We start from the raw sequence: 57,671 nt of genomic DNA, 5'->3' as shown, positions 1-57,671 counted from the left end.
GTTGTCGGCCGTGCCGCCGGCCAGCAGGTTGCCGGTGGTCTTGAAGCCATCGTGGCTGGACGACGGACTGGTTTCGCTCTGGAAACCGCCCTTGACCGTCGGCTCATCGGGAATGGCGCGGGTCACGAAGTTGACCACGCCGCCGACGTTTTGCGGGCCGTAGCGCACCGCACCGCCGCCGCGCACCACGTCGACTGCGTCCATGTTGCCCATGCTGATCGGCGCAAACGACAACTGCGGCTGGCCATAAGGCGCGAAAGGCACCGGAATGCCATCCATCAATACCGTCGAACGGGAGGCCAGTCGTGGGTTGAGCCCGCGAATGCCGAAGTTCAGGGCCATGTCATGGCTGCCGGTGCCGTTGTTGTCCGGCGCATTCATCCCCGGGATACGGTTGAGCACGTCCCGGGCTTGAGTCGCGCCTTGGCGTTCAAACTCTTCGCGGCGGATCACGTCGCGAGCGCCGGGGTGTTCGAAGACGTTGGTCTGCGCTGCATCGCCGAGCCAGTCGCCGACCACTTTCGAGGTGTCCAGCTCCAGCGCCGCATTGCCCACCGGTTGCAGGCTGAAGGCATTGTTGCCCTCGGCGCGGGCTTGCAGGCCGGTGCCTTCGAGCAAGGCGTTCAAGCCTTGTTCGGCGGTGTAGTTGCCTTCCAGGCCGCGACTCTGCACACCGCTGGTGACTTGCGAGCCAAAGGAGATCAGCACGCCGGCTTCACGGCCAAACTGGTTGAGTGCGTTTTCCAGCGAAGACGGTGCGATGTGGTACGGCTTGGCGTCAGCGGCATGCACCAGGGGCAGAGCGCCCAAGCCCAGGCTGGCGCCCAGCAAGAGTTGGCGCAAGGTGCGGGCCAGAGGAATGAGACGGGTGGGTTGCATGGAGGGTGATCCTGAGAAGGTTGAATCAAGGGGGCTTTCCTTCTCTGTCACGCCAGATCTGAAAAACGGCTCACGTTGGGCGAATATTTTTACAGATTTACCGTTTTGCTTTTTGTGGCGAGGGAGCTTGCTCCCGCTCGGCTGCGAAGCAGTCGTAAACTAAGCAGGCATTCTTTCTGGAAAACTCCGGTGGCAAATTTTGGGGCTGCTTTGCAACCCAACGGGAGCAAGCTCCCTCGCCACAGGTTATGTATGTTGATCAAGATTCAGACCCTCGCCTCAACCGTCACCCAATACCGCGTAAACCGCTTCACCTTCACCGGCAAACTGATTTCCAGCAGATCAAGAACCCGCTCGCTGTCGTCCAGTGGATAAGTCCCGGAGATCAGTAGATCGGCAACATTTGCGGCGCAATTGAGTTGCCCGCGGCGATAGCGGCCGAGTTCGTCGAGGAAGTCCCCCAGGCGCATGTGTGCGGCCACCAACATGCCATCGGCCCAGGCGCCGCTGTTGGCGTCCAGTGGCAGGGGAGTGCCGATACCGCGTGCGGCGAAGCTCAACTGCCGGGCGGTTTGTAGCAGCAGCGGGGCGCCGTCATCGGGCTTCAATTCGACGCTGCCTTCGAACACCGCCACGTGAGTGCGTTCGGCAAACTGCCGAACGTTCAGTCGCCCACCCTGGGTTTTCAACAGGCCTTGCGCGGTCTGTATCTGAAACGCCTGGGTGGCGGTCAGCAGTATCTCGCCTTCGAGCAGGCGGATCAGCCGTTGCTGGCCTTCGACTCGCACATCGGCAGCACTGGCGGTGTTGAGTTGCAATTGACTGCCATCGCCGAGCGGTACTTTGCGTCGCTGGCCAATGGGGCTGCGGAAGTCGGCCAGCAACGGCGTCAACGGATTGTGCTCACGCAGGCCCCAAGTGACTGCCGACCCCGCGCCGAGAATCAGCAACAGCTTCAACGCCTGACGACGGCCGGCGGATTTCGGTGCGTTAACGGCGGCGTGGGCCAGCGGTGAAGACAAGCCGCGCAAGCGTTGATTGACCCGCTGAATGTGCTCCCAGGCCCGTCGATGTTCGCCATGGGCGTCGAGCCATTGTTGCCAGGCGATTTGCTGGCGCGGGCTCAACGGACCTTGCTGGATTTCCATCAACCAGTACACGGCCTGTTCGGCGACTTGAGAGGAAAAATCCCCAGGGCTGTTCATAGCGCGAAGTAGCAGCGCATCGCCGCTTTGTTCAGGTGCCGTTTGACCGTGGCGATGGAAATGCCCAGTTCGACGGCAATCTGCGGGTACGTCAAACCATCAATCTGAGCCAGCAAAAAGGCGCGTTTGACCAGGCGCGGCAAACCGTCGAGCAACTGGTCGAGTTCCAACAGGGTTTGCAGGATGATCGCCCGGTCTTCCTCCGACGGTGCGACGATTTCCGGCATCTGCGCCAGCGCATCGAGGTAGGCGCGCTCCAGGTCCTGGCGGCGGTAATGATTGAACAGCACGCGCTTGGCGATGGTGGTGAGGAACGCCCGTGGTTCGATGATTTGCGGTGTTTCCCGTGCCGTCAGCACTCGCATGAAGGTGTCTTGGGCCAGATCCGCGGCGCTGTCAGGGCAGCCGAGTTTGCGCCGCAGCCAACCGGTGAGCCAGTTGTGATGGACGTGATAAAGGACTTCGACGGTAGTGGCTGACGACAACGGAACCGCTCCGGACGCATTTTGATACGTTAGAGAACAAGAATTGTTCGCATTGTAGTGGCGCGGGCCTGCATCCGGCAATCGGCGCTTGGCCGTTATCTCATCGTCTCCTTTGCGTATGAGAATATTTATCATTAATATCGCCGGCTTGTGGGTCTTGTGGCATTCACGAGGCCGTACCCGGTTTGTTCTGACCCGATGATCACCCGCCCTCCCGAAACCCATGACGCCGAGCACGATGAACATCGCGGCGCCCGTGCGCATTTCCTTCAGGTGTTTTTGTCCCAGCGTTCGCAAATGGAGGCGCTGGTGAGCCGTCGTGTCGGCTGTCGGGCGACGGCGGCGGATCTGGTGCAGGATTTGTTCCTGCGCTTCTGGCGTCGGCCGCTGGTGCAGGTTGAAGAGCTCAGCACGTATCTGCTGCGTTGCGCCGGCAACATCGCCATCGACCATTTGCGCAGTGAAGGCGCGCGGGTGCGGGTCAACGAAGGCTGGATGCCGGAGCAACCGGACAGCCAGGGCTGCGAGCCGCAAGCAGCCCTGGAGGCGGGCAACGATTTGCGTCATGTCGAAGCGGCCTTGCGCGCATTGCCCGAGCGCACGCGGCAGATCTTTCTGCTCAACCGCATCCATGGCCGCAAGTACGCCGAAATCGCCAAGGCCATGGGCCTGTCCCAAAGCGCCGTGGAAAAACATATGATGCGCGCCCTCGAGGCTTGCAAGGCCAGCCTGCGGGAACCCGAACCGCGCACGCCAGGGAACGCACCGTGAACCACACCGAACGCGCCACGCCGACGCCTGCTCAGGAGCGGGACGCTTTCGCCTGGCTCAGTCTATTGCATGACCAGCCCGGCAGCAGCGATCAACTCACGTTCAGTCGCTGGTTGCAGGCTGATCCCGCCCACGCCGAGGCCTATGCCCAAGCGCAAGTGGTGTGGGAGTTGAGCGAAGTACCGGCGCGGACCTTGGCTGATGAAGAGGCTTTTGCCTTGCAGGGCTACCTCAATGCGATGAATCGCGCGCGCGGGGGGCGCGTCCGGCGTTGGTCTGGTGCGTTGGCCATAGCGGCGTGTCTGGTGTTGATGATCGGCGTCGGCGCTGGTTGGCAGCCGTCGCGCTGGGTTGATGATCTGGGTGCGGACTACGTGTCGGCGCCGGGGCAGATTCGTACCGTGACGCTGGCGGATCAGTCGCAAGTGACGCTGGATGCCGACAGCGCAATCGCGGTGGATTTCAGTCGCGGTGAGCGGCACGTCCAGCTGCGTCGCGGTGCCGGATTTTTCAGCGTGACGCACACCGGCGAGCCCTTTGTGGTGGGGGCGGAAAAGGGCGAGGCGCGGGTCTTGGGCACGCAGTTCGAAGTGCGCCTGCAACCCCATGGCGCGCAGGTCACGGTGTTATCCGGGCGGGTTGCAGTGACGGCCGACAAGAACGCCGCGCAGCAAATTCTGAGCGCCGGCCAGCAAGTGGCTTATGCCGACGGCTCGTCGGACAAACTCCACGCCGTCGACAGCGAAGCGCAGTTGGCCTGGCGTCAGGGCTGGCTCAATTACTACAAGGCGACACTGGCCGATGTGGTGCAAGACCTGCGGCGTTATTACCCCGGGCGCATTGTGTTGCTCAATGAGCAACTGGCGGCGCGGCGGGTCAGCGGCAGTTTTCCGAGCCAGGATCCGCAGGCGGTGTTGAGTTCGTTGCAGGGCGTGATGGGGTTTGAGCAGCATCACGTTTTGGGGAATTTGATTATTTTGCGTTGAAGATGAAGATCAAAAGATTGCAGCCTTCGGCAGCTCCTACGTGCCTGTGGGCGCCGCCGAAGGCTGCGATCTTTTGAGCTTCTGAAAATATTTTCAACTTTCTGATGAGGTAAACCCGATCGCCATCCGTGTAGTGACTGAAACTGCGAGTCATTCGCATCCGTAGTCGTTCTACACAGGTCATGAGCAATGAAGTCCAGGGCAAAATCGGGTTCGGTCAAACAATGGTTCGGTGTATCTGCATTAAGCTTTTCAGCGTTGGCGTTGCTGCCGTTGAGCGTGGCATGGGCGGCTGAAGCCAGCAGTACCCAGCAACGCGCGCCGTTCAGCTTTGCAATGGCCGCCAAACCGCTGCCCCAGGCCCTGAGCGACTTCAGCCGGATCACCGGCATCAGCGTGGTCTATACCGACGAAGCGCCTTACGGCATTACCGCTCCGGCGGTCAGCGGGCAGATGAGCGCCGAACAGGCGATGCAGCGTTTGCTCAGCGGTTCGGGTTTCACCTTCCGCCGCACTGATGCCCAGACCCTGGCGCTGGAGCCTGTGCCCAGCGAAGGGACATTGAACCTGGGCGCCACCACCATCACCTCGGTGGCGCAACAACCCATGAGTTATCAACCGCCACCCACCAGTTCGGTGATGCGTTCGTCGGCCTTGCTCCAGGAAATCCCGCAGACCGTCAACGTGATCCCGGCCCAGGTCATTCGCGATCAGGCGCCGCGCAATCTGGATGATGCGCTGGCCAACGTCAGCGGCATCACCCAGGGCAACACACTGGCGAGCACCCAGGATTCGGTAATGACCCGCGGTTTCGGTGACAACCGCAACGGCTCGATCATGCGCGACGGCATGCCAGTGATCCAGGGCCGTGGCCTGAATGCCACGGTCGACCGGGTCGAAGTGCTCAAAGGCCCGGCGTCCTTGCTCTACGGCATTCAGGACCCGGGCGGCGTGGTCAACATGGTCAGCAAGAAGCCCGAGCTTGAGCAGTACAACGCACTGACCCTGCGCGGCTCGACCTATGGCGATGGCAAGAACGGCAGCGGCGGCAGCCTCGACAGTACCGGCGCCCTCGGCGATTCCGGGCTGGCGTACCGCATGGTGCTGGACCACGAAGACGAAGATTACTGGCGCAACTTCGGCACCCATCGTGAGACGTTGGTAGCGCCGTCGCTGGCCTGGTTCGGTGAAAGCACCAAGCTGCTGTTCTCCTACGAGCACCGGGAATTCCTGACCCCGTTCGACCGTGGGACGGTGATCGATCCGCGCACCAACCACCCGTTGGACATCTCGCGCAATGAACGTCTCGACGAGCCGTTCAACAACATGGAAGGCCGCTCGGACCTGTATCACTTCGAGGCCGATCACGAACTCAACGACAACTGGAAAGCCCACTTCGGCTACAGCTGGAACCGCGAAACCTACGACGCCAGCCAGGTGCGCATCACCGCCATCGACACCAAGAAAGGCACGTTGACCCGCAGCATGGACGGCACGCAGAACGCCATCAGCACCGACCGCTTCACCACCGCCAGCCTCGAAGGCAAAGTCAATGTGCTGGGCATGCAACATGACCTGGTGTTCGGCGTCGATGACGAGTACCGCAAAATCTACCGCGAAGACCTGATCCGCCAGAAAAGCCTGACCACCTTCAGCTACGTCAACCCGGTGTATGGCCGCGAAGTGGCGGGCACCACCGTCAGCGCGCCCGACAGCGCCCAGACCGATGAGCTGCGCAGCGATTCGATATTCCTGCAGGACTCGATCCACCTCAACGACCAGTGGATTCTGGTGGCCGGCGGGCGTTTCCAGGAATACGACCAGTACGCCGGCAAAGGCGTGCCGTTCAAGGCCAACACCGACAGCAACGGCCAGAAATGGGTACCGCGCGCCGGCCTGGTGTACCGTTACACCGACGAGTTGTCGTTTTACGGCAGCTACACCGAATCCTTCAAACCCAACTCGACCATCGCGCCGCTCAGCGGCAGCAGCACCGTGCTTGATGGCAGCGTGGCACCGGAAGAAGCCAAGTCCTGGGAGATCGGCGCCAAGCTCGACATGCCGGGTCGTATCACCGGCAACGTTGCACTGTTCGACATCAAGAAGCGCAACGTACTGGTCGCCAACTCTGAAGGCCCGACCACGATCTATAGCGCCGCCGGTGAAGTGCGTTCCCGTGGTCTGGAAGTGGACATGACCGGGCAGCTCAGTGACCGCTGGAGCATGATCGGCAGCTATGCCTACACCGATGCCGAAGTCACCGAAGACCCGGACTACAAAGGCAAGCGCCTGCAAAACGTCGCCCGGAACACCGGCTCGCTGTCGGCGGTCTACGACTTCGGCACCATCGTCGGTGGCGATCAGTTGCGGGTTGGCGCGGGGGCGCGTTATGTCGGTGAGCGAGCGGGTAACGCGGTGAACGATTTCGACCTGCCGAGCTACACCGTGGCCGATGCGTTCGCCACCTATGACACCAAGGTCGAAGGGCAGAAGGTCAAGTTCCAGCTCAACGTGAAGAACCTGTTTGACCGCACCTATTACACCTCGGCGGCGAGCCGGTTCTTTGTGTCGATGGGGGATTCGCGGCAGATTTCGTTATCCAGCACCCTGGAGTTCTGAGTCAACCCGCAAAAGATCGCAGCCTTCGGCGTAGGAGCTGCCGAAGGCTCGGGCCGCGTTCGGACGATCCTTTGATCTTGCTTTACCGCAAAAACGCCTGCCGATACTCGCCGGGCGTGCCACCCAACGCCTGTCGAAACCGGTTGGTGAAATGGCTCGCACTGGCAAACCCGCACGCCAGCGCAATCTCCCCCAACGGCTGCGACGATGCGCGCAACAACTCCCGCGCGCGGCTCAATCTTCGGGCCAACACATACTGATGCGGCGGCAAGCCGAAGCTCACACGAAACATCCGCGCAAAATGATATTCCGACAGCGCGCATAAGCTCGCCAATTGCCCAAGGCTGATCGCCTCCGCCAACTGACTGTCGATGAACTCCACCAACTGCCGTCGCTGATGCGCCGCCAATCCACCCTTGAGGCGCAAGCCCTGACGCACACCAACCTGACTGAGCAAGGCATGGCTGAGCATCTCGTGGGCCAGGCTGCTGGTGAGCAGGCGTTCGCCGGGTTCGTCCCAGTTGAGGGCGATCAACTGCCGAAAGTGCCGGGCTTGCTGCGGGTCTTCGAGGAACGTGCGCTCGCGCAGCTGCAACTCTCGCGGCTCGCGATCCAGCAGCGTGACGCAGCCAAGGGCAAATTGTTCGGGGCTGAAATACAGGTGGGCCAGGCGAATGTCGCCGTTGATCACCCAGCCTGACTGATGGTCGGCGGGCAGAATGCACAGCTTGTCCGGGCCGCCCTTGGTGCCGGGCTGGTCGCGGCGAAAGGTGCCGGTGCCACCGGCGATGTAGCACGACAAAGTGTGATGGCTCGGCGCTTCGTAGTCCTGGGCGTCATGGTGGTTGCTCCACAAAGCCGCAGCCATGCCGTCACCGAGCTCGGCGCTGTGCTCCAGGCGAGCATTGGGCGAGCGGTTGAGGGCTTGAAAGACTTGCAACGTTTCCAGTGCGGCCATGATCGGTTCTCTCCAACGCCTTGCATCCTACTCCGTAGACGCTGGCCTGCCAGCCTGCCGACCGACAAAAGCGCAAGTTTATGCAAGTGCAAAAGGGGGGCGCGCCGGACACTGAAGGCCTATTCAGGAGTCTTCACCATGAACCTCTCGTTATACCTGCTGACCGTGTTGATCTGGGGCACCACCTGGATTGCCTTGAAATGGCAACTGGGCGTGGTGGCGATTCCAGTGTCGATCGTCTATCGCTTCGGCCTCGCCGCGCTGGTGCTGTTCGTGATGTTGTTGCTTAGCCGGCGCCTGCAAGTGATGAACCGTCGCGGGCATCTGATTTGCCTGGCGCAGGGGCTGTGCCTGTTCTGTATCAATTTCATGTGTTTCCTCACCGCCAGCCAGTGGATTCCCAGCGGTCTGGTCGCCGTGGTGTTTTCCACCGCAACGTTGTGGAACGCCTTCAATGCGCGGGTGTTCTTCGGCCAGAAAATCGCCCGCAATGTGCTGATGGGCGGCGCGTTGGGCTTGCTCGGTCTTGGTCTGTTGTTCTGGCCGGAGCTGGCCGGTCATACCGCCAGCCCGGAAACATTGCTCGGGCTGGCTCTGGCGTTGCTCGGAACCTTGTGCTTCTCGGCGGGCAACATGCTGTCGAGTCTGCAGCAGAGGGCCGGCCTGAAACCCCTGACCACTAATGCCTGGGGCATGGCTTATGGCGCAGCGATGTTGTCGGTGTGGTGCCTGGTCAAAGGCATCCCGTTCGACATGGAATGGAATGCCCGTTACATCGGCTCGTTGCTGTACCTGGTGATTCCGGGCTCGGTGATCGGCTTCACCGCCTACCTGACGCTGGTCGGCCGCATGGGGCCGGAGCGGGCGGCGTATTGCACCGTATTGTTCCCGGTGGTGGCGCTGAACGTGTCAGCGTTTGCCGAGGGGTATCAATGGACGGCGCCGGCATTGGTGGGGTTGGTGCTGGTGATGTTGGGCAATGTGCTGGTGTTTCGTAAGCCGCGTGCAGTGCTGTCGCCAAACCACGGCAAGTTGGCTTGAGCAGGAAAAATGTCGAGTGCTGAGCATCAGTGCTCGACTTTTAACGCGATATAAATCATCAGCGGCAATATGAAGTCGACAATATGCCGAGCCCAGTCTTTGGCGTTCCAGGTCTGCGATGTGTCCATGTCGAACCATTCAACACCGATGACTTGCAGGCAAACGTAGTAGATAAATATGGCGGTCAATAGTCCGATGATCGAGAGCTTCTTGGCTTCGTGGAATACGTCAGCCGATTCGTTGATTTTTCGGTACAGGTGATAAGTCCCAACCAGGCAGCACGCCGTGTAAATTACTTCCATCGTAATAACGAACCAGTAAATCCGGTGGTGCAGCATGGGCGAATCGATCGCTCTGTAGCGGATGTTGTCGTTTACCTGCGTTGTGTCCATGCTCAGAATATGGGCGACATATTCATAATTTGATGAGTAGTCGGTGAAGTTGTGAAACATCACAAGCAAGCCGAAGAAGCTGATGTAAGCCATGAGAATGACTTTGCTGTAGCGAATAAGTTTGTCGGTGGTCAGTCTGTTCAATTTGATTGTTCTCCAAAGCGTTCATCGTGGATTCGATAAGTTTGGAGAGTTTATAGCGAGTGTTTTTTATTTTGTGTCAGGTTCATTTACAAGGTATGTATTGAACCGCTATTAACGGGCAAGTGTTGTACAACACTTGCCCGATTTAATTATTTGCGCCAGACCTGTGGATTCACCAGATCCTGCGGTCGTTCACCCAACAAGGCACTGCGCAAGTTGGCCAATGCACGGTTAGCCATGGCTTCACGGGTTTCGTGCGTGGCCGAGCCGATATGCGGCAAGGTCACGGCGTTTTTCAGTTGGAACAGCGGTGATTCAGCCAGTGGTTCTTTCTCGTAAACATCCAGCCCGGCGCCACGAATCCGGTTGTTTTGCAGCGCTTCGATCAGCGCCGGTTCGTCCACCACCGGGCCGCGGGCGATGTTCACCAGAATGGCGCTCGGCTTCATCAACGCCAGTTCGCGATGGCTGATCAGATGTTTGGTTTTTTCGCTGAGTGGCACCACCAGGCAGACGAAATCAGCTTCGGCCAGCAATTGATCCAGGCTGCGGAACTGTGCGCCGAGTTCCTGTTCCAGTGCGGTCTTGCGGCTGTTGCCGCTGTAGATAACCGGCATGTTGAAGCCCAGTCGACCACGACGGGCGATGGCCGCGCCGATGTTGCCCATGCCGACGATGCCCAAGGTTTTGCCATGCACATCGCTACCAAACAACGGCGCGCCGACGGTGGCTTGCCATTGCCCGGCCTTGGTCCAGGCGTCCAGCTCTGCGACGCGGCGGGCGCTGCTCATGAGCAGGGCGAAGGCCAGGTCGGCGGTGCTTTCGGTGAGCACGTCGGGGGTGTTGGTGAGCATGATCCCGCGTTCGTTGAAGTAGGCGAGGTCGTAGTTGTCGTAGCCGACGGAGACGCTGGACACCACTTCCAGTTTGCTGGCGTTTTCCAGTTGCGCCCGGCCGAGTTTGCGACCAACGCCGATCAGGCCATGGGCGTGGGGCAGGGCTTCGTTGAACTGGGCGGCGATGTCGCCGTTTTTCGGGTTCGGCACGATCACATCGAAATCCTGTTGCAGGCGTTCGATCATGGGCGGGGTGATGCGGCTGAAGGCGAGGACGGTTTTTTTCATTGGAGAGGGGCTCGTCGGGCGTGGAGATTGCCAAGCAAGCTAACATTCTTCGCGGACATTATGCGAGTGCTCGGATTGCCCGGGGGGTACCCCATTCAAAATTGTGGGAGCGACCTGTGGCGAGGGGGCTTGCCCCCGTTTGAGTGCGTAGCACTCACAAGATCTTTGGTACATCAGAGATTTTGGGGCTGCTACGCAGCCCAACGGGGGCAAGCCCCCTCGCCACAGTCTTGCTCCCACAATGGATCAGCTGTGTGGTGCAGGTTTCGGTACGTCGACGTTATCCAGCACTCGGTTCACCGCCAGTTCGGCCAGCATGATGACTTGCTGGATCGCCAGGAGCGTATGCCGCTGCGGGGCGTCGACATAGGCGGCGATGTCGCTGGTCATGACGCTGGCCGAGGAGCAGGCTTTCGTTATCCATGTCCGGCGCGACCATGAACATCCTGCTGGGCTTGCGGCCTTCGGGTTGTTTGGGTGGTGGCTTGAGGTAGTGGTCGAGCGCGCGCTCGGCGGCGTCGTGGAGTTTTTTCGAATCGAGAGATTCGTAGGGGGAAACGTCGTCGGTTTCCGGAGGGTTCGGTGTTTCTTTAATCATGCGGAAGTTACTCATTGGCAGATGAAGTGGAACTGCCATCTTTCGTTTTCCAGACGAAAGGGTGGCAGCTGTGCGCGGACTGGAAAAACCGGAACACCCACCAAAACCCGGCAGACCCGAAGGTCTCCCGCGCACAGCCGCCATAACAAGGATTGCGTGCAGTAAAAAGCGCCGCAGTATGCCATGGGGTGTGGTCAGTGTTCGCCAGGTTTTCCAGACCTGATCGCTGATTTTGCAGCGACCCACAAAGCCTACCCACTTCGCTTCCGACGCAACAACCGCCAGAACTTGTCGGAAACCTCCCCAAAAACCACCGCGTCTGTAGGACCGTGAAATCAGTTCGCCAGCCGAGCCCCACCCAAGCTGCCGCTCAATTCATACGCCGCCAACTCCGCCTGATGCGCCGCCAAAATCTCCGGCAACGACCCGCGCAAATACTCGACCCACGTCTTGATCTTCGCGTCCAGATACTGCCGCGACGGGTAAATCGCATACAGGTTCAATTCCTGCGAGCGGTACTTTGGCATCACCCGCACCAGCGTACCGTTGCGCAAGCCTTCAATCGCCGCATACACCGGCAACACACCAACCCCCATGCCACTGGTGATCGCTGTCTTCATCGCGTCAGCGGAGTTCACCAAGAACGGTGAGCTGTTGATGGTGACCATTTCCTGGCCTTCGGGGCCATCGAAAGCCCACTTTTCCAGTGGGATCACCGGGCTCACCAGGCGCAAGCACATGTGATTGAGCAAATCGCTGGGCTTCTGCGCGCAGCCGTTGGCTTTTACATAGGCGGGCGATGCGCAAACGATGCTGTAGGTGATGCCCAAACGCTGGGAGACGAAGCCCGAGTCGGGCAGTTCGCTGGCGAGCACGATGGACACGTCGTAGCCCTCGTCGAGCAAGTCCGGCACACGGTTGGCCATGGTCAGGTCAAAGGTCACGTCCGGGTGGGTCTTGCGGTAGCGAGCGATGGCGTCGATCACGAAGTGCTGACCGATGCCGGTCATGGTGTGCACCTTGAGTTGCCCGGCCGGGCGCGCGTGGGCGTCGCTGGCCTCGGCTTCGGCTTCTTCGACATAGGCCAGGATCTGCTCGCAGCGCAACAGATAGCGCTTGCCCGCTTCGGTCAGGGCAATGCGCCGGGTGGTGCGGTTGAGCAGGCGGGTTTGCAGGTGGGCTTCCAGGTTGGAGACCGCGCGCGAGACATTGGCCGTGGTGGTGTCCAGTTGTACGGCGGCGGCGGTGAAGCTGCCGGCCTCGGCCACGTAACTGAAGGCGCGCATGTTTTGCAAAGTGTCCATGGGGTGCTCTCTTGGCGGATGGCAAATTGTGACACGAAGTTTCAGGGACTGAGACCCCGACCAAGGGATTATCTCGTTAACGGTAACAAAGATTCACAGGAATCCCGACTTATCGCCATTCAGACCGCCCCCTAGAATTGCGCCATTGTTGGAGCGGGTCTGTGTGGCGAGGGGGCTTGCCCCCGTTGGGTCGCGAAGCGCCCCTAAAACCAGTCACCGCGTTCTTCAATCAGAATGCGGGTGACCGATTTACGACTGCTTTGCAGCCGAACGGGGGCAAGCCCCCTCGCCACATAAGCCTCGCTCCTACCAGATCTTGTATTTCTCCCTTTCAGGAAATCGCAGCAGTGCCGCGTCGCATCAACAGAGCGCTCAAGACGCTCAGTGTTTTGGCTTTAACCCTGGCAATCAGCGGCTGCATCGCAACCGCGGGTATTGCCCCACAAGGCAAGGCACTGGAGGCCAATTCATTGGCCACCGACGAAGCCATCCAGAGCGCCGCCCGGGACGCTCACTGGCCCACCGCCCAATGGTGGCAAGCCTACGGCGACCCGCAACTGAACCGCTGGATCTCCCTTGCCCTGCAAGACAGTCCGAACATGGCCATGGCCGCCGCACGGGTGCGTCAGGCCCGGTCCATGGCGGGTATTGCCGAGTCCGCCGAGTCGTTGCAGATTAATGGCCAATCGACTCTCAAGCGCCACAACTGGCCCACCGATCAGTTCTACGGCCCCGGTGAGTTGGCCAACACCACCACTTGGGACAACAACGCCGCGCTGGGCTTCAGCTATGCCCTCGACCTCTGGGGCCGCGAAAGCAACGCCACCGAGCAAGCGGTGGACATGGCTCACATGAGCGCCGCCGAAGCACGGCAGGCCCAGCTCGAACTGCAGAACAACATCGTGCGCGCCTACATCGAACTCTCGTTGCATTACGCGCAGAGAGACATCGTTGCCGCGACCTTGAAGCAACAACAGCAAATCCTCGACCTGGCGCAAAAGCGTCTGGACGGTGGCATCGGCACACATTTCGAAGTCAGCCAGGCTGAAACGCCGTTACCGGAAACCCATCGCCAACTCGATGCGCTGGACGAAGAAATCGCCCTCAGCCGTAACCAGCTCGCGGCCTTGGCCGGTAAGGGCCCGGGGGAGGGCGCACAGTTGCAACGGCCGACGCTGTCGCTGGGGGCGGCGCTGAAGTTACCGTCATCGTTGCCGGCGCAATTGCTCGGGCAACGCCCGGACGTGGTTGCCAGTCGCTGGCAAGTGGCGGCCCAGGCGCGGGGCATCGATGTCGCTCACGCAGGCTTCTATCCCAACGTCGATCTGGTCGGTAGCCTCGGCTACATGGCCACCGGTGGCGGTGCGTTGGAGTTCCTGACCGGCAAGAAGCTCAACTACAGCGTGGGACCTGCGATCTCGCTGCCGATTTTCGACGGCGGCCGCTTGCGTGCGGAGTTGGGTGAAGCCTCGGCCGGGTATGACATCGCCGTGGCCAAGTACAACCAGACGCTGGTCAATGCGCTGAAGAACATCTCCGATCAGTTGATCCGCCGCGAGTCGATGGACAAGCAGCAAACGTTCGCCGCCGAATCGGTGGCCACGGCGCAGAAGACTTACGACATCGCGATGATCGCCTATCAACGTGGGCTCACCGATTACCTCAACGTACTCAATGCGCAGACCTTGCTGTTCAAGCAACAGCAAGTGCAGCAGCAGGTTCAGGCTGCGCGGTTGAGTGCTCATGCGGAGTTGGTGACGGCGCTCGGCGGCGGACTCGATGCGGGCGACGACGTCCCGAGTGCCGAGAAAACCCAGCCCCCGAAAACCCCGAGCCTTTTGAAGTGAGCCCGACATTTCAGGCACTCCCACATTTGTGGCGAGGGAGCTCTGTGGCGAGGGGGCTTGCCCCCGTTCGGCTGCGCAGCAGTCGCCAAGTCTGTGAATGCGGTGTGTCTGAGAAAATGCGATGGCAGGTTTTGGGGCTGCTGCGCAGCCCAACGGGGGCAAGCCCCCTCGCCACAGTTCCTCAAGCCCTAGACCATTGAGCAAAATTTCATGACTCCCTTGCCCGCACCCTTGCGCTGGCTGTATTCCCTTGAATGGCGCCGGGGTTTCTTCGACTGGGCGCGCAGCGACGGCGTGACCTGGGTCTACATTTTCAAGGTGCTGATCGCCGCGTTCCTCACGCTGTGGCTGGCCATGCGTCTTGAATTGCCGCAACCGCGCACCGCGATGATTACCGTGTTCATCGTCATGCAGCCGCAAAGCGGCCAGGTGTTCGCCAAGAGTTTCTATCGCTTCCTCGGCACGTTGGCCGGGTCGGCGGTGATGGTCGCGCTGATTGCCTTGTTCGCGCAGAACACCGAACTGTTCCTCGGCTCGCTGGCGATCTGGGTCGGCCTGTGCACGGCTGGCGCAGCGCGTTGTCGCAACTTCCGCGCCTATGGATTTGTGCTCGCCGGTTACACGGCGGCGATGGTTGGGCTGCCCGCTCTGGCTCACCCGGACGGCGCATTCATGGCTGCGGTCTGGCGAGTGCTGGAAATCTCCCTGGGGATTCTCTGCTCGACGCTGGTCAGCGCCGCGATCCTGCCGCAAACCGCCAGTGCGGCGATGCGCAATGCGTTGTATCAGCGCTTCGGTGTGTTCGCGTTGTTCGTCACTGATGGCTTGCGCGGTCGCAGTCGGCGCGAAGCGTTTGAAGCAAGCAACGTTCGGTTCATCGCCGAGGCGGTGGGCCTGGAAGGACTGCGCAGCGTCACGGTGTTCGAAGACCCGCACATGCGTCGACGCAACGGGCGGCTCAGTCGTTTGAACAGCGAGTTCATGGGCGTCACCACACGCTTCAATGCCCTGCATCAGTTGCTCGAACGCTTGCGCGGCAGCGGCGCCGATCATGTTGTCGCGGCGATCAAACCAGGGTTGCAGGACCTGGCCGAAGTGCTCGACGGTTTCAGCGGCCGTGCGTTGACCAGCCCTGATGCCGCTCGCCTGGCCAGCGCCTTGGCGACCTATAAGGACAACTTGCCGGCGCGGGTGCGCAAGCTGCGGGCGAGCTTTCAGGAGAGCGATCCGAGCGACGCCGAGCAGTTGGATTTTCACACCGCCTACGAACTGCTTTATCGCTTCGTCGACGACTTGCACAGTTATGCACAGACCCACGCGTCCCTGGCCGATCACAGCCACGAACGGGAGCGTTGGGACGAGCCCTTCACCCCGCAAACCAACTGGCTGGCCTCGGCGGCATCGGGGATTCGCGCAGCGTTCATCCTTGTGGTGCTCGGCAGCTATTGGGTGGCCACCGCGTGGCCGAGCGGGGCGACCATGACCCTGATCGCCGCCGCCACCGTCGGCCTTTCAGCGGCGACGCCGAACCCCAAGCGAATGGCCTTTCAGATGGCCTGCGGGACCTTGCTCGGGGCGCTGATCGGCTTCGTCGAGATGTTTTTCATCTTCCCCTGGATCGACGGCTTTCCGTTGCTCTGCGTGATGCTCGCGCCGGTGATCGTGCTCGGCTCGTTCCTCACTTCTCGGCCGCAATACGCCGGTGTCGGCCTGGGGTTGCTGATCTTCTTCAGCACAGGTTCCGTGCCGGACAACCTTACGGTCTACAACCCTTACGCCTTCATCAACGACTACATCGCCATGGTCATGGGCATGCTGGTGTGCGCGGCGGCCGGGGCAATCATTCTGCCGCCCAACAGCCGCTGGCTGTGGCGGCGGCTGGAGCAGGACTTGCGCGGGCAAGTGGTGTACGCCATCAGCGGCAAACTCAAAGGCCTGGCGTCGAGTTTTGAAAGTCGCACGCGGGACTTGCTGCATCAGGCTTATGGCCTCGCCGCAGGGCAGCCGCAGGTGCAGCGGGACTTGTTGCGCTGGATGCTGGTGGTGCTGGAAGTCGGCCACGCGATTATCGAACTGCGTAAGGAACAAGCGATTCTGCCGGTGCACCCGGCATATGCCGAATCCCAGCCGTGGCGCCAGTCCATCCGGGTGATGGGCCGTTCGCTGGTGCGGCTGTTTCTGCAACCGGGCCAGAGCAATCTGGAGCGGGCGCTGGTCGCCGTCGACCACGCGATCGGACGCGTGCAGGCCACCGACGAACCCTTCGCGCCACACTTCGATACCTCTGCCTTGCGCCGGGTGAAGAGCTACCTGCACTTCATCCGCACCTCGTTGCTCGACCCGCAATCGCCGCTGGCCTCATACACCACTGCCAAGCCCCAAGGACTTGAACATGCCTCGTGAAATCGCCTTCCACGGCGTGTACGTGCCGACCATGACCCTGATGTTTTTCATTGCGGCGGCGCTGGCCTGGGCCCTTGACCGATTCTTGTCCGGGTTCGATCTGTACCGTTTCTTCTGGCACCCGGCGCTGCTGCGCCTGAGCCTGTTTACCTGTCTGTTCGGCGCCCTGGCGCTGACTGTCTACCGTTGACTCTCTATCACTGAAGAAGGCCTTGATGAAAAAGCTTTTCAGCCTGCTCGCGACCCTGCTGGTGCTGGCCCTTGCCCTGTGGATCGGCCGGACCTTGTGGGTGCATTACATGAACACGCCCTGGACCCGTGACGGCCGGGTGCGCGCCGACATCATCAACGTCGCCGCCGACGTGACCGGTGAGGTGGTGGAGGTGCCGGTGCGCGACAACCAGTTGGTGAAAAAGGGCGACCTGCTGATGCGTATCGACCCCGAGCACTACCGCCTCGCGGTGAAACAGGCGCAGAGCCTGGTGGCCTCGCGCAAGGCCACGTGGGAGATGCGCAAGGTCAACGCCCATCGCCGCGCCGACCTCGACAACCTGGTGATCTCCAGGGAAAACCGCGACGACGCCAGCAACATCGCCGACTCGGCCCTGGCCGATTACCAGAACGCACAAGCGCAACTGGAAGCCGCCGAACTGAACCTCCAACGCACCGAAGTGCGTGCGGCGGTGGACGGCTACGTCACCAACCTCAACGTCCATCGCGGTGACTATGCGCGCATCGGCGAAGCGAAAATGGCGGTGGTCGACATGAATTCGTTCTGGGTGTATGGCTTCTTCGAAGAAACCAAACTGCCGCATGTTCGCGTGGGCGATAAAGCCGACATGCAATTGATGAGTGGCGAAGTGCTCAAGGGCCATGTGGAAAGTATTTCTCGCGGCATCTACGACCGCGATAACCCGGAAAGCCGCGAGCTGATCGCTGATGTGAATCCGACCTTTAACTGGGTGCGTCTGGCGCAGCGGGTGCCAGTAAGGATTCACATTGATGAAGTGCCGGAGGGTGTGCTGTTGGCGGCGGGGATTACGTGTACGGTGGTGGTGAACCCCCCGGCTGGCAAATGACCTGTGGCGAGGGGGCTTGTCGGAACGCCGCACCGCCCCGTTGGGCTGCGCAGCAGCCCCCAAAAATCTGCAAACCGGTACGGTCAGACACACCGCGGAATCAGCCTTGCGACGGCTGCGCCGCCGAACGGGGGCAAGCCCCCTCGCCACAAGGGAACGGTTTCAGCCCTGGCAAAACGTCTCATGCAAATGCCGCCAAATCACCTTGCCGTCGGCCTGTTTTTCAAACACCACCGAGGACCGTCGATCAGAATGCAGCCCCGTCGCATCGGTCTGCTGTTCGCGGTAACTGACCACTGCGCCACCGTCATACAGCGCGACACCTCGCAACTCGCTGAGCTCAATCCTGAACCCGAGCTTCTTCCCGCCCGCGAGTAGAAACAATTCATTCAACGCCTCGAAATCCAGTACCCGGCCCAACGGCGAGACCATGGAAAACTGCGGTGAAAAACGCGTCAGCAATTGTTCAAGCTCGGCCTCGTCTCGCTCCTCGGCCAACCATTGCTCGATGGCTACGTGGGCCTGGATCACTTCGTCAAAGTATTCGGTGTAGTCGGTCATGCTGTTTCCTGAAAGTCTGAAAAGTATGTTCTGACGCCTTCGCGGTCTCAGAGCTGCCCGCGTAACCCGAACCGCTTCATCAACCCCGACTCCAGCAATCCCTTGGGCAACAACCCCGCCATCAACGGCAACGCCCGGCTGCCGTTACCCAAACGCACCAGACGCGGTGGTTTGCTTTGCTGCACAGCCTTGAGCAAACCGGCGGCAAATTCACTGGCCGGTGTCGGCTTGTCTTGAGAGGCCTTGGCCCGTGCACGAATACCTTCACGCAGTGGAAACCACGGTGATTGTTCGGTGATCAGTTGCTCGGCTTCGTGGCCGGCATTCTTCGCGAAGCTGGATTGGATGGCGCCCGGTTGGACTTCCATGACTCGTACACCAAACGGCGCCAGCTCCATGCGTAACGCATCGCTCAAGGCATGCACGGCGGCTTTCGAGGCGCAGTAGGCACCGGCAAACGGCGTGACCAGAACCCCGGAAACGCTGCCGATATTTACCACCAGCCCCCGGGCGCGACGCAGTACCGGGAACATCGCGCGAGTGACGCCGACAATCGCAAACACGTTGGTTTCGAACTGGCGCTGCATGGCCGGCACGCCGCCATCGAGCAGTGGCCCCATGGCGCCGTAACCGGCATTGTTGATCAGCACATCGAGGCCGCCATGCTGCTGGTTGATTCGTTCGCTCAACTGTTCGAGTGCCGGGCCATCGTTGACATCCAGTTGCACGGCGGTGAAACCGGCGGCTGTCAGCGCCGCCACGTCTTCAGCCTTGCGAGCGCTGGCCCAGACTTTGTAACCGGCACTTTTGAAGGCATCGGCGAGGGCACGGCCAATGCCGCTGGAACAACCGGTAATCAACGCAACAGGCATGGCGCGGTCCTTGTGCAAAAGAAAAAGGGGGATCAGTCGGAGAAACTACCCTGCAACCGTTCGGCGCGAAACTCCAGGGTTTGCGGGCGGTAACCGGGGCGCAGGGGCGGTAGTGGCAAGCAGTCTTCCCAATTGCCGCCGGCCTGCAATTCACCGGGGCCGCGATAACGTGGTGCGGCGTATTGATTGTCGGCCAGGTTCACCGTATCGCCCGGCGCATACGCCGCGATGCGCCAGCGCAACTCGGTCAGTGGCACGTCGTTACCGTTGTTCATCGTCAACTTCAACGGCCGGTCTGCGGGACAGTGCTCGGGTGCGTAAGTGATGCGTAGCTCAAGGCGTGCCAGTTGCTTGATCTCGCGATTGTCCATCCAGAACACCCATGTCGCCACCAGACCCAATCCGACAGCGGCCGCCACGGAAACCGGCACGGCCTTGGCCGGGTAGCGCAGCAGCAGGATCAGCCAGGTGATGACCAGCAGGACGCCGATGAACATGTTTGAACGCTCCTTGAACGGATAACCACCATCCTACCGAAGGGACACGAGAATGGATATTCGGTGAGCAAGGGGTTGTACCGCTGGTCGGTACTGTAATTTCTGACAGTAGCCAGCCCTGACCACGAGCGGTTAGATAACCACAGGCGAACAGGGACGAACCGGATGCAGGCTTCGACAATGGGACGGCACTATAAAACCCCACGATTGTCCGTCATTGACCCGCGGGGGCTGCCGATTTGTTCGGTTGATTATTGGCGCACAGACGAAAGCGCCACTGCGCTGGCGCGCATCAATCGCACCTTCCACGATGCCGCGGGTTTTGCGGTAGAACAGTGGGACCCGCGGCTATGGGCGTTGCAAAAGGACGACTCTTCGACCCCTGCCAATCTCACGGCGGTACATTCTCTGTCCGGTAATCCGGTATTTACGGTCAGTGTCGATGCCGGCTCACAGATCAGTCTTCTTGGTCTGGCCAATGAAATGCTGCAAGGCTGGGACAGTCGCGCTGTACGACGCGAGGTTGATTACGACGACCTGCTTCGTCCCGTGGCGGTGTTTGAGCATCTCGCCACGCAGCCACCACATTGTGCCGAGCGTATGGAATATGGTCGTGCCGATCACGGCAATCGGGATCGCAACCAATGCGGGCGGTTGATTCGCCAGGATAGCCCCGGAGGCACAGTGTTGTTTGCGGCGTTTGCAATCACGGGCCACTGCACAAGGCACGTTCAGCAGTTCACGCTGGAAGCCGTTGCACCGAATTGGCCTGAGCCGATAGCCGATCGACAAAAACTGCTCGAACCGGGCGAGGGCGCCGTTTCGACGGGGCGTTACGGGGCGCTGGGGGATGTGCTGGAAACGGTCGATGCCAGGCAGAACTGCCAGAGCTTTAGTCTCACGCTTGATGGCCGGTTACGCCACAGTGCCCTTAAGCTGGCGGGGCAATCCTCATGGCAAACGCTGGTCGGCGAAATCGATTACAACGCCGAGGGTCAGACCGTACGAGAAGTGGCGGGTAACGCAGTGCAAACAACGCTCACGTATTGCCCCGAGGATGGTCGGCTGATGGAGCGACGGGCGTACAGTGAGCGAGTCGGTTTGCTGCAACACCTGCTCTATATCTATGACCGAATGGGCAATGTGCTGAGTATCGAAGACAAGGCCCTGCCGGTGCGCTACTTCGCCAATCAACGCATCGACCCGATCAATCGCTTCATCTACGACAGCCTGTACCAGTTGATCGAAGCCTTTGGCTGGGAGGCGGGCGGCCCTACTCAGGGGCCGGATTCAGTCGGTCGTACTGATCCGGCAGCGGTCAGCAATTACCATCAGAGCTATTGCCATGACGCGGGCGGCAATCTACTGACGCTGACCCACGTCGGCGCGCAAAACCACGGACGCGAGCTGAAAGCCGCGCGGTACAGCAATCGCTGCTTGCCCTGGCGCAACGACGTGCCGCCGACCGAAGGAGAAATCGCCGCTGCATTTGATGCCAGCGGCAATTTGCTGGAACTGGATCAGGGGCGCTTTCTGACGTGGGATCTGCGCAACCAGCTGCAATCGGTCAGCCCGGTGGCGCGCGTCTCCGGACGCCATGACCGGGAGTCGTATCACTGCGATGGCGGTGGCCAGCGCGTACGTAAAGTCCGCTCGTTGCAGACCAGCGTGCGGACCGTTGTCGCGCAAGTGCGTTACTTGCGGGGGCTGGAGCTGCGCACCGATAACGGCACGGGAGAGATCTTGCAGGTCATCATTGCCCAGGCCGGACTCAACAGCGTTCGGGTATTGCACTGGGAGAGCCCCCCGCCTTCGGGAACAAACAACCAGTATCGATATGGCTTTACCGATCATTTGGGCTCGACCAGCCTGGAGCTGGCTGCTGATGCACGCATCATCAGCCGGGAAACCTTTTACCCGTTCGGCGAGACGGCCTGCCTGGCTGGGGATGATGTGATCGAGGTCAGTTATAAAACCATTCGTTACTCGGGCAAGGAACGGGATGCGACCGGACTGTGTTACTTCGGTTATCGCTATTACATCCCGTGGTTACAACGTTGGTTGAATCCGGATCCCAAGGGCTTCATCGACGGACCGAATCTGTACTGCATGGTCGGTAACTCACCCATGACATATGTCGACAATGACGGAGGAGGCAAGACTGAAGCGGCAGGGTTGAACAGCAGCCTGGAAAAACAACGAGCCTTATTGACATCGGTGGCGACGACGACTTCCGATCTCAGAAATTCGATGCTTAACCACGTTTATGCGCGGCATCGGTTTCAAGCCCTGGGCAGGCGGGTAGTCACTCAGCTTGGCAGCAATGCTGTCAGCGCTGGCGCACAGGCAGTGGGCGCTGCGGGGGGCTCCGCCTTGGGTGGGTTGCTTGGGCCGGGAGGTTCAGCGTTGGGAGGCCAGCTAGGAGCGAAAGCCGGCGCGAAGGCTGCGGATGCGTTGATTTCCAAAATGGTGGACACCTTTGAGCTGGATCGCCCGATCAACTTCAAGGGCAATGAAATGAACCCCAAGGCGCTGATTGAGAGCGTTGAGCCGAAAAAACAACTCAGCCTTGCAATGGTAAAGCTTGAGCTGGCGGCAAATGATCCGCGTACGAGTGAAGGACGAGCGCGACTGGGGAAAAAAATTCGCACCGCGGTGACAGACAAGATTGTCGAAATGGTCGGTGAGAAGCTGGGATCGCAAGCCCCAGGGCTGATCAAGACAGGCGAGGAGTTTTACCAGGCATCGAAGGGGGTGAACGCGTCATCGTTGAGTGAGACTTATGAGGTGACGCCGGCAGTGATCGATATGCTGGAGTTCAGGATGCAGGCGATCAAAAATGAATTCGCGGACTCCGGTAGTTCGGATCCGCAAACCTTCGAAACAATCGCTGAGCTCTCGATGCAGACGCAGGAAGTGGTTCAGGTGCTGAACCGAAACCAGGACTTCATTGAACTTGTCGCGCCCAAGCCTTACGCCGGAAGACGACAATCACTCAATGGGACGTCCAGGTCAGCTCCCGCTCGGCAAGGAGCATTCCACTGACACAAAAGAAAAGCCCCCACCCAACCCACTGCGGATAGGGAACGCAGCGGGCTGGACGGGGGCTTTTTGTTTTACCGGTCAATCACTGCGCGATGGTTTTCACCGACACGCCGCGCTCGATCGGGGTGGAGCGACCGTAGATATCTTCAAACCGCTCGATATCGTCTTCGCCCAGGTAGCTGCCCGATTGCACTTCGATGATCTCGAGTGGAATCTTGCCTGGGTTGCGCAGACGGTGAACCGAGGCGATCGGGATGTAGGTCGACTGGTTTTCAGTGAGCAGGAACACGTTTTCGTCGCAGGTCACTTCAGCGGTGCCGCTGACCACGATCCAGTGTTCGGCGCGGTGGTGGTGCATCTGCAACGACAGGCACGCACCCGGTTTGACCGAGATGCGCTTGACCTGGAAACGACCGCCCATGTCCACCGAGTCGTAGGAGCCCCACGGACGATAGACTTCGCAGTGGGTCTGGGTTTCGCTGCGGCCCTGTTCGTTAAGGGTGTTGACCATCTGTTTGACGCCTTGGACCTTGTCCTTGTGGACAATCATCATGGCGTCCTTGGTTTCGACCACCACGATGTTTTCCAGGCCGATCACCGACACCAGTTTGCCGTTGCCATGGATCATGCAGTTTTTGCTGTCCTGGATGACCACGTCGCCTTTGGTGACGTTGCCGTTGGCGTCTTTTTCATTGACTTCCCACAGCGACGACCAGCAACCGACATCGCTCCAGCCCGCGGTCAGAGGCACGACGCAGGCGCGCTGGGTCTTCTCCATCACCGAATAGTCGATGGAATTGTCCGGGCAGCAGGCGAAGGTAGCAGGGTCGATATCGACGGTGTCGGCATCCTGCGCGCTACGTTCCAGCGTCAGTACGCAGGTGTCGTAGATGTCCGGATCATGTTTTTTAAGCTCTTCAAGGAAGCGGCTGGCGCGGAACAGGAACATACCGCTGTTCCAGAAATAACCGCCGGACTGGACGAACTCGGTGGCGCGTTTCACGTCGGGTTTTTCGACGAAGTGCGAGACACGGCTGACGCCTTCCGGCAGCAGGGCATCGTTGGTGGACTTGATGTAGCCGTAACCGGTTTCCGGTTTGGTCGCCGGCACGCCGAACAGCACCATCTCGCCACGCTCGGCCGCCACGGTGGCCAGGGCCAGGGCGCGTTGCAGGGCTTTCTGGTCTTCCAGCACGTGGTCGGCCGGCAGCACCAGCATCAACTCGTCGCGACCTTCATTGACCAGCATCATCGCGGTCAGGGCCACGGCTGGCGAGGTGTTGCGGCCGAAGGGCTCCATCAGCACGCGCTGCACATCCAGGTTGCGGGCGTTCAACTGCTCGTTGACGATGAAACGGTGTTCCTTGTTGCAGACCACGATCGGAGTGTCCATGCCTTCGAACACCAGGCGTTCCAGGGTTTGCTGGAACAGCGTGTGTTCGCCGGTCAGGGCGAGGAATTGCTTGGGGAATTGCTTACGCGAAAGCGGCCAAAGACGTGAGCCGCTACCACCTGACAAGATCACCGGAATCATGTTGTTACTCCTTTAAAATCGATTGGTTAGAGCCACGAACGTTCTGTCGTTTCACTCTTGTTTTTGTTCCGTAATCAGATCGGCTCACCGATTCTGTAGCAGCTGCCGAGCCTGCGAGGCTGCGTTCGGCGACGTAGTCGTCGTGAATCCCGTCAATGCGGTCATTCAGAAAGACCGAGTTGCTTGGATTGCGACTGCTTCGCAGTCGGACGCAGGCTTCGCCAGCTGCTACAGGGTGATCACCGTCCTGATGAATTAATCAGCGCGTCGACACCGGGCGCTTGACCCAGACTGGCGACAGGTTGCTGCCGTTGCCGGTGACGTACAGCACCGCCGCTTCACCGCGCTCCAGGGCAACCGGCTTCACGTCGCCGACTTTCTTGTCGCCTTCGTACAGCGCCAGGCTGACTTTCACCGGGTTGATTTCACGCTCGCCACGGCCCTTGGCGGCCACGTTCGGCACCACATCGGTCTTGCCGTCGGCGGTTTTCAGGGTCAGGGCCTTGTCGCTGAGGTTCTGCACGCGCACCAGGGATTTCTGCTTGTTCTTGAACGGCGGCTCTTCGATCAGTTGCGGTGCGCCGCTGGCGTTGTTGACCAGGGTGTAATAGTGATCACCGGCCAGTTTCACCGGCAGGGTCTGGCTGCCGATCTTGGCGCTGTAGTCGCCGCCCGGCATGAAGCTGAAGTCAGTGCTGGACAGCGGCGCGACTTCGTTCAGGTTGGTGGTGCCGACTGTGGCGCTGACTTCAGCGTTACCGGCGTTGTAGACCCGCACGAAGCTGGAGCCTTTTGGCGCGACAGGGCCGTAGAGGGCGGCGTCACCCGCGGCGAAGGCCTGCATCGAGAGCACGCTCATGCCGGCGACGAGGGCGACTGCTTTTAAGGAGCGAGCGGCGAGACGGCGAGGAGTAGTAGTGAAAGTCATGGGTGTACCTCTCTTTCAGTTTTGCGCCCGGTCGGGCGTCTCGGATTTGGTGTTTACAGCTACGTTTTGTTGGCGCGCGCCGGCTTGTTTAAGCTCTGCGACCCACTGCGGGTCGGCGTCACCGATTTCGTTGTTCACAGGCAGATATCGTTCAGGGAATTCCCAGATCAGCACTTGTGGCGGGCTGTTCTTGAAGGCATCGCTTTTCAGGTAGCTGAGCATCGGCAGAATCGGGCCGTGGCCGTCTTCGGCGTAATTGACCACGTCGCTGTGCAGCGCTTCTTTCAGCGCACCGACGAAGTTCCAGTTTGGGTTGGCGCTGTAGCTGGTGCCGATCAGGGCCACCGGCACTTCCGTGTTGGCAAACAACGCATCATCACCGGCAGGTTGATCCTGGGCTGCCACGGTGTTGCGCTTCTGCAAAGGTTCTGGCGCCGGCATCATGTTCTCGAACAGCGGGTCCAGCGGCAGGAACAACCGCAGGTCGCCCTTGTGCGTCACCTTCTCCGCCGGTTCAGTGACGAAGTTTTGCGGTTCGCCGCTGAGCGGAGCCTTGTCGGCAATGGTTTTGGCCAGGGTCTGGGCAGCGACTTGTGCGCCTTCCGGGGTCCAGTGGGTGTCGGTGCGCAGGAACACTTGCTGACCGTCGTGCTTGGCTTGTTGCAGCGGGCCGAGCAGGTCAGGGGCGAGGATCTTGTCGGCCGCCACGCGAGCGTGGAAGTCCTTGTACAGATTGGCGTGGATACTCGCCGGCTTCACTTCACCCAGGTGTTCCGGGTACAGACGCGTCTTGGCCGGAACAATCGCCATCACCAGTTGCACGCCTCGCTTTTTCAGTTCCTGGCGCACGCCTTCGACCAGCGCGTAGTTGCCTTGCAGGTTCAACTCTTCGTTGACGATCGGGTGGAACTCTTCATCGCTGTAGAGCCACTGATCGCGACCGAGCACCACGCCCGGACGACCTTCGTTGAACAGTTTGAAATCCAGCGCGGCCCAAAGGTTGGTGCCCAGGCGCTTGATCGGGAACTCGTCGTCATAGTGCGTCTCGACGGCTTTGGTCCAGCGCCCGTTGAGCACGGTGGCATCGGCGTTGGTACTGAAGCCGAAGAAGCTGCGTACCGACCACACGCCCAGGACCAGCAAGGTCACCAGGAACAGCGCGATGTAGAAGATGCGTAATGAGCGGGTCATGGTCAGATCCCTCAGAACTGGAAGTAAAGGAACGGCGAAAAGCTTTGCGCCGAGAGTTTGAGAATCGAGGCAATGAACAGCAGCAGTACCAGGGCGCGCATCACGTAACGGGACCAGTCGGCGGTCCAATAGGCCGGTTGCACAGTCGCTTCAACGCCGACGGTGTAACCCGGCTCGTGGATGCTGGCCGGGTTGTCACCCGGTACGGCTTTGATCATTCCAGGTGTCGCCGCGGCCGGGCCGTCGGTTTCGATGTTCACCGCAGGCTTGGTCTTGACTGGCGGCTGGTTGGTGTAGAAATCACGCAGGCCGAAGAACGCCAGGGTCACGTAAGCCACCACCAGGGTTGCCACTTGCAGACCGGTGAGGCTGGCCTGGTTGAGTTCCGACAGCGACCATTCGCCGAAGCTGAACATTGCGCCGTACATGCGACCGGCGACGTGCAGGTTCTCGGCGCGGAAGATCACCCAGCCCATCACCACCAGCAGGAAGGTCAGGACCCAGCGGATCGGGTTGAAGCTGCGCGGCGAGGTGTTCAGGCCGATGGCTTTTTCGATTGCCAGCCACATGCCGTGCCAGGCGCCCCAGACGATGTAGGTGATGTTCGCGCCGTGCCACAGACCACCGAGCAGCATGGTCAGGAACAGGTTGCGATAGGTCATCAGCGTGCCTTTACGGTTACCGCCGAGGGTGATGTACAGGTAGTCACGCAGCCAGGTGGAGAGGCTGATGTGCCAGCGCCGCCAGAACTCGGTGATCGACTGGCTGACGTACGGCTGTTTGAAGTTTTCCATGAAGCGGAAACCCATCATCAAGCCCAGGCCAATCGCCATGTCGCTGTAGCCGGAGAAGTCGAAGTACAGCTGTGCGGTGTAGGCCAGGGCGCCGAGCCAGGCATCGCCCGTGGTCGGGTTCTGCAAGGCGAAGCAATGGTCGGCGACCACAGCCAGGGTGTCGGCGATGAACACCTTCTTGATGAAACCCTGCATGAACCGCGTGGCACCTTCGGAGAACTTGTCGAGGGTGTGGGTGCGGTTGTTGAACTGGTCGGCCAGGTCGCGGAAACGCAGCACGGGGCCCGCGATCAAGTGCGGGAAGATCGCTACGAATGCGGCAAAGTCGATCAGGTTGCGGGTGGCCGGGGTATCGCCGCGGTAGACGTCGATGATGTAGCTGATGGACTCGAAGATGTAGAACGAGATCCCGATCGGCAACAGCACGTGGGTCAGGATGAACGGCGACAGACCGACCGAGGTCATCATCGCGTTGATGCTCTCCACGCCGAAGTTGGCGTACTTGAAGTAGCCCAGGATGCACAAGTCCACCGCGACGCCGAGCAGCAGCCAGCGCTGGGCCGGTTTGGTCCGGACCCCGGCGGCGCCAACTTTCAGGCCGATCCAGTAGTTCCACACCGTGACCGCTGCGAACAGCGCAAGGAAGTCCACACGCCACCAGGCGTAGAACACGTAGCTGGCGATCAGCAGCAGCAAGTTGCGATAGCGTTGCCCGCTCAAGTAGTACAAGCCGAGAAAGATCGGCAAGAACAGAAACAGGAACACGTTGGATGAAAATACCATCCCGATCTCTCCATGTTTAACCAACAGTCAAGGGCCAACGGCCCCCCCAAACCCCCCACGAAAATCCGGGGTGGTTGTATTGCATGCTGTGCACTTACCTGTGGCGAGGGAGCTTGCTCCCGCTGGGGTGCGAAGCGCCCCTGAAACCTGATGACGCGGTGTCTCAATCAATCCGCGTTCACTGGGTTACGACTGCTTCGCAGCCGAGCGGGAGCAAGCTCCCTCGCCACAGGGGAATACAGTCAGCTTTAAGAACCTTTGCCTTTTTCATTGGCCGGGTCATAGACCTTGGTCAAGTCCCCGCCGAGGCGGAACGACTTGAACGGCTGCATCTTGTGCTTGAGTTCCAGCACATTCGGCGCGCAGGTGTAGAGCGAGCAGAACGGTTCGAGCCAGGCGAATTTCGAGTCGATCTTGAGATCGGTCATGTCCTGATCCTTGCCGTTCTTCTTCTCGAATTGATCCGGGTCTTGCACACCCGCGAGTACGCGATCACCCAGGCGTTTCAAGGCGCCGTTATTTTCCTGACGCAAATCCACACCGTTGGCCTGGGCGAAACTGGCGATCATCGCCAGCGGCGGCAGGGCATAGTTGTGGTAGGCGAGGGCGCGTTGCTGGCGCTTGAGTTCGTTAGGCAGGAAGCCTTGGGCATCGATTTGATTGGCACCGACCTTGAATTCCTTCACGGCCCAGTCGAACAGGTCGCGGCGGTTGGTGGCGACCGACGTGGCCATCACCGACCAGGCCGCCCAATACGAGTGGTTGTTGGTCTGTTCGAGCGGCAGGTTGTCCCAATCGCTGACCACCTGATCGGCCATTTTGCTGAACCAGGCTTCAATCACTTGCGCCTCTTCCTGGTGGGTGGCCAGTGGGTGCGAGTCAGAGAATTTCAGGCGGATATAGGACGACGCCATGCTGCCCAGCGCCCATTTGCGCATGGACTTGCCGGTGTGGTTGAAGTCCCTGGACATCAACGCATCGGCCTTGGCCCAGGCGGTCAACCAGTCGAGGGTGCATTCCAGTTGTTCCGGGCGACCGTCACGCATGAACTGCATCACTCGCTTGCTGGTGCCGCGCTCGATCTTGGTGATGTCGGCGGTGGTGTCGCGGAAGGCTTTTTCCGATGCTTCGTTCAGGGTCGAACGGGACTTGTCGGAGCCTTCGTATTTGCTGCGAAACTGCAGGGCGCCGGTGTACGGCGTCGGCATTGCGTCGCAGCCTTCGCTCTTGTCGCCGGTCTTGAATTTATCCACAGGCGCGAAGTAACCCTGGGGCGGGTGCAGTGGCGCGGCGGCCTGGGTGGCGCCAGCGAACATCGCCAGAGCCAGTAGAGAGGGCGCGAGTAACTGTTTCAAAGTTCGGGTTTGCATGCAGTTCATAAGAGGTAGCCTCATTGCCCGGCTTGAGCAGTACGCTGCCCGGTGCCGGAGAACACGTTGCGTTTGCAGATTTTCGCTTCGACTTTCTGTGGCGCGGCGCCTGGTGTTTCAGGCCCCTGGACTTCTACGGCCAGCAGATTCTGCGAGGCCCAGTCTTCGTCCGTGCGCAACTCGAAGGCGAAACGCCCGTCGGTCTCGGAGGTTTCCGGTTTCTCGATCTTGATGTCCTCATGACGCCCATTCATGTACCAGAGGGTGGCATGCAAGGTTTTCACCGACGTATCGGCGAAGCGGATGTCGACCTGGTGGTCGCTGTTGCGCAGGTCCAGGTTCTTGCTGTTGACCATCAGTTCGTTTTTGCCCGGCTTCAGTGCGGCGCTGCCGCTCATCTGTGCATCCTTGCCTTCGCAACCGTTGTCGAGCAGCGCCATCATCTGGCGGTAGATGGTTTCCTGGTCGAGGCGATAAAGCGGCGAGAACTCCCAGATGAGAATCTTCGGTGGCTTGGTCTGGAACTCTTCGCTGCCCAGGTACTGCAGCATCGAACCTTCCAGGCCACCGCCGGGGAATGCCACGTTGAGGATGTCGGCGCCGATGGCCTCTTCGAGGAAACCGGCGAAGTTGTAGTTCTTGCCGCTGTGGCTGGTGCCGACCAGGGTGATTTGCGGGTTGCCGGATTCACCGAACAGATCGCCATCCGCCGCTTCGCCCTTGGGCTCGGTGGTGAACTGATCCATGTACTGGATCGCGTAGCTGGTGCCACAGAGTTGACCCGCCATGTTGTGCAACGTTCCGGTCTTGCCCATGCGACCCGACTTATGGGTCTCGAATTCACGCTTGGGAATGTCGGCGAAGACCGGCAACTGCTTGACCTTCTCGGCGACGATCTTCGCGGTACGCTGGGCGCCATACGGCGTCCAGTGCTGGTCGCCGCGGAAATAGAAATCGTGGGCCGGCAGGGTATCGGGCAGCGATTCGTTGGTCAGCGGCGACAGGTCCGGCACTACGTAGCCCATCTGCGCGAAGCGCCCGAGCATGGTTTTGTAGTTGGTCAGGGCCTTGTCGAAATCGTATTTGGCTTTTTCTTCCGGGTTCAGCTTGTTGCGGTTCACCAGGCCACGGGTCGGCTGGTAAACGATGACCAGCTCCACGCCTTTGCTCTTGAACGCATCGTGCAGCTGCTTCATGCGTTTGTAACCGGCGGGCGTGGTATCGAATTCGGTGCGCAAGTCTTCTTGGGTACGGAACAGCCAGTCGCCCTGGGCCTGCACCAGCGTGGTGAAGTTCTGCTGATAGCGGGTGGTGTAGTTCTTCGGGTCGTGGGCTGCCGGGCACAGGCTGCAGCACGGCTCGGCGCTGAAGCTCGGTGCCTTGGCGTCTTCGGCACGCACGCCAGTGCTGGCCGCGAGAATACCCGCGGTCAGGGCCGACAGGCTGAGTAATTTGATCAAGTGTGGGTGCATAAAATTATCCTCAGTCCCGCATTTCGGTCTGGCGTTCGACAGGGTCGATCAGCACGGCTTTCTGCTGGCGCACCAGCAGGTCGAGAATTTCATCCTGACGCTCGCCGAGAATTCCCGAGAAGCTGATGCCGCTGGTTTTGGTCGGTGCGAGCATCGACACGCGATACAACTCCACGCTCAGCGGCGAGTCGATCGACAGCGGTCCGCTGCCGTTGGCAGCCAGTTCACCACCGACCACGATCAGCGACACTTCGGCATCGAACGGGTCGAGCTTGATGTCCCGGTCGGTGTCGCTCAGGTCTTTGATGTGCCCGTAGACACCGGTCAGGCCGTTGGCCATCGAGACGTTTTCGTACAGGCGAATGTTCACGCTGTTACGAATACGGATGCCGTGGCGTCGGTTGCTGATCACCTGGTTGCCCCACAGCAGGTTGTCGGCACTCTCGTAGAGGGTGATGCCGTCGGTGTGGTTCTTGTAGATCTCGTTGTAGGCGATCAGGTTGTTCACGCTGTTACGGTCGATCACCAGCCCCGAGAGGTGGTTGTCGTAGCTGCGGTTGTTGAAGATGAAGCTGTCGTTGACCTCACGGGAAATAATGATCCCGTGCTTCTTCTTGGTACCGTACACCGTGTTGTCGGCGATGATCAGACCGTGGGAACGGTCATGGGGGTCGATGCCGTAGACGATGTTGTCTTTGTAGGTGTTGCCCTTGACCACGAAGTCGCGGGTTTCGTAGCAGTAGAAGCCGTACCACATGTCCGAGAACTCGGAGCCGACGATCCAGCCGGTCGGTTCAGGGCGCTTGAGCACCTTGGCCATGTTCGGCGTGTACTGGGAAATACTCACGCCGTAGGACTTACTGTTGGCGTAACCGAAACTGGCGATCTTGCTGTTGGCGATGTAGGTCTCGGTGCCGCCCCAGGACAACAGGAACGGACGGAATTCCTTGGGCGACGAGAAGGCCGCCGGGCCGTTGGCCTTCTCGCTCCAACCGGTGATCTTGGTATCACGCACAAACAGCTGACCGTCGTTGACCAGGAACGAGCCGGCCTCCTGGGACAGGCGCAGTTCCTGGGTCTGTTTGTCGATTTCCAGAATGCCGTGTCTGCCCACCACGATCGGCAACTTCGCCAGGAACACACCTGGCGACGTTTCGCTGAGGTACTGCTTGGGCAGCTTCTTGGTCAGATCCTTGAGGTTCATGTAGCCGTCGTCGACGAAGATCGCCTGCGGGATGCCGTGCTGACGCACCACCCACTCGGCCATCTTGTTGTCGCCACCGATGAAGTCCTTCAAGGCGTCTTCCTGCATCATCCGGCGCACGCTGATCTTACCGGGCTTGGTGCGCACGATTTTCGCGGCGATGGCTTCGGCGGTGTAGCCTGAAGTGTCCGGCAGTTTCGGCTTGGCCAAGTCCAGGGGCGCGGTTGGCGCGCTGCTGACGGTGTAGGTCTTGGCCTGTTGCAGCCCCTTGGCCACGGTCGTCGATTTGCTCTGCTGTTCAGGCTGGTGCACAGACTTGGCCGGTTCGACGGTGGCGAAGGCGGCTGCGCTGGCCAGCAGCAGCGCGCCGGCCAGCAGGCTGATCGAGCCTTTCTTGGCGCTGTTCATGTCGGGCACTCCCTTCGCGGTTTGCATCAGAAGCGCCAGATCACGTCGATAAACGCACGGTGCATGTACGAGTCGACTTCTTTGCCATAGGCATCGCCGGGCTTGAACACACCGCCACGGAACCGCACCAGGGCCGAAGGCTCATCGATCGATTGGCTCAACGCTGCCGGCAACAGGCCTTGCTTGAAGTACTTGGTGACCACCAGGTCCATTTCCTGACCGAGGTCCTTGTTGCCATCTTCCAGCGGCAGGGAGGTGCTGGAGAGGATCGCGCCGGTCGCGTCGTCGGTGTTGTTTTCAACAGCGTTGATGCCGTTGTTGCCCACCGGCTTGTTGCCGTCCACACGCCAGAACTTGTGATAGATCAGGCTGGCGTCGTATTCGTCGTTGAGCATCCAGGAGCCGAACAACGTAGCGGTCTGCATGTTGTTCATTTCGCCACGGAAGGCTTCGCCGAAACGGTGAACCCGCGAGCGAGTACCGGTGTAGTTCGAGCGGTTGCTTTCCAGGCCGTTCTGTTGGTACTCGGCGCTGGCGCGGGCATAGGCTGCACCGACTTGCCACTGCGGGTCGAGACGCAGACGCACACCCACGTCGGTAGCCCAGCCGTTCAGGTCTTCGCCACGCTTGGCTTCTGCCGGGCGAGTGCCGTCGGCATTCAGCGGGTTGACCGTGTCACGGTCGCCGCTCATGCCGGTGATGCTGCCCCAGTAATTGACGGAGTTGGTGTTGCGCCAGTTATAGGCATCGCTGTCGGCGGTGAGGCCGAGCCAGCTGATGTCGCCGTTCTGTTTCTTGTCCAGGGTATCGCCGGCCACGCCCGGCTCCGGATAGTCGAGCTTGCCGTTATCGTGGGTGTGATGACCGCGAATGCCGACCCAGTTACCGGGTGTCCACTGATACGCCGCATCGGCGTAGGCGTGCAGGCGATCCTTGTCTTTGGGCGCCAGTTCTTTCAGGTCGGTACGGTATTCGCTGAAACGTTCGGCGATACCGACGTTGGCGCGCAACAGGGTGGTGTCGAAGGTCCAGTTCAGGGCTTCGATGTTGGTGTCGCGCCATTGGCCGTCGTCGTTGCGCAGGCGTTGGCGACCGAACTTGAGGATCTCGCCAGGGTAGGGCGTGAGGCCGCTGTAGCCGACCCAGAACTCGCGCATCGCCAGGTAGTTTTTCCTGGTCTTGCGATCACCGCTGTCGGTGGTCTGGGTGCCGCTGTTGTCGGACTGCTGCAGGGTGTCGGTTTCGATGATGTCGGTGGATGTCACGGCCTGACCCATCGCGTAGGCGCTCCACGCGCCGCTTTCGCCATAGACCCATGGGCGCAGGTCGAGGCCGACGCCGTTAACGTCGCCGCCACCGGCGGTGCCCAGGTCACTGTCGTCTTCGGACTGGCCGGTAACTTTGACTTCGAGACCGAAGTTCTTGTCTTCGGTCAGGGCCGCCAGGGTCGGGCACGACCACAGCAGGGCGAATGTCAGGCCAATACCGGCCTGCACGAATGGATTGAGTTTCATAGGGATTCCTCGCCGTCTTCTTCTTGCAAAGCGTGCAGTTCCAGCGTGTCCGGACTCACGGTGCTACGAATGGCTTGCTCTTGTTTGAGCAGGCGTTGGGCCTCGGCCAGCCGGTCAGGCGGCAGTTGCGCTTCGAGTGTTTGCGCAAGCTCAGTGGCTTGCGGGGTGTCTTGAGCCTTGGCCAATTGGCTGAAGACGTAAGCGTTGACCGGGTCGGGCCGGGTGCCCTTGCCTTGGGAGAACAGTTGGGCGATGGCGAAATCGGCGCTGTTCTGGCCGTTGCGTGCAGCGGTCAGCAGGTGATCCAGGGCTTTCTGCGGATAGACCTTGCCCAGGTAACCGCGACGGTAAATCTGGCCGAGGTAGTAATCGGCGGCGACTTCCCGGCCGACGGCTTTCTTGAAGTGCTCTTCGGCGACCTTGGCGTCGGCCGGCACCATTTTGCCTTCGTAGTAGAGCTTGCCCAGCAACAGTTCGGCGCGCGACTGGTCGGCGGCGCGACCGTTGTCCAGGTACTTCATCATCGTGTCGACGTCGCCCAGTTCAGGGAAGTCGTAGAGCAATTGCGCCAGGCTGACCCAGGACGCCGGGTAGCCCGGAGCGATGCCTTCGAGCAGCGACTGAGCGGTTTTTTCGTCGGTCTTGCCCAGGCTCGCGTCGCCCAGCACGCGGGCCACGCTGTCGACCCGTTGCGCGGAGACGGTGCCACGGCTGTGAGCGGCCTGCATCTGCTTGATCAGCTCGGCCTGTTGTTCGGGCTGGCCACGTTTCTGATAAACCGTGGCCAGTTCGACGTAGCAGATGTCGGTGGTGTTCAACGCCGCTTTGCAGATCTTTTCCACGTCATCCAGGTGTTGGTCGTAAGTGCCTTGGGTGCGATAGAGCAGCACCTGGGCCAGACCTGCTTCCGGTTTGCCTTCGGCGCGCCATTGGCTGATCTGCTGCTGTGCGTTGACGTTGGGGAAGCTGTGCGGGAATTGCAGATACAGCATCGCCAACGGGATCAGGGTGTTGCCTTCGCCATTGGTCGCGGCTTTCTTCAACAGTGCCTCGGCTTCGTGGTGTTCGGCTTCGGTGGCGCCAGGTTTGGCCACCAGCAGGCGACCCAGGCGAGCCTGAGCCCGCGGCGAGACGCTGGCTGCGGCGCGGTAAGTCGCCTCGGCCTTTTTGATCTGTGCCGGGTCGCGGCTGTCGACCTGAATGTCGGCCAGCCCAACCTGGGCTTCGCTGTAGCCCAGGTCGGCCAGTTGCTGATAGTTCTGCGCCGCCAGCGTGGTATCACCGCGCTTGAGGGCTTCATTGGCCAGGCGCTGGTCGGGCAGGCCGGCGCAACCGGCCAGGCTTACGGCCAGTGCAACTGCACACAGTGATCCTATGTGGGTGCGCGGTGTTCTGAGGATTTGTGGAGTCGTCACGGGCATGTCCTCTTTTAAAGACCGGCGGCCATGGCTTTGTTGATCAGCCAGTTCAGGTTCGGGCCACGGGTGCTGTTCACTTCCGCCGGGCGACCGGCGAGTGCGCTGTCCAGCGGCTCGTCAGGTTTGATCTGCACGCGGATATCGGATGACAGGTCTTCGCTTTTCAGGCTGGTGCTGCTGACGATCTTGCCGGTACGAGTCTGGTCTTCGCCGGCGATCTGGAAGCTGACCGAGGTGCCTGGGCGCACGTCGCCGAACTGGCGATAGGAGAAGCGTGCTTCAACGTTGGCTTCGGTATTGCGTGGCACCAGTTGGAAGATCACGTCACCTTTGTTGGCGTATTGACCGTTAGCCACCAGTTGCTGGGCCACGGTGCAATCGCACGGGGAGGTCAGGGTGCCGGTCATTTGCTTGCCGAAGAGCTCTTCAACCTTGGACGGTTGCAGTTGGTTTTCGTCCAGATGGCCCTTGAGCACGTCGAGCATGCTGGTGCTGAAGGTCGCCAGCGGTGCGCCTTTGGCGGCAACGCCGTCAGCCTTGATCAGGCTCTGCACGGTGCCGTCGCGCGGCATGGTGATATTCATGCCTTGCACGCTGACCAAACCGGCCTGGGCGTGGCTGACGAAGTACATGCCGTACACCGATTTGAAAATGAAACCGAACGCTACCAGGCCGACCACGAAGATGCCGGCGCTGAAGGTCACCGCTTTCAGGCGGCCGAGCGCGGTCATGCCGTGGCCGCCGTCCTTGACCTTGCGCGCCTTGGTGAAGTTGTCGCGCTGCAGGGTTGCCAGCACTTCACCGATGCTGACGATGTCGCCGGCCAGGTGCGAGGTGATCAGGTGGCGCAGGGTGGAAATGTCCCGTGGTTCCAGGTTCTGGAACTGGCAACCAACGCGGCCGGTCTGGCGGTCGACGGAGCGGATCTGCAACTCCACGTCCATGGCCAGGCCAAGGTTATCGATGACGAATTGCAGGCGGGCCTTGTGCACATCGCCAACTTTCAGCGGCAGCTGACCGGCGTTGAACGCCAGGCCGCCTGCAGAAAGGTCGATGACCCGGGCTTCGACCGGGGTCCGGTCAGGGCCGAAGAAACGCAGCTTGGCCGGAATTTTCACACGGGCGTGTTGGCGCTGGGCTTCGGATTCGTGCACTACGTTGCTGTTGACGGCGGTATTCATATGGGCGATTTCCTAGTTAATTCAGGCGAGTTCGGTCAGACCATCATCAGCAGCACGGCGACAAAGATGCTGCCGGCGGAGAAGGTCATGGTCCGAGACGACCAGGTGTTGAACCAACGTTGAAAGCTGGCGAGATCACGGGTCAGAGAAGTGGGCTGGCGAGTCCAGGATTGTTTGTCGAGGCGGAAGAACACGTAGATCTTCACCAGCGCGCCGACGATCTGGTTGTAATAGAGAATCGCCGGGTAGGCCGGGCCGATCCGGTGACCGGAACAGGACAGCAGCAGCGTCAGGATCAGACGGGTGATGCCGATCCACAGCAGGTAAACCAGGATGAACGCGGTGCCGTACTTGAAGGTGGCGATGAGCGCCACGGTCAGGCCCAGCAGGGACGTCCACATCGACACGCGCTGATCGAACAGCACCACTGACGTGAACAGGCCGAGGCGTTTCATCCCCAGGCCCAGGGCGCGGGAGTTCTGCCGCAGGTTGTTGCCGTACCAGCGGAACATCAGTTTGCGACTGGCCTTGATGAAGCTCTTTTCCGGCGGGTGTTCCACGGTATGGATCGCGGCGTCGGGCACGTAGAACGTGTCGTAACCCAGGCGCATCAGGCTGAACCAGCTCGACTTATCGTCACCGGTCAGGAACTTGAAGCGGCCCAGGCGCCAGTGTTGCAGCGAGTCGCTTTCCACGTCAGCGATGAAGTCCGGGTTGGTCACCACAGTGGCGCGGAACACCGACATCCGGCCGGTCATGGTCAACACGCGCTTGGACAAGGCCATGGAGCACATGTTGATGTGGCGCTGGGCGAATCGCAGTTTGTGCCATTCGCTCATGATGTAGCCGCCGCGCACTTCGCAGAACTCGTTGGTGGTCAGGCCGCCGACATTGCCGAACAGCTGGAACCACGGCACGGTCTTGAGCACGACGCCTTCGGCCAGCACGGTGTCGCCATCGATCACTGCAACCACGGCACGGTCGTCCGGCAGGTGGCGGGAGATGGCGCGGAAACCGTAGGCCAGGCCATCGCGCTTACCGGTGCCGGGAATGCGCACGAAGTCGAGCTTGACGCTCGCGGGTGGGTTCATGCGTTTCCAGAGGCTCTTGACCAGCAGCTCATCGGACATTTCGACGATGGAGCACACCACGGTGGTCGGCAGGCCGCAGTCGATGGCCTCGCGGATCACCGAGCTGTAGACCTGCGCGGTGGTCAGCGCGTCGATACGGAAGCTGGTGACCATCAGGAACACATGGGAGGGGTCTGCCGCTTTACCCAGCTTGCGCACTTTGCGCCGCAGGTGCGGGTAGACCACGTACAGAAACAGCATGCCGCGCAGAAAGTGCGTGGCACCCATCGAGTAGCGCCAGATACCGACGATACCGACCAGGAAAATGAAGTCCTTCGACTCGGAGTCGAACGTGGACACAGGCAACGCAATGGCGATGCCCATCAATAAACTTAGGTAAAACAGCCAACCGGCGGCCTGAAGTAGGCCGTGCTTTAGCCTGTGCATAATCTGCATCCGTCTCGATCTCGGGCGGAGCCCGATTGGGTTAAGGCAGGCTTGTGAAAACTGGCGCCACCCGGTTTGGATAACGCCAGAATCCCTATAGGAGCTGGCGAAGCCTGCGATCTTTTGATCTTTCGCTTGGGATTCAAGTGAGCTGGGAAAGATCGCAGCCTCGTTGCACTCGACAGCTCCTACAGACGTGTTACCAGCAGATGCCTTCGGCGCGACCGCTGACGCTGGTGGCTTGAGACATGAAGCCGACCAGGTCGATCACTTGCTTGCCGTGCGGAACGTCCTTGACCAGGGCGCGGAATTTCTCGTCACGGTTACCGAGGATGATCACGTCGGAGTTGTTGATCACGTCGTCGAAGTCCGAGTTGAGCAAGGACGAGACGTGAGGGATCTTCGACTCGATGTAATCCTTGTTCGCACCGTGGACACGGGCGTACTCGACGTTGCTGTCGTAGATGCTCAGGTCGTAGCCCTTGCCGATCAGCATTTCCGCCAGATCGACCAGCGGGCTTTCGCGCAGGTCGTCGGTGCCGGCCTTGAAGCTCAGGCCCAGCAGGGCGACTTTGCGTTTGTCGTGGCTGGAGACGATGTCGAACGCGTTCTGCACCTGGGACTCGTTACTGCGCATCAGCGAGTTGAGCAGCGGTGCTTCGACGTCCAGGGAACTGGCGCGGTAGGTCAGGGCGCGCACGTCTTTCGGCAGGCAGGAGCCGCCGAATGCGAAGCCAGGACGCATGTAGTACTGGGACAGGTTCAATGCCTTGTCCTGGCAGACCACTTCCATCACTTCACGACCGTCAACGCCGACAGCCTTGGCGATGTTGCCGATCTCGTTGGCGAAGGTCACCTTGGTGGCGTGCCACACGTTGCAGGTGTACTTGATCATCTCGGCAACGGCGATGTCCTTGCGGATGATCGGTGCGTCGAGTTCTTCGTACAGCGATTGCAGAACGTCGCCCGAAGCCTTGTCGAACTCGCCGATGACGGTCATTGGCGGCTGGTCGTAGTCGGCGATCGCGGTGCTTTCACGCAGGAACTCAGGGTTCACGGCAACGCCGAAGTCGACGCCTGCTTTCTTGCCGGAGCAGTCTTCGAGAATCGGGATGACCACGTTTGCCACGGTGCCCGGCAACACGGTGCTGCGCACGACGATGGTGTGGCGGGTGGATTTGTCACGCAGAACAAAACCGATTTCGCGGCACACGGCCTCGATGTAGTTCAGTTCCAGGTCGCCGTTCTTTTTGCTCGGCGTGCCGACGCAGATCATCGACAGGTCGGTGTCGCGAATCGCCTCGGCGAAGTTGGTCGTGCCGCGCAGACGGCCAGTCTCGATGCCCTGTTTCAGAAGTTCGCCCAGACCGGGTTCAACGATCGGCGAACGACCGGCGTTGATCATATCGATCTTGTCTTTGGCAACATCGACGCCAACGACGTCATGGCCCCGTGCAGACAGGCAACCGGCACAGACTGCACCGACGTAACCCAAACCAAATATGCTGATGCGCATCGCATTTACCTCTCAGTTAATCAAGACTGTATTCAACAAGCCATTACATGGCCGGAGTTAATGGTGTTCAGCGGTCATAGTGCACTCGCAAGTGCGGCCTTAAAGGCGTCACAATGCCGGGTGCAGGCATACTAAGTTCCGAGTGTCTAAATAAGTGCACTCAAGATGTGCGCAACCAGGCCTTATTGTTATGACGTGCCCTGTTATGCAGCCGACCCTCTAATCAGAGGACGTTCGTGCAAAGGTCTTGCGCGCTCAATGCCAGGCCAGAAGCCCGTAAATCAAGCGGTTGGGTGCTCGGGTGAGCACGTTTATAGGGGCGCAGCCGTGGCCTTGTAGGGGATATTAATGGTACGTTATCTCCTGTCCTTCATGTGTTGCCCAAACAAGTGATCCATAAGTTAAAGTTAGTGTGACAACTTCGCTATCGGGATCGCTTCTCTGTGTAAGTTATCTCGTACGTTCGCCGAGAGAATCGTTACGGGTGGTATGAGCGGCGCATTTGGACATAGTTCCAGTCCGCCCATCGCGATTTCTGAAATTTCTTGAAATATTGAAAAAGATGGCACTGCTTTCATATTGATAGCACTTGCCGTTTCGCCCTTTATATATAGGGTGATTATTGCCTTGGGTACTTTTTTGCCACTACTGACAAAAAATTTCAGTGCCACTACTGAAAAAAATCAGCAAAGTCGAGTGAAACAAAAGTTAGAAAATCGAGTGCTTGTTTTTTGGCGCCAATAAGTCGGCGAAAAGGGCGGGGATTGTTCGAGGATCGAAGGGGTAGCGCACGACGAAGTTGTTGATGTCGTGCGCGAATTGAGTGCGGGTCTGGTTACTCCGGTGCGTGATCGCGCAGGAACACCAGATTGTCCGGTTTAGACTGTTCGCTGCTGTAGCGATAACCCTGAACATCGAACTGCTTGAGGGCGACCGGGTCATTGATGCGTTCTTCAATGACGAAGCGGCTCATCATCCCGCGGGCCTTTTTCGCGTAGAAGCTGATGATTTTGTACTGGCCGTTCTTCAAGTCCTTGAACTCGGTATTGATGATGCGTGCGTTCAAGGCGCTGCGTTTGACCGCCGAGAAGTATTCGTTGGAGGCCAGGTTCAGCAGCACATCGTCGCCTTGATCGGCCAGCGCTTCGTTCAGCCATTCGCTGATCCGCGTGCCCCAGAAGGCATACAGATCCTTGCCACGGGCATTGGCCAGCTTGGTGCCCATCTCCAGCCGATAGGGTTGCATCAGGTCCAGAGGGCGCAGCAAGCCGTACAGGCCGGAGAGCATGCGCAAGTGCTGCTGGGCGTAATCGAAGTCGGCTTCGCTGAAGGTTTGTGCATTCAGGCCGGTGTACACGTCACCCTTGAATGCCAGCAAGGCCTGCTTGGCGTTGGCAGGGGTGAAGGCCGGGGTCCAGCTGCCGAAACGTGCGGCATTGAGGCCGCCAATCTTGTCGGAGACGTGCATCAGCTCGCTGATCTGCGCCGGCGTCAGGTCGCGCAGTTGCAGGATCAGTTCCTGGGAGTGGTCGAGGTATTGCGGCTGAGTGAAGCGCTGGGTCGCCGGCGGTGTTTCGTAATCGAGGGTCTTGGCGGGGGAAATCACCATCAGCATGAAGTCGGCTCCTTTAATCGTGGGGGCGATTCTAGGGGGTTGTCTGTGTTGACTCCAGCTATGGGTGTCATAGGTGATCGGTGGTGTCACGGAACAAGATCGCAGCCTCGCTTCGCTCGACAGCTCCTACGGTGCACCGGCATCTGTAGGAGCTGTCGAGCGAAGCGAGGCTGCGATCTTTTGATCTTCTCGGGATATAGTGCCGCGCGGGTTTTGTTATGGAGACATCCCATTGCGTATCGTTTTTCTATTCTTCGCCACACTGTTGAGCTTCGGCGCCCAGGCGACGCCGGGCGATGTGGCGACGCTGGATCGAAGCACCTGGCCTGAGCAGCTCAGCAACCCGACCCTGTTCGACGTTGCCTCCCGGGCCGAAATCCTCATGTTCGCCCGCGTCCTGCTCGCCAGCGAATCGCTCGATGAAGCGAGCCTGGCTCAACGCCTGGGCCTGCGCACCGTCAATCTGGAGTCGGTCAACCAGCTGCGCCAGCGCATGTGGCAGCGGTTGCTGAGCAACTACAACTTCGCCCAGCAGAGTTGCGATCAGGATGCCTCTTTCTGTTTCCTGGTCGAGGACATGGATACCTTGCGAGAGCAAGCGGCCAAGTTTCAGATCAGCAACGACAGCTACTACATCAAGTGGGCCGAGCCGAGCCGGTTGTTCCACGCCCAGTACCTCGATGAGCAATTGCGCAAGGCCGCGCTGTTCCCGCAGACCAGCAGCGAAGTCGATCGTTTTGGCGACTATGAGCGCAATGGCGATGCCATGAATGATCGCCTGTTCCTGCTGACTTTCGACAGCGCCGCCAATGCCGTGCCGGATAACACTGCCTGGGTCACCGAGTACCTGCGCAAATCGAACATGAGCGCGACGTTCTTCGTCCTCGGCAAGGACATCCAGGCCCGTCTGGCAGAAGGTTCGGCGACCAGCCTGCAAGGGACCTATTCGCAGCAATGCGTTGGTGTGCAGGGTTGGGAGTTCCGTTCCCACAGCCACTGGCAAGACTGGCAGGACTCGGTGCGGCGCAGCGCCGAGCTGGTCAAGGGCAAGCTGCCGGAGAATTACGTGCCGCTGTTTCGTCCGCCCGATGGCCAGCGTCGGTCCGATGCTGAAGGCTTCTTCAGGTCTCAGGGTTTGCAGGTGGCATTGTGGGACATCGATGCCCAGGACGGCGCCGGCAAGCTCAAGGGCAGCCAGAGTGCGCAACGGGTGCTGACCCTGATGCTGCTGTGGCGGCACGGGGTGATCAACTTCAATGTGAAGCAGGACGCGCTGAAAACCGCGATACCTTGGCTCATCACGCAAACGGCGCCAAGCGGGATCGGTTGGGAAAACTGTCAGGACGCGTTTCGCTGAAACGGGGAAAGCCCGTAAACATTGGGGCAGGGACGTTTTTGGAGGAGATTTCGATGCAGGCGGACTTCCGACTTTAGCGGGGTGCTGGCAGTCCGCCAAGTGCTATTGGTCATTCTGAAAAATAAACTTCAAAAAAACGTCAAAGTGCTTTTTTCTGTCATGTGTTTTGGAGTATTACGAAGACAGACCGCCGAAACCTGCAACACAGGTGGCGTCTTCCAAGACTCCGTTTGGGTTGCAATCACTTGAGTCTGAGCAGGTGATTTCGGTGGCCACTTCGAGGCGCAGCACTGTCATGGTATTGCGTCGACTGGCTCCCACAAAGGTGACCGAGTATGGATGATCACGGACGTAGCCCTTCCAACCAGCCAATCCTTTATGTACTCGATACCAACGTATTGATTCACGATCCAAACGCCCTGCTTAACTTCGAAGAACACCACGTCGCGATCCCGATGACCGTGCTTGAAGAGCTGGACAAGCTCAAGAGCGGGCCTCATAGCGTTGCAGCGGAATGCCGTCAGGCCATTCGGCTGATCGACAAGACCCTGGGCGATGCCAGCCCCGAAGACGTCGAACTCGGCGTTCCGATCCAGCGTGGCAAGGGTGGGCCCAAGGGCTTGCTGTCAATTCTGATGAGCAAGCGTGCCGAGCCGAACATCATTCTGCCCGAGCACCTGAACGACAACATCATCATCAACCAGCTGATCGACCGGCGCGCGCGTGATGCAAAACTGCCCGTGGTGCTGGTCACAAAAGATATCAACATGCGCCTCAAGGCCCGGGCTTGTGGGATCGCGGCCGAGGACTACAGTACCGACCAACTGGTCGACGACGTTTCGTTGCTGCCCAACGGTTACCACAACATGACCGGCTCCTTCTGGGACCGGGTGAGTAAAGTCGAAACCCGGCAGGATCATGGTCGCACCTGGCATCAGGTGCAGCTGATCGACAACCTGCCTGCCGTGCACGTTAACGAGTTCATCATCGACGAACAGGGCTTTGTCGGCTGGATCAAGGAAATCCAGGTCGACAAGTTATTGATCCTCGACCTGCATCAGGAGCCTCTGTTGCACCAGGAAGCCTGGGGCCTGAAACCACGTGACATCTATCAAAGCCTGGCGCTGTACGCCTTGCTCGATCCGGACATTCATCTGGTGAACCTGTCCGGCGCGGCCGGTTCCGGCAAAACCATCCTGGCCCTGGCAGCGGCCATCGAGCAGACCATGGTCAGCAAGCGCTACCGGCGCATCATTGCCACTCGCAGCGTGCAGGGGCTCGATCAGGAAATCGGTTTCCTGCCCGGCACCGAAGCGGAAAAGATGGAGCCTTGGCTGGGCGCCATCACCGACAACCTCGAAGCCTTGCACATGGATGACGAAAACACCCATGGCAGCGTCGACTACATCCTCAGCAAAGTGCCGTTGCAGTTCAAATCCCTCAACTACATTCGAGGCCGTAGCTTCCAGCAGAGTCTGATCCTGATCGATGAATGCCAGAACCTCACGCCGCACCAGATGAAAACCATCATCACCCGTGCTGGCGCCGGTTCCAAAGTGGTGTGCCTGGGCAACCTGGCGCAGATCGACACCCCTTACCTGTCCGCGACCAGCTCCGGGCTGACGTACCTGACCGAACGCTTCAAAGACTTCCCCAACGGTGTACACATCACCCTGCAAGGGGTGCCACGTTCGATTCTGGCCGAATACGCCGAATCGCATCTGTAACCCTCACCACAGAACCGGGCGACCTCAAAGTCGCCCGGTTTTTTTGTGCTCGACAAAAAATCCTGTGGGAGCGTGATTCGATAATCGAGCGTGCGGAAAATTGACCCGCAGGTTTACAATCGATGCTCCTGATCAGGAGTAACGCTGTGCTGACTCATCTCGATTCCCAAGGTCGCGCCAATATGGTCGACGTCACCGAAAAAGCCGTGACGTTCCGCGAAGCGACGGCCCAAGCGCTGGTGCGCATGCTGCCCGAAACCCTGCAATTGATCGTCAGCGGCGGCCATCCCAAGGGTGATGTGTTCGCCGTGGCGCGGATCGCCGGTATCCAGGCGGCGAAGAAAACCAGCGATCTGATTCCTCTGTGCCATCCGTTGATGCTCACCGGCGTCAAGGTCGAACTCACTGCCGAAGGCGACGACACCGTGCGCATCGTGGCGCGCTGCAAGTTGTCCGGGCAGACCGGCGTCGAGATGGAAGCGCTGACCGCCGCCAGTGTCGCGGCGTTGACCATCTATGACATGTGCAAGGCCGTGGACCGCGGCATGACCATCGAGAGCGTGCGGCTGCTGGAAAAACTCGGCGGCAAGAGCGGCCATTTTCAGGCGGAGCAGCCATGAACGTGACCGTGAAGTTTTTTGCCCGTTACCGTGAGGCGCTCGGCGTGGATTCGGTAAAGGTAGAAGGTGATTTCGCCACGGTCGACGATGTGCGTGCACTGCTGGCCCAACGTGAAGGCGCCGAGGTGTTGAGCGAGCAGAACCTGATGTGCGCCCGCAATGAAGACCTCTGCCAGCTCGATGAGCCGGTCGGCGATGGCGATGAAGTGGCTTTCTTTCCAACCGTGACCGGGGGCTGAGCCATGGCGATTCGTGTGCAGCCCACGCCGTTCGATCCGGGCGCTGAAGTCAACGCCATGCATGCGGCCAATGTGGGCGTCGGTGCGGTGGTGAGTTTTGTCGGCTACGTACGCGACTTCAATGACGGCCTCGATGTCGCCGGGATGTTTCTGGAGCACTACCCGGGCATGACCGAAAAAGCCCTGGGCAAGATTGCCGCGGAGGCCGAGCAGCGCTGGCCGCTGTTGAAGCTGGAAGTGCTGCATCGCATCGGCGCGCTGGAGCCGGGCGAGCCGATCGTCTTCGTCGGTGCCGCCAGCGCGCACCGTCAGGCAGCGTTCGATGCCTGCGCCTTTGTCATGGACTACCTGAAAACCCGCGCGCCATTCTGGAAGAAAGAAAACACCAGTGATGGCGCGCGCTGGGTTGAAGGGCGTGACAGCGATCATGCGGCGGCGGATCGCTGGAAGCAGTAATTCCTCTAGTGCTTTCGAATACGCCTTCGCGGTCCGACTTGTCCGCGAAGAGGCCTTCTGCATCACCCAAAAATCCACTGATTCCCCTCCCGACCAGAGGCTGGAAGATCTGTATGCGCCCGATTGACGGTTAATACATAAAAGTCCAGTATGGATTTATAAGTACAAAAAAGGCGTTCCCTGTTTCAGCTTTTTCTTCTGTCTTGCCAAACCAACAACAACCCGCGAGAGAACGAACATGAAGAAATTCCCCCTCATCACCGGTCTGGCCCTGAGCCTGTTGGCGTGCAGTAGCGTGTTCGCTGCCGAGAAAAGCCTGCGCATCGGTATTGAAGCGGCCTATCCGCCGTTCGCATCGAAAACCGACAAAGGTGAAATTGTCGGTTTCGACTACGACATCGGCAACGCCCTGTGCGCGCAGATGAAGGTCAAGTGTGTGTGGGTCGAAGGCGAATTCGACGGTCTGATTCCTTCCCTGAAAGTGAAGAAAATCGACATGGCGCTGTCGTCCATGACCATCAATGAAGACCGTAAGAAGTCGGTGGATTTCACCCACAAGTACTATTTCACCTCATCGCGACTGGTGATGAAGGAAGGCGCGGCGGTCGATGACCAGTACGCCAGCCTCAAGGGCAAGACAGTCGGCGTACAACGCGCAACCACTACCGACCGTTACGCCACCGAGGTTTTCGAACCGAAGGGCATCAACGTCAAGCGTTACGGCAACAACGAAGAAATCTACATGGACCTGGCTGCCGGTCGCCTCGATGCCATTTTTGCCGACACCATTCCATTGAGTGATTTCCTGTCCATGCCGCGCGGCAAGGGTTACGCCTTTGTCGGGCCGGAACTCAAGGATCCGAAATTCGTGGGTGAGGGCGCCGGGATTGCCGTGCGCAAGGGCAACACCGAGTTGGTCAGTGAGCTGAACGCGGCCATCGACGGCATTCGCGCCAGTGGCGAATACCAGAAGATTTCGGAGAAATACTTCAAGTCCGACATCTACGGCGATTGATCGGAAAAAGATCGCAGCCTTCGGCAGCTCCTAAAGAGGACCACATTTCTCTGGAGCTGGCTCAGCCTGCGATCTTTTGATTTTCAGCCCTTCAATTCCTTCAAATGCTTGTACACCGTCGCCCGGCCCATGTTCAGCACATTGGCCACGTAGTTGGAGGCGCTTTTGCCTTTGAAGGCGCCTTCGGCGTGCAGCGCCAGCACCAGTTCGCGTTTGTGGTCGCGGGTCAGCACATTCAGGCTCAACTGGCGCTCGCGCAGCCAGGCATGCAGAAAAGTGTTGATCCGTTCCTGCCAGTCATCGCGAAACAGTGAATCCGGTTGCGGAATCAGCTTGGTCGGCGACAGGAACAAATCCAGCGCCGCTTTCGCGTTCTCGAACAACGAGATATTCAGGTTGATGCACAGCACTGCCAGCGGTTGCCCTTCGCTGTCGCGCAGCACGCTGCTGAGGCTGCGAATCTTCTGGCCGTCCCAGTTGAGCTTTTCGTACGGCCCGATGTTTCGTTCACTGACCTCTTCGCTGAGCATGTCCTCCAGCGACGAGTCGTCACCGATTTCCCGTTTGGACAGGTTGTTGGCGATGTAATCGACCTTTTGCGTGCGCAGGTCGTGCAGCACCACCTCGGCGTGAGGGAAGAACAACGTGGCGATGGCATCGGCAATCGCGCGGAAGTTGTCCATGGACACATTGTCCAGGGCCGAGTTTTTTTCAGGTGCGTTCATACAGTGGAACTCCAGGCCAGCGTCAGTGCCCCTTTAAAAAGGGGCACTGGAAGTTTGCCGCAATCGTGTGGGCACGTCACCTGAGGATCAGGATCAACCCAGGCGGGCGGGGGAGAGCATCGCGGCGTCCAGACCGAAACGGGTGAGCTGTTCGGGCAAGGTTTCGCCGCGTACCAGTGCAGCACTGGCCTGGCCCATGGCCGGTGACGTCTGGATGCCGTAGCCACCTTGTCCCGCCACCCAGAACAGGCCCGGTACGCGTTGATCGAAGCCGGACAGCAAATCCCCGTCGTGCACGAAACTGCGCAAGCCGGCCCAGGTGCGGGTCGGGCGGCGGATGGTCAGGGTGGTGGCCTCTTCGATCTGGTAGATGCCCATGGCGATGTCCAGTTCTTCGGGCTGCACGTCGTGCGGCTCCACCGGGTCGGCGTTGGCCGGTGAGCCGAGGAACATGCCGGCGTCGGGTTTCATGTAGAACGATTCATCGAGACTGACCAGCATTGGCCAGTCATGGCTATCCAGGCCCTCGGGGCCGGCGAAGATAAAGGCTGCCCGACGCTTGGGTTGCAGGCCCAGAGGCCGTGCCCCGGCCAGCTCGCCAACCTTGTCGGCCCAGGCGCCGGCGGCATTGATGATGATCGGGGCGCTGAAGGTCTGAGTGGCGGTTTGAACCTGCCACAGCCCTTCGGCATCCCGGGTCAGGCTCAGAACTTCACTGTCGGTATGCACCTCGCCTTTATTGCGCCGGATACCGCGCAGATAGCCTTGGTGCAGGGCATCGGTATCGATGTCGCTGGCGGTCGGGTCGTAGATCGCGCCATGGACTTTTTCCCGACGCAGGATCGGCAGACGCGCAAAGGCTTCGTCGGCGCTGAGCAGTTGCATCTGCGGCACGGTGGCTTTGGCGCTCAGGTATTGATTGTTCAGCTCGGCCGGATCGCCAGTGAAGTCGACGGTCATCTCACCGCGCGGGGTCAGCAACGGGTGTTCGCAGAAACCGGGCGGTGGTGAATCGAAGAAATCGCGGCTGGCCAGGGTCAATGCCCGAACCTGGGGCGTGCCGTAGGCGGCGGTGTAGAGCGCCGCCGAGCGTCCGGTGGAGTGATAGGCCGGATGGGATTCGCGCTCGAGCACAATCACCCGTCCGTGCTGCGACAGCCAGAAACCGGTGGAAGCACCGGCAATCCCGCCGCCGATAATGATGAAATCTGCCTGGCTCATGAACGTCTCCTGATGGGGCGTAAATGCCATTGTTATCGATGACCCGGAGGGCGTGGTGTTATTGCTGCAAGTGGTAAATGGCATTGGCCAGTGCGATGTCTTCCAGGCCCAGGCCGATGGAGCGGAAAAACACAGGTCGGTCGTAGTCCGGGCGCTGCACTTTTCCGCTGAGCAAGTCGGGCAGGTCGCCGACTATCGAGCGCTTGTCCCAGCCATGCTGTTCACCGGCGATCAGCATTTCGCCGGCCGAGCCCGGGGTGGTCTGGCGATAGTCGCAGAATACCTGCATGTCATTGAGGCTCTGCGGCGGCACTTCATGGGCACGCGGAGCATTGGTGCTGATGGACGTGATCAGTGCCGGTTTGCTCAACATGGACGGGTCGATCACCGGGCCGGCGGACGAAGTACAAAGCATGATCACGTCGGCGTCTTGTATCGCGTTGTCGCAACTGTCGGCGAGGGTCAGTCGTGGATCGAGGCTTTCGAGTTGCGCCAACGCTTCGGTGTTCTTGCCGCGCAGACTCGGCGAATACAGGCTGATGCTTTGCCAGTCTCGCAGGTTCTTCACATAGTGCAGGTGCGCCTGGGCCACCTTGCCGCTGCCGATGATTGCCAGGCGTTGGGCCTTGAGCGGGGCGAGGGCATCGACCGCCACCGCCGTCGTCGCTGCGGTGCGTGCCGTGGTCAGTTCACCGGCATCGCAGAGCAGCAGCGGCTGGCCGGTCTGCATCGACATCAACAGCGTCCAGGCGGTCACCAATGGGCCTTGCTCACGCACGATGTAGGGCGATGTCTTGACGCCATACACGCCGTCTTCAGCCAGCACGCCCAAGTAGTTGATGAAGTCCCCGGCACCTTTCGGGAACTCCACTAACTGCTGCGCCGGTTGCACGGCTTGCCCGGCGGCCAGGTCGCGGAACAGCTTGCGCAGGATCTGCGGCACGTCGACTTGCGCCAGCAGTTCGCGGGCCTGGGGTTGGGTAATCACGTAAGGCGTGCTGGGCATGGTCGGCTCCGGGTGCTGAAAGTAAACTAATTTGTCCATTATGGACTTTTAGTTGTCTCGAGCAAGCTCCTGTTGAAAAAACCGGACGAAAAAAAAGCGCAGTCCGTTTCCGGCTGCGCCTTTTATTCTGCGGCCCGCGTTACGGGCGCTTGCGCTCAACCGCCCGCAGCAGATGCGTCGGTGGCGTTTCACAACTGATCTTGCGACCCAGCAGCGCCTCGATGGACGGTAGCTGGTAGGAATCGTCTTCACCGGCAAAGCTGATGGACACGCCATCGGCGCCGGCACGACCGGTACGACCGATGCGATGCACGTAGTCGTCCGGGACTTCCGGCAGGGTGAAGTTGATCACGTGGCTGATGCCGTCGATGTGAATGCCGCGACCGGCCACATCGGTGGCGACCAGCACGCGGATCTTGCCTTCGCGGAAACCTTCCAGGGTCTTGATGCGCTTGTGCTGCGGCACATCGCCAGACAGTTGCGCCGCGTTGACGCCATCGCGCACCAGGCGTTCTTCGATGCGCCGCACTTCGTCCTTGCGGTTGGCGAAGACCATCACCCGTTCCCAGCCGTTATCGTTGACCAGGTTATAGAGCAGTTTGTATTTGTCGGCGCCGGCCACCGCGTAGATGTGTTGCTCGACGTTTTCGCTGGCCACGTTCTGCGCTTCGATCTCGACGATCGACGGGTCGGTGGTCCATTGCTTGGCCAGGTTCATCACGTCGTCGGTGAAGGTTGCGGAGAACAGCAGCGTCTGACGCTCGTTCTTCGGTGGAGTCTGGCGAATGATCTGACGCACTTGCGGGATGAAACCCATGTCGAGCATCCGGTCGGCTTCGTCCAGCACCATGACTTCGACCATGTCCAGGTGCACGTCGCCGCGCTGGTTGAAGTCGAGCAAGCGGCCCGGAGTGGCCACGAGGATGTCGCAGTGACGGGCTTCGAGGTGCTTGAGCTGCTTGTCGAAGTCCATGCCGCCGACAAACGTCATGACGTTGAGGCCGGTGTACTTGGTCAGGTCGGCCGCGTCCTTGGCGATTTGCACTACCAGTTCCCGGGTCGGGGCGATGATCAGTGCTCGCGGTTCACCCATGTAGCGTTCTTTGGGCGGCGGGGTTTGCAGCAGCTGCGTGATGATCGAAATCAGGAACGCGGCGGTCTTGCCGGTACCGGTCTGGGCACGACCGATGGCGTCTTTGCCCGCGAGGGTGAAGCCAAGCACCTGTGCCTGGATCGGCGTGCAATAGGGAAAGCCCAGGTCCTGAATGGCGTGCATCAGCTCGGGGGCGAGTTTGAAATCGTGGAAGCGGGTTTTGCCTTCCTGGGGTTCGACGACGAAGTCTTCGAGTTTCCAGGGGATGACCGGCGCCTTTGGCTTCGGTTCGCGGCGTGGTTTTGCCGGTTTCGGGGCTTCGCTGCGCGGCTGTTCAGAGGCAATGGCCGGAGCAGAGGGGGCGGTCGGTGTGGTCACCGGCTCGTGTTTCGGTGCCGCTACGGTTGCGGTCCGGCCAGGCTGATTACCGTCGGTACGGTGGCTGGGGGTATGAGAAGGAGCGCTGGAGCCTGGCGCGAGCTGCTCAGCCTCGCTTTTACCGAACATTTTCTTGAGTGCTTTGAGCACGGTCATCTCATCAATTGGTTAAGGAATGTACGCCGGCCAGTGTAATGCAAGAATCGGGCGCGGCGTAGTGCGATGGATCAAAGGGTAGCTTTTAGCGCAAACGCTCGGCGAGCCAGACGCCGATGTCGCGAATTTCTTCGGGTAACACTTCGTGGCCCATTGGGTATTCCTGCCATGTCACGGTGACACCATGCTGCTTTAAATACTCGTAGGCGGTCCGGCCCATGGAGTTTTGCACGACGTCATCATACTGACCATGCAACGACAGCACGGGAATGCGCTGCTGGCTAGCGGAAAGCTCCAGTTCATCGCTGAATGTCGGGGCATAAGTCGAGAGCGCAAGCACGCCGCCCAGCGCTCCCTGCCATTTCAGGAAGGCTGTGTGCAAAACCACGGCGCCGCCCTGGGAAAAACCGGCGAGAAAGATCCGCGAGGCGTCTATTCCGCTGGCCTTCTGCACTTCAATCAAATCCACGACCCGTTGCGCGGACTCCTCCAACTGCTCGCGGCTGATGGCGCGTGCCGGGCTCATGGCCAATATGTCGTACCAGCTTGGCATCTCGTAGCCACCATTAATGGTGACGGCGCGAGTCGGGGCCTGGGGCAAAACGAAACGGGTAGTGAGCAGGTTTTCCTGTAGCGCTTCAGCTACCGGCAAAAAATCGTAGCGGTCGGCACCCAGCCCGTGCAGCCAGATTACGCAGGCGTCTGCGGGCTTGACGGGTTGAAGAATCAGGGGCTCGGTCATGTCTGCTCCATTGTTGTGCGTGCGCTCTCATTGTGTGCGAGGTTCGAGTGCGCAACCGGTTTATCAGTTAAGAAGATGTCGCAAGGTTGAAAGTTTTGCTATTGACCTGTCGCTGAATCGCTTTAGTGAGCGGTCTGGTACGAGCTTTGCTATGGGGAACCCTGTGCAACCAATCTCATGCCTGGCGGTAACACTATCAGTGTATGGCTGGTCGTGGGATAGCAAAGAATCCGGTGATGGATGTTCGCCAGTGGCCGCTACGGGCTTCGCGAACGTGAAAGGGCTACAGCCCGTTCGGCCGATTGGTGAGAAGTGAGTTGTCCATAATGTGGATTTTCTCCTACTAGACTCATAGCGACGGTCCTTACGTCGGTTGACCCTAAAAAAAGCCAACAAGGGTCAGCAACGCCTCAAAAGGGTGCGACAGGGCTCAAGCTCCGACACAACAAGAGCAAAACTGGAGGTTTGAATGAAGATGTTGAAATCCACCCTGGCCATCGTGACTGCAGCTGCAGTGCTCGGTGTCAGTGGGTTCGCTCAGGCGGGTGCAACCCTGGATGCAGTGCAGAAGAAAGGTTTTGTACAGTGCGGTGTGAGCGATGGTTTGCCGGGTTTCTCGGTTCCGGACTCTACCGGCAAGATCGTTGGCATCGATGCTGACTTCTGCCGTGCTGTCGCTGCTGCAGTGTTTGGTGATGCGACCAAGGTCAAATTCAGCCAGTTGAATGCCAAGGAGCGTTTCACTGCTCTGCAATCCGGCGAAATCGACATGCTGTCGCGCAACTCCACCATGACCAGTTCCCGTGACGCGGGCATGGGCCTGAAGTTTCCTGGCTTCATTACCTATTACGACGGCGTAGGCTTCCTGGCCAACAGCAAGCTGGGCGTGAAAAGTGCCAAGGAGCTGGACGGCGCGACCATCTGTATTCAAGCCGGTACCACCACCGAGCTGAACGTGTCCGACTACTTCCGCGCCAACGGCCTGAAGTACACCCCGATCACCTTCGACACTTCCGATGAAAGCGCCAAGTCGCTGGAATCCGGTCGTTGCGACGTGCTGACCTCCGACAAGTCCCAGTTGTATGCACAGCGCAGCAAACTGGCCTCGCCGAAAGATTACATCGTGCTGCCTGAAACCATCTCCAAAGAGCCTTTGGGGCCGGTCGTGCGTAACGGCGACGATGAGTGGCTGGCAATCGTTCGTTGGGTTGGCTACGCGATGCTCAACGCCGAAGAGGCCGGTATCTCTTCGAAAAACGTCGAGGCAGAAGCCAAGTCGACCAAGAACCCGGACGTTGCTCGTCTGCTGGGCGCCGACGGTGAGTACGGCAAGGATCTGAAGCTGCCGAAAGACTGGGTGGTGAAAATCGTCAAGCAAGTCGGTAACTACGGCGAAGTCTTTGAGAAAAACCTCGGCAAGGGCACTCCGCTGGAAATCGACCGTGGCTTGAACGCCCTGTGGACCAACGGCGGCATTCAATACGCACCACCAGTGCGCTGATGGTTCTATCACCCGGTGGGCCAACCACCGGGTGATGTTCTGTTCCATTATTTCCGGGGCACTTCATGCAAAATTCAATCGGCGCACCAAAGCAGAGGTTCAGCCTCAGCGATCCGCGAGTGCGTGCGTGGCTGTTTCAGATCATTACGGTTCTCGCCGTGGTCGGGATGGGTTGGTACCTGTTCGACAACACTCAAACCAACCTGCAACACCGGGGCATTACCTCCGGTTTTAGTTTTCTTGAGCGCAGCGCCGGTTTCGGCATCGCTCAGCACCTGATCGACTACACCGAATCGGACAGTTATGCCCGGGTGTTTGTCATCGGCCTGCTCAACACCTTGCTGGTGACGTTCATCGGCGTGATCCTGGCGACGATCCTCGGTTTCATCGTCGGTGTGGCACGGCTGTCGAAGAACTGGATCATTGCCAAGATGGCGACGGTTTATGTCGAGGTCTTCCGTAACATTCCGCCGTTGCTGCAAATCTTGTTCTGGTACTTCGCGGTGTTCCTCACCATGCCAGGGCCGCGCAATAGCCATAACTTCGGCGACACCTTCTTCGTCAGCAGCCGCGGCCTGAACATGCCGGCAGCGTTGATAGCGAACGGTTTCTGGCCGTTTGTGGCGAGTATCGTCGTGGCCATTGTCGCGATCGTGCTGATGTGCCGCTGGGCCAACAAGCGTTTCGAAGAGACCGGCGTACCGTTCCACAAATTCTGGGTAGGCCTGGCGATGTTCCTGGTGATCCCTGCGTTGTGCGCATTGATCTTCGGCGCGCCGCTGCATTGGGAAATGCCACAGTTGCAAGGTTTCAACTTTGTAGGCGGCTGGGTGCTGATCCCTGAACTGCTGGCACTGACCCTGGCCCTGACGGTGTACACCGCGGCGTTCATCGCCGAAATCGTGCGTTCGGGCATCAAGTCGGTCAGCCACGGCCAGACCGAAGCGGCTCACTCGCTGGGGCTGCGCAACGGTCCGACCCTGCGCAAGGTGATCATCCCGCAAGCCCTGCGCGTGATCATTCCGCCGCTGACCAGCCAATACCTGAACCTGGCGAAAAACTCCTCGCTGGCGGCCGGTATCGGTTATCCGGAGATGGTGTCGTTGTTTGCCGGTACGGTGCTGAACCAGACCGGACAGGCGATCGAAGTCATTGCCATCACCATGAGCGTGTACCTGGCGATCAGTATCAGCATTTCCCTGCTGATGAACTGGTACAACAAGCGCATTGCGCTGATCGAGCGGTAAGGAAGAGCGCATGACGACTCATACTTTCAAACCCGACATGCCTCCACCGAGCAGCAGCATCGGTGTCGTGGCGTGGATGCGGGCGCACATGTTTTCCAGCTGGATCAACACCCTGCTGACGCTGTTCGCGTTCTATCTGATTTACCTGATAGTTCCGCCTCTCGTGAGCTGGGCGATCCTCGACGCCAATTGGGTCGGCACCACCCGCGCCGATTGCACCAAGGCCGGCGCCTGCTGGGTGTTCATTGAGCAGCGCTTCGGCCAGTTCATGTATGGCTACTACCCGGTGGACTTGCGCTGGCGCGTGGACCTGACCGTGTGGTTGGCGGTGATTGGCGTAGCGCCGTTGTTCATTGCACGTGTTCCGCACAAGGCAATCTACGGCCTGAGCTTTCTGGTGCTCTATCCGATCATTGCCTACCTCCTGCTGCACGGTGGCGTATTCGGTCTGAGCCAGGTGGCGACCAGCCAGTGGGGCGGCCTGATGCTGACCCTGGTGATCGCTACCGTCGGTATCGTCGGCGCACTGCCGCTGGGTATCGTGCTGGCCCTGGGCCGTCGTTCGAACATGCCGGCGATTCGGGTGGTCTGCGTGACCTTCATCGAGTTCTGGCGCGGTGTGCCGTTGATCACGGTGCTGTTCATGTCGTCGGTGATGTTGCCGTTGTTCCTGCCCGAAGGCATGAACTTCGACAAATTGCTGCGGGCGTTGATCGGCGTGATCCTGTTCCAGTCGGCGTACATCGCCGAGGTGGTGCGTGGCGGTCTGCAAGCGATCCCTAAAGGTCAGTACGAAGCGGCTGCGGCGATGGGCCTCGGTTACTGGCGCAGCATGGGCCTGGTGATTTTGCCGCAAGCCCTGAAGCTGGTAATTCCTGGCATCGTCAACACCTTCATTGCGCTGTTCAAGGACACGAGCCTGGTGATCATCATCGGCCTGTTCGACTTGCTCAACAGCGTCAAGCAAGCCGCCGCCGACCCGAAATGGCTGGGCATGGCCACTGAAGGCTATGTGTTCGCGGCCCTGGTGTTCTGGATTTTCTGTTTTGGTATGTCCCGCTATTCCATGCATTTGGAACGCAAGCTGGACACTGGCCACAAGCGTTAGGAGCGTAGTTTATGAGTGAAGCGATCAAACAGCCTGTGAGTCCTCAAGGCATTATTCAGATGCAGGGCGTAAACAAGTGGTACGGCCAGTTCCACGTGTTGAAAGACATCAATCTGAACGTCAAGCAGGGCGAGCGTATCGTGCTGTGCGGTCCGTCGGGTTCCGGCAAATCCACCACCATCCGTTGCCTCAATCGCCTGGAAGAACACCAGCAGGGCCGTATCGTGGTCGATGGCGTGGAACTGACCAACGACCTCAAGCAGATCGAAGCGATCCGTCGTGAAGTCGGCATGGTGTTCCAGCACTTCAACCTGTTCCCGCACCTGACCATCCTGCAGAACTGCACCCTGGCGCCGATGTGGGTACGCAAGATGCCCAAGCGCAAGGCCGAAGAAATCGCCATGCATTACCTGGAACGCGTACGCATTCCAGAGCAGGCGCATAAATACCCGGGGCAACTGTCCGGTGGTCAGCAACAGCGCGTGGCGATTGCCCGTGCCCTGTGCATGAAACCGAAAATCATGCTGTTCGACGAACCGACGTCGGCACTCGACCCGGAGATGGTGAAAGAGGTTCTGGACACCATGATCGGCCTGGCCGAAGACGGCATGACCATGCTCTGCGTGACCCACGAAATGGGCTTCGCCCGTACCGTGGCCAACCGCGTGATCTTCATGGACAAGGGTGAAATCGTCGAACAGGCCGCGCCGAACGACTTCTTTGACAACCCGCAGAACGAGCGTACGAAGCTGTTCCTGAGTCAGATTCTGCATTGATCGACGCCAGGCAGTGAAATAAACCCGGACATGGTTCCGGGTTTATTTTTGCCCTCGATTTGTCCCCGCCTCTGTAGAAGGGTTGTCGCCCCGGACGAAGCTGACTAACATGTCAGAAAATTCATCCTATGATTGGATGAAAGGGCGAATCTATGTCAGATATTTCTCCATTAATTAAACGATCCTTGGTTGATCAGGCCCTGGACCAGTTGCGCCTGCGCATTAATCAAGGTGTCTGGACGGTCGGCCAGCGTTTGCCCACCGAGCCGGAATTGGCGACTGAGCTGGGCATCAGTCGCAACACCGTGCGCGAAGCCATGCGCGTGTTGGCGTTTTCCGGGTTGATCGAGATCCGCCAGGGCGACGGTAGTTATCTGCGGGCGGTAGTCGATCCTTTGGATACGATGAAGGCGCTGTCCCGCTGCTCTCAGGAGCAGGCTCGGGAAACCCGGCACATTCTGGAAGTCGAAGCCATCGGTCTGGCTGCGTTACGCCGTACTGAAGAAGACCTGGTGGCGTTGCGCGAGGCGCTGGGCGTCAGCGGCAGTCACTACCACGGCGATCTCGACACCTACATCGCCTGCGACCTGGTGTTTCACCGTCGTCTGGTAGACGCGGCGCACAACCCGACTCTCAGTGAGCTGTATCGCTACTTCTCCAGCATCGTCGGCGCACAGTTGCGTCAGACCCTGAACATCACCCCCCGACGCCAGGCGGTGTTCGACCTGCATATCGAACTGCTCGATGCCGTCGAACAACGTGATCCGGAGCGGGCCAAAGCCCTGACGAGACAGTTGATCAATGAACCTTGAAACCGAGAACCCGATGTCCAGTCAGCAGGCCAGCCACAGCCGCATCACTGAGCTCAAGCGTACGGCGGAGCTCGAAGAGCTGTTGATCGACGCCGAGGCCGATGATGCAGAGGTTCAGCAAAGTCACCCACTCCTGCGGCGACCGTGGCTGTTGCTGCTAGGCCTGATTCTGGTGGCGCTGAACCTGCGTCCGGCGCTGTCGAGCATGGCGCCGATGCTCAGCGAGGTCTCGAAAAC

The 57,671-nt window shown here is 59.8% G+C and carries 49 protein-coding genes and 1 pseudogene (2 of these 50 only partly in view); 21 read left to right on the top strand and 29 right to left on the bottom strand.

Features of this window, described 5'->3' with window-relative positions; translation table 11 throughout:
• The 3 genes from fecA to LOY36_RS23580 all read right to left on the bottom strand — a co-directional run.
• A protein-coding gene (fecA, locus tag LOY36_RS23590) for a TonB-dependent Fe(3+) dicitrate receptor FecA (RefSeq protein ID WP_258671128.1) crosses the window boundary here: on the bottom strand, positions 1 to 879 show its start. The gene continues 1,455 nt to the left of window position 1, outside the view; only the first 879 of its 2,334 coding nucleotides appear in the window; the start codon lies at positions 877 to 879; the stop codon falls past the left edge of the window.
• Between the two features lie 266 nt (positions 880 to 1,145).
• A complete protein-coding gene (locus LOY36_RS23585; RefSeq protein ID WP_258671127.1) occupies positions 1,146 to 2,084 on the bottom strand; it encodes a FecR domain-containing protein in 939 nt (312 codons plus the stop codon).
• Entirely contained in the window at positions 2,081 to 2,569 is a 489-nt protein-coding gene (locus tag LOY36_RS23580) for a sigma-70 family RNA polymerase sigma factor (protein WP_258671126.1), read from the bottom strand. The genes LOY36_RS23585 and LOY36_RS23580 overlap by 4 nt, the downstream gene beginning before the upstream one ends.
• 198 nt (positions 2,570 to 2,767) lie before the next feature.
• On the opposite strand from LOY36_RS23580, the gene LOY36_RS23575 reads away from it, so the two are divergent.
• The 3 genes from LOY36_RS23575 (at position 2,768) to LOY36_RS23565 (ending at position 6,945) form a co-directional block, all read left to right on the top strand.
• A complete protein-coding gene (locus LOY36_RS23575) occupies positions 2,768 to 3,340 on the top strand; it encodes an RNA polymerase sigma factor (protein WP_007936356.1) in 573 nt (190 codons plus the stop codon).
• Positions 3,337 to 4,326: a FecR family protein gene (locus tag LOY36_RS23570; RefSeq protein WP_258671125.1), complete on the top strand. Its 990-nt coding sequence runs from the start codon at positions 3,337 to 3,339 to the stop codon at positions 4,324 to 4,326. The genes LOY36_RS23575 and LOY36_RS23570 overlap by 4 nt, the downstream gene beginning before the upstream one ends.
• 189 nt (positions 4,327 to 4,515) lie before the next feature.
• The gene (locus LOY36_RS23565; protein ID WP_258671124.1) at positions 4,516 to 6,945 is read left to right on the top strand and encodes a TonB-dependent receptor; all 2,430 of its coding nucleotides are present in this window, start codon (positions 4,516 to 4,518) and stop codon (positions 6,943 to 6,945) included.
• An 82-nt stretch (positions 6,946 to 7,027) separates the two neighbouring features.
• Here LOY36_RS23565 and LOY36_RS23560 read toward each other — a convergent pair whose 3' ends face one another.
• A complete protein-coding gene (locus tag LOY36_RS23560; protein WP_019647703.1) occupies positions 7,028 to 7,903 on the bottom strand; it encodes an AraC family transcriptional regulator in 876 nt (291 codons plus the stop codon).
• A 138-nt stretch (positions 7,904 to 8,041) separates the two neighbouring features.
• Here LOY36_RS23560 and LOY36_RS23555 point away from each other — a divergent pair, with 138 nt between their 5' ends.
• The gene (locus LOY36_RS23555) at positions 8,042 to 8,944 is read left to right on the top strand and encodes a DMT family transporter (RefSeq protein ID WP_258671123.1); all 903 of its coding nucleotides are present in this window, start codon (positions 8,042 to 8,044) and stop codon (positions 8,942 to 8,944) included.
• A gap of 26 nt (positions 8,945 to 8,970) precedes the next feature.
• Here LOY36_RS23555 and LOY36_RS23550 read toward each other — a convergent pair whose 3' ends face one another.
• The 4 genes and pseudogenes from LOY36_RS23550 to LOY36_RS23535 all read right to left on the bottom strand — a co-directional run bounded on the left by LOY36_RS23550 (position 8,971) and on the right by LOY36_RS23535 (position 12,506).
• Positions 8,971 to 9,480, bottom strand: a complete 510-nt coding sequence (locus LOY36_RS23550) for a DUF2165 family protein (protein ID WP_258671122.1) — start codon at positions 9,478 to 9,480, stop codon at positions 8,971 to 8,973.
• 149 nt (positions 9,481 to 9,629) lie between these two features.
• Positions 9,630 to 10,604 (bottom strand): D-glycerate dehydrogenase, encoded by a 975-nt coding sequence (locus LOY36_RS23545; RefSeq protein ID WP_258671121.1) that lies wholly within the window; start codon positions 10,602 to 10,604, stop codon positions 9,630 to 9,632.
• Positions 10,605 to 10,850: 246 nt separating this feature from the next.
• A pseudogene (locus tag LOY36_RS23540) lies at positions 10,851 to 11,202 on the bottom strand (DUF6124 family protein).
• 335 nt (positions 11,203 to 11,537) lie between these two features.
• Positions 11,538 to 12,506, bottom strand: coding sequence for a LysR family transcriptional regulator (locus tag LOY36_RS23535; protein ID WP_018927142.1), 969 nt, complete (start codon positions 12,504 to 12,506; stop codon positions 11,538 to 11,540).
• 347 nt (positions 12,507 to 12,853) lie between these two features.
• Here LOY36_RS23535 and LOY36_RS23530 point away from each other — a divergent pair, with 347 nt between their 5' ends.
• From LOY36_RS23530 to LOY36_RS23515, 4 genes are all read left to right on the top strand, one after another.
• Entirely contained in the window at positions 12,854 to 14,353 is a 1,500-nt protein-coding gene (locus LOY36_RS23530; protein ID WP_019647708.1) for an efflux transporter outer membrane subunit, read from the top strand.
• A 210-nt stretch (positions 14,354 to 14,563) separates the two neighbouring features.
• A complete protein-coding gene (locus LOY36_RS23525; protein ID WP_019647709.1) occupies positions 14,564 to 16,756 on the top strand; it encodes an FUSC family protein in 2,193 nt (730 codons plus the stop codon).
• Entirely contained in the window at positions 16,746 to 16,946 is a 201-nt protein-coding gene (locus LOY36_RS23520) for a DUF1656 domain-containing protein (protein WP_258671120.1), read from the top strand. Before LOY36_RS23525 ends, LOY36_RS23520 begins: the two co-directional genes overlap by 11 nt.
• A gap of 25 nt (positions 16,947 to 16,971) precedes the next feature.
• Positions 16,972 to 17,835: an HlyD family secretion protein gene (locus LOY36_RS23515; RefSeq protein WP_019647710.1), complete on the top strand. Its 864-nt coding sequence runs from the start codon at positions 16,972 to 16,974 to the stop codon at positions 17,833 to 17,835.
• 162 nt (positions 17,836 to 17,997) lie between these two features.
• On the opposite strand, the gene LOY36_RS23510 is transcribed toward LOY36_RS23515, so the two are convergent.
• The 3 genes from LOY36_RS23510 to LOY36_RS23500 are packed head-to-tail and all read right to left on the bottom strand — an operon-like array spanning position 17,998 to position 19,765.
• On the bottom strand, positions 17,998 to 18,396 hold the full coding sequence (locus LOY36_RS23510) for a DUF4440 domain-containing protein (RefSeq protein ID WP_258671119.1): 399 nt from the start codon (positions 18,394 to 18,396) through the stop codon (positions 17,998 to 18,000).
• A 47-nt stretch (positions 18,397 to 18,443) separates the two neighbouring features.
• A complete protein-coding gene (locus tag LOY36_RS23505; RefSeq protein ID WP_258671118.1) occupies positions 18,444 to 19,268 on the bottom strand; it encodes an SDR family oxidoreductase in 825 nt (274 codons plus the stop codon).
• 32 nt (positions 19,269 to 19,300) lie between these two features.
• Positions 19,301 to 19,765: a hypothetical protein gene (locus LOY36_RS23500; protein WP_007936330.1), complete on the bottom strand. Its 465-nt coding sequence runs from the start codon at positions 19,763 to 19,765 to the stop codon at positions 19,301 to 19,303.
• A 180-nt stretch (positions 19,766 to 19,945) separates the two neighbouring features.
• Between LOY36_RS23500 and LOY36_RS23495 the strand changes: the two genes are divergently transcribed.
• Complete coding sequence (locus LOY36_RS23495; RefSeq protein ID WP_258674214.1) at positions 19,946 to 22,810, top strand: RHS repeat domain-containing protein; 2,865 nt, start codon at positions 19,946 to 19,948, stop codon at positions 22,808 to 22,810.
• 82 nt (positions 22,811 to 22,892) lie between these two features.
• On the opposite strand, the gene LOY36_RS23490 is transcribed toward LOY36_RS23495, so the two are convergent.
• The 13 genes from LOY36_RS23490 to yaaA all read right to left on the bottom strand — a co-directional run bounded on the left by LOY36_RS23490 (position 22,893) and on the right by yaaA (position 41,255).
• Positions 22,893 to 24,344, bottom strand: a complete 1,452-nt coding sequence (locus LOY36_RS23490) for a mannose-1-phosphate guanylyltransferase/mannose-6-phosphate isomerase (protein ID WP_019647715.1) — start codon at positions 24,342 to 24,344, stop codon at positions 22,893 to 22,895.
• Between the two features lie 259 nt (positions 24,345 to 24,603).
• Entirely contained in the window at positions 24,604 to 25,272 is a 669-nt protein-coding gene (locus LOY36_RS23485; RefSeq protein WP_258671117.1) for an alginate O-acetyltransferase AlgF, read from the bottom strand.
• Between the two features lie 15 nt (positions 25,273 to 25,287).
• Entirely contained in the window at positions 25,288 to 26,463 is a 1,176-nt protein-coding gene (locus LOY36_RS23480) for an alginate O-acetyltransferase (RefSeq protein ID WP_258671116.1), read from the bottom strand.
• Between the two features lie 11 nt (positions 26,464 to 26,474).
• A complete protein-coding gene (locus LOY36_RS23475) occupies positions 26,475 to 28,040 on the bottom strand; it encodes an MBOAT family protein (RefSeq protein WP_258671115.1) in 1,566 nt (521 codons plus the stop codon).
• A 248-nt stretch (positions 28,041 to 28,288) separates the two neighbouring features.
• A complete protein-coding gene (locus LOY36_RS23470; protein WP_019647719.1) occupies positions 28,289 to 29,419 on the bottom strand; it encodes a mannuronate-specific alginate lyase in 1,131 nt (376 codons plus the stop codon).
• A gap of 11 nt (positions 29,420 to 29,430) precedes the next feature.
• Positions 29,431 to 30,882 (bottom strand): alginate O-acetyltransferase, encoded by a 1,452-nt coding sequence (locus tag LOY36_RS23465; RefSeq protein ID WP_258671114.1) that lies wholly within the window; start codon positions 30,880 to 30,882, stop codon positions 29,431 to 29,433.
• Between the two features lie 10 nt (positions 30,883 to 30,892).
• Positions 30,893 to 32,494 carry a mannuronan 5-epimerase AlgG gene (gene algG, locus LOY36_RS23460; RefSeq protein WP_258671113.1) on the bottom strand — a complete coding sequence of 534 codons (1,602 nt, stop codon included), beginning with the start codon at positions 32,492 to 32,494 and terminating at the stop codon, positions 30,893 to 30,895.
• Positions 32,495 to 32,520: 26 nt separating this feature from the next.
• Complete coding sequence (locus tag LOY36_RS23455; protein ID WP_258671112.1) at positions 32,521 to 34,008, bottom strand: alginate export family protein; 1,488 nt, start codon at positions 34,006 to 34,008, stop codon at positions 32,521 to 32,523.
• Positions 34,005 to 35,429 (bottom strand): alginate biosynthesis TPR repeat lipoprotein AlgK, encoded by a 1,425-nt coding sequence (algK, locus tag LOY36_RS23450; protein ID WP_258671111.1) that lies wholly within the window; start codon positions 35,427 to 35,429, stop codon positions 34,005 to 34,007. The genes LOY36_RS23455 and algK overlap by 4 nt, the downstream gene beginning before the upstream one ends.
• An 8-nt stretch (positions 35,430 to 35,437) precedes the next feature.
• Entirely contained in the window at positions 35,438 to 36,607 is a 1,170-nt protein-coding gene (locus LOY36_RS23445) for an alginate biosynthesis protein Alg44 (RefSeq protein ID WP_019647723.1), read from the bottom strand.
• A 35-nt stretch (positions 36,608 to 36,642) separates the two neighbouring features.
• Positions 36,643 to 38,124: a mannuronan synthase gene (gene alg8 / locus LOY36_RS23440; RefSeq protein WP_371929186.1), complete on the bottom strand. Its 1,482-nt coding sequence runs from the start codon at positions 38,122 to 38,124 to the stop codon at positions 36,643 to 36,645.
• Between the two features lie 199 nt (positions 38,125 to 38,323).
• Positions 38,324 to 39,640 carry a nucleotide sugar dehydrogenase gene (locus LOY36_RS23435; protein WP_019647725.1) on the bottom strand — a complete coding sequence of 439 codons (1,317 nt, stop codon included), beginning with the start codon at positions 39,638 to 39,640 and terminating at the stop codon, positions 38,324 to 38,326.
• A gap of 835 nt (positions 39,641 to 40,475) precedes the next feature.
• A complete protein-coding gene (gene yaaA, locus LOY36_RS23430; protein ID WP_019647726.1) occupies positions 40,476 to 41,255 on the bottom strand; it encodes a peroxide stress protein YaaA in 780 nt (259 codons plus the stop codon).
• 232 nt (positions 41,256 to 41,487) lie between these two features.
• Here yaaA and LOY36_RS23425 point away from each other — a divergent pair, with 232 nt between their 5' ends.
• The 6 genes from LOY36_RS23425 to LOY36_RS23400 all read left to right on the top strand — a co-directional run bounded on the left by LOY36_RS23425 (position 41,488) and on the right by LOY36_RS23400 (position 46,669).
• Entirely contained in the window at positions 41,488 to 42,612 is a 1,125-nt protein-coding gene (locus LOY36_RS23425) for a polysaccharide deacetylase family protein (protein ID WP_258671110.1), read from the top strand.
• A gap of 335 nt (positions 42,613 to 42,947) precedes the next feature.
• Positions 42,948 to 44,339 (top strand): PhoH family protein, encoded by a 1,392-nt coding sequence (locus LOY36_RS23420; RefSeq protein ID WP_258671109.1) that lies wholly within the window; start codon positions 42,948 to 42,950, stop codon positions 44,337 to 44,339.
• 146 nt (positions 44,340 to 44,485) lie between these two features.
• Positions 44,486 to 44,959, top strand: coding sequence for a cyclic pyranopterin monophosphate synthase MoaC (moaC, locus tag LOY36_RS23415; RefSeq protein WP_258671108.1), 474 nt, complete (start codon positions 44,486 to 44,488; stop codon positions 44,957 to 44,959).
• Complete coding sequence (gene moaD / locus LOY36_RS23410; RefSeq protein ID WP_018927118.1) at positions 44,956 to 45,198, top strand: molybdopterin converting factor subunit 1; 243 nt, start codon at positions 44,956 to 44,958, stop codon at positions 45,196 to 45,198. The genes moaC and moaD overlap by 4 nt, the downstream gene beginning before the upstream one ends.
• Positions 45,199 to 45,201: 3 nt before the next feature.
• Positions 45,202 to 45,654 (top strand): molybdopterin synthase catalytic subunit MoaE, encoded by a 453-nt coding sequence (moaE, locus tag LOY36_RS23405; protein WP_018927117.1) that lies wholly within the window; start codon positions 45,202 to 45,204, stop codon positions 45,652 to 45,654.
• A 238-nt stretch (positions 45,655 to 45,892) separates the two neighbouring features.
• The gene (locus LOY36_RS23400) at positions 45,893 to 46,669 is read left to right on the top strand and encodes an ABC transporter substrate-binding protein (protein WP_258671107.1); all 777 of its coding nucleotides are present in this window, start codon (positions 45,893 to 45,895) and stop codon (positions 46,667 to 46,669) included.
• Between the two features lie 83 nt (positions 46,670 to 46,752).
• Here the strand turns inward: LOY36_RS23400 and LOY36_RS23395 are convergent, their stop codons facing one another.
• From LOY36_RS23395 to LOY36_RS23375, 5 genes are all read right to left on the bottom strand, one after another.
• Entirely contained in the window at positions 46,753 to 47,394 is a 642-nt protein-coding gene (locus LOY36_RS23395) for a transcriptional regulator (RefSeq protein ID WP_018927115.1), read from the bottom strand.
• Positions 47,395 to 47,487: 93 nt separating this feature from the next.
• Positions 47,488 to 48,615: an FAD-binding oxidoreductase gene (locus LOY36_RS23390; RefSeq protein ID WP_258671106.1), complete on the bottom strand. Its 1,128-nt coding sequence runs from the start codon at positions 48,613 to 48,615 to the stop codon at positions 47,488 to 47,490.
• A gap of 58 nt (positions 48,616 to 48,673) precedes the next feature.
• Positions 48,674 to 49,621, bottom strand: coding sequence for an ornithine cyclodeaminase family protein (locus LOY36_RS23385; protein WP_258671105.1), 948 nt, complete (start codon positions 49,619 to 49,621; stop codon positions 48,674 to 48,676).
• A 139-nt stretch (positions 49,622 to 49,760) separates the two neighbouring features.
• A complete protein-coding gene (gene rhlB, locus LOY36_RS23380) occupies positions 49,761 to 51,248 on the bottom strand; it encodes an ATP-dependent RNA helicase RhlB (RefSeq protein ID WP_018927112.1) in 1,488 nt (495 codons plus the stop codon).
• Positions 51,249 to 51,333: 85 nt separating this feature from the next.
• On the bottom strand, positions 51,334 to 51,990 hold the full coding sequence (locus tag LOY36_RS23375) for an alpha/beta hydrolase (protein ID WP_258671104.1): 657 nt from the start codon (positions 51,988 to 51,990) through the stop codon (positions 51,334 to 51,336).
• 469 nt (positions 51,991 to 52,459) lie between these two features.
• On the opposite strand from LOY36_RS23375, the gene LOY36_RS23370 reads away from it, so the two are divergent.
• From LOY36_RS23370 to LOY36_RS23345, 6 genes are all read left to right on the top strand, one after another.
• Positions 52,460 to 53,491 (top strand): amino acid ABC transporter substrate-binding protein, encoded by a 1,032-nt coding sequence (locus LOY36_RS23370; protein ID WP_019647733.1) that lies wholly within the window; start codon positions 52,460 to 52,462, stop codon positions 53,489 to 53,491.
• Positions 53,492 to 53,556: 65 nt separating this feature from the next.
• Positions 53,557 to 54,738: an amino acid ABC transporter permease gene (locus tag LOY36_RS23365; RefSeq protein ID WP_018927109.1), complete on the top strand. Its 1,182-nt coding sequence runs from the start codon at positions 53,557 to 53,559 to the stop codon at positions 54,736 to 54,738.
• Between the two features lie 10 nt (positions 54,739 to 54,748).
• Complete coding sequence (locus LOY36_RS23360) at positions 54,749 to 55,846, top strand: amino acid ABC transporter permease (protein WP_018927108.1); 1,098 nt, start codon at positions 54,749 to 54,751, stop codon at positions 55,844 to 55,846.
• A gap of 11 nt (positions 55,847 to 55,857) precedes the next feature.
• Positions 55,858 to 56,622 (top strand): amino acid ABC transporter ATP-binding protein, encoded by a 765-nt coding sequence (locus LOY36_RS23355; RefSeq protein ID WP_007936266.1) that lies wholly within the window; start codon positions 55,858 to 55,860, stop codon positions 56,620 to 56,622.
• Between the two features lie 152 nt (positions 56,623 to 56,774).
• Positions 56,775 to 57,434, top strand: a complete 660-nt coding sequence (locus tag LOY36_RS23350; RefSeq protein ID WP_258671103.1) for a FadR/GntR family transcriptional regulator — start codon at positions 56,775 to 56,777, stop codon at positions 57,432 to 57,434.
• On the top strand, positions 57,424 to 57,671 hold the start of the coding sequence (locus LOY36_RS23345; RefSeq protein WP_258671102.1) for a CynX/NimT family MFS transporter. It continues 1,069 nt past the right edge of the window; only the first 248 of its 1,317 coding nucleotides appear in the window; the start codon lies at positions 57,424 to 57,426; the stop codon falls past the right edge of the window. Before LOY36_RS23350 ends, LOY36_RS23345 begins: the two co-directional genes overlap by 11 nt.

Source organism: Pseudomonas sp. B21-019, assembly GCF_024749225.1.
Taxonomy (GTDB): Bacteria; Pseudomonadota; Gammaproteobacteria; order Pseudomonadales; family Pseudomonadaceae; genus Aquipseudomonas.
The sequence above is the reverse complement of the archived record's forward strand: the minus strand, read 5'-3'. Positions and strand labels throughout refer to the sequence as shown.

Excerpts from the sequence above, each read along its gene's own strand:
- LOY36_RS23585 (WP_258671127.1), bottom strand. The coding sequence starts at position 2,084 with ATGAACAGCCCTGGGGATTTTTCCTCTCAAGTCGCCGAACAGGCCGTG.
- LOY36_RS23575 (WP_007936356.1), top strand. The coding sequence starts at position 2,768 with ATGATCACCCGCCCTCCCGAAACCCATGACGCCGAGCACGATGAACAT.
- LOY36_RS23565 (WP_258671124.1), top strand. The coding sequence starts at position 4,516 with ATGAAGTCCAGGGCAAAATCGGGTTCGGTCAAACAATGGTTCGGTGTA.
- LOY36_RS23560 (WP_019647703.1), bottom strand. The coding sequence starts at position 7,903 with ATGGCCGCACTGGAAACGTTGCAAGTCTTTCAAGCCCTCAACCGCTCG.
- LOY36_RS23555 (WP_258671123.1), top strand. The coding sequence starts at position 8,042 with ATGAACCTCTCGTTATACCTGCTGACCGTGTTGATCTGGGGCACCACC.
- LOY36_RS23545 (WP_258671121.1), bottom strand. The coding sequence starts at position 10,604 with ATGAAAAAAACCGTCCTCGCCTTCAGCCGCATCACCCCGCCCATGATC.
- LOY36_RS23535 (WP_018927142.1), bottom strand. The coding sequence starts at position 12,506 with ATGGACACTTTGCAAAACATGCGCGCCTTCAGTTACGTGGCCGAGGCC.
- LOY36_RS23525 (WP_019647709.1), top strand. The coding sequence starts at position 14,564 with ATGACTCCCTTGCCCGCACCCTTGCGCTGGCTGTATTCCCTTGAATGG.
- LOY36_RS23520 (WP_258671120.1), top strand. The coding sequence starts at position 16,746 with ATGCCTCGTGAAATCGCCTTCCACGGCGTGTACGTGCCGACCATGACC.
- LOY36_RS23515 (WP_019647710.1), top strand. The coding sequence starts at position 16,972 with ATGAAAAAGCTTTTCAGCCTGCTCGCGACCCTGCTGGTGCTGGCCCTT.
- LOY36_RS23510 (WP_258671119.1), bottom strand. The coding sequence starts at position 18,396 with ATGACCGACTACACCGAATACTTTGACGAAGTGATCCAGGCCCACGTA.
- LOY36_RS23505 (WP_258671118.1), bottom strand. The coding sequence starts at position 19,268 with ATGCCTGTTGCGTTGATTACCGGTTGTTCCAGCGGCATTGGCCGTGCC.
- LOY36_RS23500 (WP_007936330.1), bottom strand. The coding sequence starts at position 19,765 with ATGTTCATCGGCGTCCTGCTGGTCATCACCTGGCTGATCCTGCTGCTG.
- LOY36_RS23495 (WP_258674214.1), top strand. The coding sequence starts at position 19,946 with ATGGGACGGCACTATAAAACCCCACGATTGTCCGTCATTGACCCGCGG.
- LOY36_RS23490 (WP_019647715.1), bottom strand. The coding sequence starts at position 24,344 with ATGATTCCGGTGATCTTGTCAGGTGGTAGCGGCTCACGTCTTTGGCCG.
- LOY36_RS23485 (WP_258671117.1), bottom strand. The coding sequence starts at position 25,272 with ATGACTTTCACTACTACTCCTCGCCGTCTCGCCGCTCGCTCCTTAAAA.
- LOY36_RS23480 (WP_258671116.1), bottom strand. The coding sequence starts at position 26,463 with ATGACCCGCTCATTACGCATCTTCTACATCGCGCTGTTCCTGGTGACC.
- LOY36_RS23475 (WP_258671115.1), bottom strand. The coding sequence starts at position 28,040 with ATGGTATTTTCATCCAACGTGTTCCTGTTTCTGTTCTTGCCGATCTTT.
- LOY36_RS23470 (WP_019647719.1), bottom strand. The coding sequence starts at position 29,419 with ATGAACTGCATGCAAACCCGAACTTTGAAACAGTTACTCGCGCCCTCT.
- LOY36_RS23465 (WP_258671114.1), bottom strand. The coding sequence starts at position 30,882 with ATGCACCCACACTTGATCAAATTACTCAGCCTGTCGGCCCTGACCGCG.
- algG (WP_258671113.1), bottom strand. The coding sequence starts at position 32,494 with ATGAACAGCGCCAAGAAAGGCTCGATCAGCCTGCTGGCCGGCGCGCTG.
- LOY36_RS23455 (WP_258671112.1), bottom strand. The coding sequence starts at position 34,008 with ATGAAACTCAATCCATTCGTGCAGGCCGGTATTGGCCTGACATTCGCC.
- algK (WP_258671111.1), bottom strand. The coding sequence starts at position 35,429 with ATGCCCGTGACGACTCCACAAATCCTCAGAACACCGCGCACCCACATA.
- LOY36_RS23445 (WP_019647723.1), bottom strand. The coding sequence starts at position 36,607 with ATGAATACCGCCGTCAACAGCAACGTAGTGCACGAATCCGAAGCCCAG.
- alg8 (WP_371929186.1), bottom strand. The coding sequence starts at position 38,124 with ATGCACAGGCTAAAGCACGGCCTACTTCAGGCCGCCGGTTGGCTGTTT.
- LOY36_RS23435 (WP_019647725.1), bottom strand. The coding sequence starts at position 39,640 with ATGCGCATCAGCATATTTGGTTTGGGTTACGTCGGTGCAGTCTGTGCC.
- yaaA (WP_019647726.1), bottom strand. The coding sequence starts at position 41,255 with ATGCTGATGGTGATTTCCCCCGCCAAGACCCTCGATTACGAAACACCG.
- LOY36_RS23420 (WP_258671109.1), top strand. The coding sequence starts at position 42,948 with ATGGATGATCACGGACGTAGCCCTTCCAACCAGCCAATCCTTTATGTA.
- moaD (WP_018927118.1), top strand. The coding sequence starts at position 44,956 with ATGAACGTGACCGTGAAGTTTTTTGCCCGTTACCGTGAGGCGCTCGGC.
- moaE (WP_018927117.1), top strand. The coding sequence starts at position 45,202 with ATGGCGATTCGTGTGCAGCCCACGCCGTTCGATCCGGGCGCTGAAGTC.
- LOY36_RS23400 (WP_258671107.1), top strand. The coding sequence starts at position 45,893 with ATGAAGAAATTCCCCCTCATCACCGGTCTGGCCCTGAGCCTGTTGGCG.
- LOY36_RS23395 (WP_018927115.1), bottom strand. The coding sequence starts at position 47,394 with ATGAACGCACCTGAAAAAAACTCGGCCCTGGACAATGTGTCCATGGAC.
- LOY36_RS23390 (WP_258671106.1), bottom strand. The coding sequence starts at position 48,615 with ATGAGCCAGGCAGATTTCATCATTATCGGCGGCGGGATTGCCGGTGCT.
- LOY36_RS23385 (WP_258671105.1), bottom strand. The coding sequence starts at position 49,621 with ATGCCCAGCACGCCTTACGTGATTACCCAACCCCAGGCCCGCGAACTG.
- rhlB (WP_018927112.1), bottom strand. The coding sequence starts at position 51,248 with ATGACCGTGCTCAAAGCACTCAAGAAAATGTTCGGTAAAAGCGAGGCT.
- LOY36_RS23375 (WP_258671104.1), bottom strand. The coding sequence starts at position 51,990 with ATGACCGAGCCCCTGATTCTTCAACCCGTCAAGCCCGCAGACGCCTGC.
- LOY36_RS23370 (WP_019647733.1), top strand. The coding sequence starts at position 52,460 with ATGAAGATGTTGAAATCCACCCTGGCCATCGTGACTGCAGCTGCAGTG.
- LOY36_RS23365 (WP_018927109.1), top strand. The coding sequence starts at position 53,557 with ATGCAAAATTCAATCGGCGCACCAAAGCAGAGGTTCAGCCTCAGCGAT.
- LOY36_RS23360 (WP_018927108.1), top strand. The coding sequence starts at position 54,749 with ATGACGACTCATACTTTCAAACCCGACATGCCTCCACCGAGCAGCAGC.
- LOY36_RS23355 (WP_007936266.1), top strand. The coding sequence starts at position 55,858 with ATGAGTGAAGCGATCAAACAGCCTGTGAGTCCTCAAGGCATTATTCAG.
- LOY36_RS23350 (WP_258671103.1), top strand. The coding sequence starts at position 56,775 with ATGTCAGATATTTCTCCATTAATTAAACGATCCTTGGTTGATCAGGCC.